General features: G+C 69.4%; 56 protein-coding genes and 1 pseudogene (1 of these 57 only partly in view). 29 read left to right on the top strand and 28 right to left on the bottom strand.

Annotated elements, in window-relative coordinates; translation table 11 throughout:
• The 11 genes from CLV30_RS19645 to CLV30_RS19695 all read left to right on the top strand — a co-directional run.
• Positions 1-41, top strand: partial view of a helix-turn-helix domain-containing protein gene (locus tag CLV30_RS19645; protein ID WP_205741124.1) — the end only. Its footprint begins 133 nt before the window's first position; the window shows 41 of its 174 coding nt (coding positions 134-174); its start codon lies off the left edge, out of view; the stop codon is at positions 39-41.
• Positions 41-334: a hypothetical protein gene (locus tag CLV30_RS19650; RefSeq protein WP_106538938.1), complete on the top strand. Its 294-nt coding sequence runs from the start codon at positions 41-43 to the stop codon at positions 332-334. The genes CLV30_RS19645 and CLV30_RS19650 overlap by 1 nt, the downstream gene beginning before the upstream one ends.
• Entirely contained in the window at positions 331-681 is a 351-nt protein-coding gene (locus CLV30_RS19655; RefSeq protein WP_106538939.1) for a hypothetical protein, read from the top strand. The genes CLV30_RS19650 and CLV30_RS19655 overlap by 4 nt, the downstream gene beginning before the upstream one ends.
• The gene (locus tag CLV30_RS19660; RefSeq protein WP_106538940.1) at positions 678-1,952 is read left to right on the top strand and encodes an AAA family ATPase; all 1,275 of its coding nucleotides are present in this window, start codon (positions 678-680) and stop codon (positions 1,950-1,952) included. Before CLV30_RS19655 ends, CLV30_RS19660 begins: the two co-directional genes overlap by 4 nt.
• Positions 1,949-2,128, top strand: coding sequence for a hypothetical protein (locus CLV30_RS19665; RefSeq protein ID WP_106538941.1), 180 nt, complete (start codon positions 1,949-1,951; stop codon positions 2,126-2,128). Before CLV30_RS19660 ends, CLV30_RS19665 begins: the two co-directional genes overlap by 4 nt.
• On the top strand, positions 2,125-2,265 hold the full coding sequence (locus tag CLV30_RS26635; protein WP_165358767.1) for a hypothetical protein: 141 nt from the start codon (positions 2,125-2,127) through the stop codon (positions 2,263-2,265). The genes CLV30_RS19665 and CLV30_RS26635 overlap by 4 nt, the downstream gene beginning before the upstream one ends.
• Positions 2,266-2,675: 410 nt before the next feature.
• The gene (locus CLV30_RS27610) at positions 2,676-2,804 is read left to right on the top strand and encodes a hypothetical protein (RefSeq protein ID WP_276320027.1); all 129 of its coding nucleotides are present in this window, start codon (positions 2,676-2,678) and stop codon (positions 2,802-2,804) included.
• A 37-nt stretch (positions 2,805-2,841) separates the two neighbouring features.
• Positions 2,842-3,528, top strand: a complete 687-nt coding sequence (locus tag CLV30_RS19675) for a hypothetical protein (protein WP_129711127.1) — start codon at positions 2,842-2,844, stop codon at positions 3,526-3,528.
• Between the two features lie 679 nt (positions 3,529-4,207).
• Positions 4,208-4,576, top strand: coding sequence for a terminase (locus tag CLV30_RS19685; RefSeq protein WP_106538945.1), 369 nt, complete (start codon positions 4,208-4,210; stop codon positions 4,574-4,576).
• A complete protein-coding gene (locus CLV30_RS19690; RefSeq protein ID WP_106538946.1) occupies positions 4,573-4,866 on the top strand; it encodes a hypothetical protein in 294 nt (97 codons plus the stop codon). The genes CLV30_RS19685 and CLV30_RS19690 overlap by 4 nt, the downstream gene beginning before the upstream one ends.
• On the top strand, positions 4,863-5,096 hold the full coding sequence (locus CLV30_RS19695; RefSeq protein ID WP_106538947.1) for a hypothetical protein: 234 nt from the start codon (positions 4,863-4,865) through the stop codon (positions 5,094-5,096). Before CLV30_RS19690 ends, CLV30_RS19695 begins: the two co-directional genes overlap by 4 nt.
• 2 nt (positions 5,097-5,098) lie before the next feature.
• On the opposite strand, the gene CLV30_RS19700 is transcribed toward CLV30_RS19695, so the two are convergent.
• The 5 genes from CLV30_RS19700 to CLV30_RS19710 form a co-directional block, all read right to left on the bottom strand.
• A complete protein-coding gene (locus CLV30_RS19700) occupies positions 5,099-5,638 on the bottom strand; it encodes a hypothetical protein (RefSeq protein ID WP_106538948.1) in 540 nt (179 codons plus the stop codon).
• Between the two features lie 1,073 nt (positions 5,639-6,711).
• Entirely contained in the window at positions 6,712-7,038 is a 327-nt protein-coding gene (locus tag CLV30_RS19705; RefSeq protein ID WP_129711126.1) for a hypothetical protein, read from the bottom strand.
• The gene (locus tag CLV30_RS26640; RefSeq protein ID WP_165358766.1) at positions 7,035-7,202 is read right to left on the bottom strand and encodes a hypothetical protein; all 168 of its coding nucleotides are present in this window, start codon (positions 7,200-7,202) and stop codon (positions 7,035-7,037) included. Before CLV30_RS26640 ends, CLV30_RS19705 begins: the two co-directional genes overlap by 4 nt.
• Entirely contained in the window at positions 7,199-7,345 is a 147-nt protein-coding gene (locus tag CLV30_RS26645) for a hypothetical protein (protein ID WP_165358765.1), read from the bottom strand. Before CLV30_RS26645 ends, CLV30_RS26640 begins: the two co-directional genes overlap by 4 nt.
• Positions 7,342-8,061, bottom strand: a complete 720-nt coding sequence (locus CLV30_RS19710; protein WP_129711125.1) for a hypothetical protein — start codon at positions 8,059-8,061, stop codon at positions 7,342-7,344. The genes CLV30_RS26645 and CLV30_RS19710 overlap by 4 nt, the downstream gene beginning before the upstream one ends.
• A 457-nt stretch (positions 8,062-8,518) precedes the next feature.
• On the opposite strand from CLV30_RS19710, the gene CLV30_RS19715 reads away from it, so the two are divergent.
• Positions 8,519-9,082 (top strand): NUDIX domain-containing protein, encoded by a 564-nt coding sequence (locus tag CLV30_RS19715; protein ID WP_106538951.1) that lies wholly within the window; start codon positions 8,519-8,521, stop codon positions 9,080-9,082.
• Here the strand turns inward: CLV30_RS19715 and CLV30_RS19720 are convergent.
• The gene (locus tag CLV30_RS19720) at positions 9,066-10,406 is read right to left on the bottom strand and encodes an NsdA family TPR-like regulatory protein (RefSeq protein ID WP_106538952.1); all 1,341 of its coding nucleotides are present in this window, start codon (positions 10,404-10,406) and stop codon (positions 9,066-9,068) included. The two genes, CLV30_RS19715 and CLV30_RS19720, sit on opposite strands and share 17 nt — an antisense overlap.
• A gap of 147 nt (positions 10,407-10,553) precedes the next feature.
• Between CLV30_RS19720 and CLV30_RS19725 the strand changes: the two genes are divergently transcribed.
• The 8 genes from CLV30_RS19725 to CLV30_RS19765 all read left to right on the top strand — a co-directional run bounded on the left by CLV30_RS19725 (position 10,554) and on the right by CLV30_RS19765 (position 16,099).
• The gene (locus tag CLV30_RS19725) at positions 10,554-10,820 is read left to right on the top strand and encodes a hypothetical protein (RefSeq protein WP_106538953.1); all 267 of its coding nucleotides are present in this window, start codon (positions 10,554-10,556) and stop codon (positions 10,818-10,820) included.
• Positions 10,817-11,767 carry an HsdR family type I site-specific deoxyribonuclease gene (locus CLV30_RS19730; RefSeq protein ID WP_205741122.1) on the top strand — a complete coding sequence of 317 codons (951 nt, stop codon included), beginning with the start codon at positions 10,817-10,819 and terminating at the stop codon, positions 11,765-11,767. Before CLV30_RS19725 ends, CLV30_RS19730 begins: the two co-directional genes overlap by 4 nt.
• Before the next feature lie 277 nt (positions 11,768-12,044).
• Positions 12,045-12,410 carry a transposase gene (locus tag CLV30_RS19735; protein ID WP_106538954.1) on the top strand — a complete coding sequence of 122 codons (366 nt, stop codon included), beginning with the start codon at positions 12,045-12,047 and terminating at the stop codon, positions 12,408-12,410.
• Positions 12,407-12,847 (top strand): hypothetical protein, encoded by a 441-nt coding sequence (locus CLV30_RS19740; RefSeq protein WP_106538955.1) that lies wholly within the window; start codon positions 12,407-12,409, stop codon positions 12,845-12,847. The genes CLV30_RS19735 and CLV30_RS19740 overlap by 4 nt, the downstream gene beginning before the upstream one ends.
• Before the next feature lie 270 nt (positions 12,848-13,117).
• Positions 13,118-13,495 (top strand): hypothetical protein, encoded by a 378-nt coding sequence (locus CLV30_RS19745; protein WP_106538956.1) that lies wholly within the window; start codon positions 13,118-13,120, stop codon positions 13,493-13,495.
• A gap of 139 nt (positions 13,496-13,634) precedes the next feature.
• Positions 13,635-14,177: a nuclear transport factor 2 family protein gene (locus CLV30_RS19750; RefSeq protein ID WP_106538957.1), complete on the top strand. Its 543-nt coding sequence runs from the start codon at positions 13,635-13,637 to the stop codon at positions 14,175-14,177.
• A 414-nt stretch (positions 14,178-14,591) separates the two neighbouring features.
• Positions 14,592-15,137 (top strand): hypothetical protein, encoded by a 546-nt coding sequence (locus tag CLV30_RS19760; RefSeq protein WP_106538959.1) that lies wholly within the window; start codon positions 14,592-14,594, stop codon positions 15,135-15,137.
• A gap of 224 nt (positions 15,138-15,361) precedes the next feature.
• Entirely contained in the window at positions 15,362-16,099 is a 738-nt protein-coding gene (locus tag CLV30_RS19765; protein ID WP_129711124.1) for a hypothetical protein, read from the top strand.
• 55 nt (positions 16,100-16,154) lie between these two features.
• Here CLV30_RS19765 and CLV30_RS19770 read toward each other — a convergent pair whose 3' ends face one another.
• Positions 16,155-16,625 (bottom strand): VOC family protein, encoded by a 471-nt coding sequence (locus CLV30_RS19770; protein ID WP_106538961.1) that lies wholly within the window; start codon positions 16,623-16,625, stop codon positions 16,155-16,157.
• Between the two features lie 50 nt (positions 16,626-16,675).
• Here CLV30_RS19770 and CLV30_RS19775 point away from each other — a divergent pair, with 50 nt between their 5' ends.
• Positions 16,676-17,536: a helix-turn-helix domain-containing protein gene (locus CLV30_RS19775; RefSeq protein WP_106538962.1), complete on the top strand. Its 861-nt coding sequence runs from the start codon at positions 16,676-16,678 to the stop codon at positions 17,534-17,536.
• Between the two features lie 12 nt (positions 17,537-17,548).
• Here the strand turns inward: CLV30_RS19775 and CLV30_RS26650 are convergent, their stop codons facing one another.
• The 18 genes and pseudogenes from CLV30_RS26650 to CLV30_RS19860 all read right to left on the bottom strand — a co-directional run bounded on the left by CLV30_RS26650 (position 17,549) and on the right by CLV30_RS19860 (position 39,272).
• Entirely contained in the window at positions 17,549-17,698 is a 150-nt protein-coding gene (locus tag CLV30_RS26650) for a hypothetical protein (RefSeq protein ID WP_165358764.1), read from the bottom strand.
• 123 nt (positions 17,699-17,821) lie between these two features.
• Complete coding sequence (locus tag CLV30_RS19780) at positions 17,822-20,092, bottom strand: arylsulfatase (RefSeq protein ID WP_106538963.1); 2,271 nt, start codon at positions 20,090-20,092, stop codon at positions 17,822-17,824.
• A 58-nt stretch (positions 20,093-20,150) separates the two neighbouring features.
• Positions 20,151-21,200 (bottom strand): ABC transporter substrate-binding protein, encoded by a 1,050-nt coding sequence (locus CLV30_RS19785; protein ID WP_129711123.1) that lies wholly within the window; start codon positions 21,198-21,200, stop codon positions 20,151-20,153.
• 30 nt (positions 21,201-21,230) lie between these two features.
• Positions 21,231-22,079, bottom strand: a complete 849-nt coding sequence (locus CLV30_RS19790; RefSeq protein ID WP_205741121.1) for an ABC transporter ATP-binding protein — start codon at positions 22,077-22,079, stop codon at positions 21,231-21,233.
• Positions 22,080-22,093: 14 nt separating this feature from the next.
• The gene (locus CLV30_RS19795) at positions 22,094-22,918 is read right to left on the bottom strand and encodes an ABC transporter permease (RefSeq protein WP_129711122.1); all 825 of its coding nucleotides are present in this window, start codon (positions 22,916-22,918) and stop codon (positions 22,094-22,096) included.
• Positions 22,919-22,923: 5 nt separating this feature from the next.
• Positions 22,924-23,793, bottom strand: coding sequence for an ABC transporter permease (locus tag CLV30_RS19800; protein ID WP_106538966.1), 870 nt, complete (start codon positions 23,791-23,793; stop codon positions 22,924-22,926).
• A gap of 87 nt (positions 23,794-23,880) precedes the next feature.
• A complete protein-coding gene (locus CLV30_RS27615; RefSeq protein ID WP_276320026.1) occupies positions 23,881-24,003 on the bottom strand; it encodes a hypothetical protein in 123 nt (40 codons plus the stop codon).
• A 506-nt stretch (positions 24,004-24,509) separates the two neighbouring features.
• Positions 24,510-25,529, bottom strand: coding sequence for a LacI family DNA-binding transcriptional regulator (locus CLV30_RS19810; RefSeq protein WP_106538967.1), 1,020 nt, complete (start codon positions 25,527-25,529; stop codon positions 24,510-24,512).
• 77 nt (positions 25,530-25,606) lie between these two features.
• A complete protein-coding gene (xylA, locus tag CLV30_RS19815) occupies positions 25,607-26,794 on the bottom strand; it encodes a xylose isomerase (protein WP_106538968.1) in 1,188 nt (395 codons plus the stop codon).
• A gap of 113 nt (positions 26,795-26,907) precedes the next feature.
• Positions 26,908-29,913 carry a bifunctional [glutamine synthetase] adenylyltransferase/[glutamine synthetase]-adenylyl-L-tyrosine phosphorylase gene (locus CLV30_RS19820; RefSeq protein ID WP_106538969.1) on the bottom strand — a complete coding sequence of 1,002 codons (3,006 nt, stop codon included), beginning with the start codon at positions 29,911-29,913 and terminating at the stop codon, positions 26,908-26,910.
• 89 nt (positions 29,914-30,002) lie between these two features.
• The gene (gene crcB / locus CLV30_RS19825; RefSeq protein ID WP_106538970.1) at positions 30,003-30,362 is read right to left on the bottom strand and encodes a fluoride efflux transporter CrcB; all 360 of its coding nucleotides are present in this window, start codon (positions 30,360-30,362) and stop codon (positions 30,003-30,005) included.
• Between the two features lie 35 nt (positions 30,363-30,397).
• Positions 30,398-30,547 (bottom strand): annotated as a pseudogene (locus CLV30_RS19830) (DUF190 domain-containing protein); the annotation flags it as partial.
• Complete coding sequence (locus tag CLV30_RS19835) at positions 30,544-30,981, bottom strand: fluoride efflux transporter FluC (RefSeq protein ID WP_205741120.1); 438 nt, start codon at positions 30,979-30,981, stop codon at positions 30,544-30,546. The gene CLV30_RS19835 and the pseudogene CLV30_RS19830, both read right to left, overlap by 4 nt.
• Before the next feature lie 61 nt (positions 30,982-31,042).
• Complete coding sequence (locus tag CLV30_RS19840) at positions 31,043-33,181, bottom strand: DUF4185 domain-containing protein (protein WP_129711121.1); 2,139 nt, start codon at positions 33,179-33,181, stop codon at positions 31,043-31,045.
• 401 nt (positions 33,182-33,582) lie between these two features.
• Positions 33,583-34,920 carry a glutamine synthetase family protein gene (locus CLV30_RS19845; RefSeq protein ID WP_106538995.1) on the bottom strand — a complete coding sequence of 446 codons (1,338 nt, stop codon included), beginning with the start codon at positions 34,918-34,920 and terminating at the stop codon, positions 33,583-33,585.
• Between the two features lie 88 nt (positions 34,921-35,008).
• Positions 35,009-35,995 carry a Gfo/Idh/MocA family protein gene (locus CLV30_RS19850; RefSeq protein WP_106538996.1) on the bottom strand — a complete coding sequence of 329 codons (987 nt, stop codon included), beginning with the start codon at positions 35,993-35,995 and terminating at the stop codon, positions 35,009-35,011.
• 23 nt (positions 35,996-36,018) lie between these two features.
• Positions 36,019-37,065 (bottom strand): zinc-dependent alcohol dehydrogenase, encoded by a 1,047-nt coding sequence (locus CLV30_RS19855; RefSeq protein ID WP_106538974.1) that lies wholly within the window; start codon positions 37,063-37,065, stop codon positions 36,019-36,021.
• Positions 37,066-37,067: 2 nt separating this feature from the next.
• Positions 37,068-39,272, bottom strand: a complete 2,205-nt coding sequence (locus CLV30_RS19860; RefSeq protein ID WP_106538975.1) for an alpha-galactosidase — start codon at positions 39,270-39,272, stop codon at positions 37,068-37,070.
• Between the two features lie 132 nt (positions 39,273-39,404).
• Here CLV30_RS19860 and CLV30_RS19865 point away from each other — a divergent pair, with 132 nt between their 5' ends.
• Together CLV30_RS19865 and CLV30_RS19870 are read left to right on the top strand one after the other, a co-directional pair.
• Positions 39,405-40,562 carry an ROK family transcriptional regulator gene (locus CLV30_RS19865; RefSeq protein WP_165358763.1) on the top strand — a complete coding sequence of 386 codons (1,158 nt, stop codon included), beginning with the start codon at positions 39,405-39,407 and terminating at the stop codon, positions 40,560-40,562.
• Positions 40,563-40,738: 176 nt separating this feature from the next.
• Positions 40,739-41,962 carry an ABC transporter substrate-binding protein gene (locus tag CLV30_RS19870; protein WP_165358762.1) on the top strand — a complete coding sequence of 408 codons (1,224 nt, stop codon included), beginning with the start codon at positions 40,739-40,741 and terminating at the stop codon, positions 41,960-41,962.
• A gap of 16 nt (positions 41,963-41,978) precedes the next feature.
• Here CLV30_RS19870 and CLV30_RS26100 read toward each other — a convergent pair whose 3' ends face one another.
• Positions 41,979-42,158 (bottom strand): hypothetical protein, encoded by a 180-nt coding sequence (locus CLV30_RS26100; protein ID WP_129711120.1) that lies wholly within the window; start codon positions 42,156-42,158, stop codon positions 41,979-41,981.
• Here CLV30_RS26100 and CLV30_RS19875 point away from each other — a divergent pair.
• The 4 genes from CLV30_RS19875 to CLV30_RS19890 all read left to right on the top strand — a co-directional run bounded on the left by CLV30_RS19875 (position 42,157) and on the right by CLV30_RS19890 (position 47,289).
• The gene (locus CLV30_RS19875; protein ID WP_106538978.1) at positions 42,157-42,996 is read left to right on the top strand and encodes a carbohydrate ABC transporter permease; all 840 of its coding nucleotides are present in this window, start codon (positions 42,157-42,159) and stop codon (positions 42,994-42,996) included. The genes CLV30_RS26100 and CLV30_RS19875 overlap by 2 nt on opposite strands.
• Positions 42,993-43,844 carry a carbohydrate ABC transporter permease gene (locus tag CLV30_RS19880; RefSeq protein WP_106538979.1) on the top strand — a complete coding sequence of 284 codons (852 nt, stop codon included), beginning with the start codon at positions 42,993-42,995 and terminating at the stop codon, positions 43,842-43,844. Before CLV30_RS19875 ends, CLV30_RS19880 begins: the two co-directional genes overlap by 4 nt.
• Before the next feature lie 44 nt (positions 43,845-43,888).
• On the top strand, positions 43,889-45,178 hold the full coding sequence (locus CLV30_RS19885) for an ADP-ribosylglycohydrolase family protein (RefSeq protein ID WP_106538980.1): 1,290 nt from the start codon (positions 43,889-43,891) through the stop codon (positions 45,176-45,178).
• Positions 45,179-45,324: 146 nt separating this feature from the next.
• A complete protein-coding gene (locus CLV30_RS19890; protein WP_205741118.1) occupies positions 45,325-47,289 on the top strand; it encodes an NAD+ synthase in 1,965 nt (654 codons plus the stop codon).
• 77 nt (positions 47,290-47,366) lie between these two features.
• Here CLV30_RS19890 and CLV30_RS19895 read toward each other — a convergent pair whose 3' ends face one another.
• Entirely contained in the window at positions 47,367-48,083 is a 717-nt protein-coding gene (locus CLV30_RS19895) for an MIP/aquaporin family protein (protein ID WP_106538981.1), read from the bottom strand.
• A gap of 174 nt (positions 48,084-48,257) precedes the next feature.
• Here CLV30_RS19895 and panB point away from each other — a divergent pair, with 174 nt between their 5' ends.
• The gene (panB, locus tag CLV30_RS19900; protein WP_106538982.1) at positions 48,258-49,094 is read left to right on the top strand and encodes a 3-methyl-2-oxobutanoate hydroxymethyltransferase; all 837 of its coding nucleotides are present in this window, start codon (positions 48,258-48,260) and stop codon (positions 49,092-49,094) included.
• Positions 49,095-49,164: 70 nt separating this feature from the next.
• Here panB and CLV30_RS19905 read toward each other — a convergent pair whose 3' ends face one another.
• Complete coding sequence (locus tag CLV30_RS19905; RefSeq protein WP_106538983.1) at positions 49,165-49,347, bottom strand: hypothetical protein; 183 nt, start codon at positions 49,345-49,347, stop codon at positions 49,165-49,167.
• 72 nt (positions 49,348-49,419) lie between these two features.
• Here CLV30_RS19905 and map point away from each other — a divergent pair, with 72 nt between their 5' ends.
• A complete protein-coding gene (gene map / locus CLV30_RS19910) occupies positions 49,420-50,268 on the top strand; it encodes a type I methionyl aminopeptidase (protein ID WP_106538984.1) in 849 nt (282 codons plus the stop codon).
• The last annotated feature ends 95 nt before the right edge of the window (positions 50,269-50,363 follow it).

The following is a 50,363-nucleotide window of genomic DNA, read 5'->3' on the forward strand; positions in this document are numbered from 1 at the left end:
CGTGGATCAAGGCCGCCCGTGACGAGCAGGTGCCGGCCTGATGGACACATACGAAAGCCGCCCACACGGGGCGGCTCCCGAGTCGACGGCGCAGACGACTGAGACCAGCCTACCGCCGCTCACCGCCGAGGACTGGGAGCACGCGGCCCGCGCCGTGAACGGTCTCTTCGTCGCCGTGGTGCACCTCGCCAGCGATCGACTCCGCCGTTACCCGTACGCGACGCTGGCGGCTGCTCAGCGCAAGGTCGACCGCGCCCGTGAGAACGGGCACGAGGCGTCGGTGGTCCTGGCTGAGCTGCGCCCAGTGGTTGTGCTGCCCGAGGTGGTCGGATGACGACGGTCGAGTTCGCTACCAGGCTGCTCGAGCTCGGCCGGGCGCGCGGCCCGGTGCCGCGGTACGGCAGCAGCGAGTGGGAAGCGCTGGGCCCGACCGATCCGCGTCGCTTCGCCGCGGTCGTGGCCGCCGCTGAGTGTTGGCGCCGGGACAGCGAGCCGGAGGCGATCGCCGCACGGCTGCGGGCAGAGCTGGCCGAGGCCGACCTCTATGTCCGGTACCGGCTCGCTGAGGCGTCCAGAGACGTCGCCGGCGCGTATTCCGAGCTCGTCGACGAGCGCGGCCAGGTCGTGTCGTACGCCGAGCTCGTGCGGCGCCGGGCCGATCTGCTGGGGGTGGCGTCATGAGTGAGGTGACCACTCTGTCGGCGGTCGTGCCGGAGTCGGTGCAGTGGCTGTGGCCGGATCGCCTGCCGGTGGGGAAGCTCGTTGTCCTTGACGGGGACCCGTCTACGGGCAAGTCCACGCTGACGCTCGATCTTGCCGCGCGTGTGTCGGCGGGCAAGCCGTGGCCCGACGGCGCTGTCAGTGCGGGTCCGGCGGACGTGCTGCTGTTGTCGGCCGAGGACGGACTCGGCGACACCGTCCGGCCCCGGCTGGATGCCGCCGGCGCCGACGTCGCCCGGGTGCACGCGCTCGTTGACGTGCCGCTCACGGACGAGGACGAGGTCACGCACCGGGTGCCGCCACAACTGCCGCGCGACATCGGCCACATCGAGCGGATCGTGCACGACTACGACGTCCGGCTGGTGGTCGTCGACGTCCTGATGGCGTTCCTCGCCGGCGGTGTCGACAGCCACCGCGATCAGGACGTGCGCGCCGTGCTGCATCGCATGTCGGTGATGGCCGAACGCGCCGGGTGCACGGTTCTGCTCGTCCGGCATCTCAACAAGGCCGGCGCCGGGTCACCGATGTATCGCGGCGGGGGCAGTATCGGCATCATCGGCGCGGCCCGCGCGGCATACCTCGTCGCTCGTGACCCGGACGACGAGGGCCGGCGGATCGTCGCCGTGACCAAGTCGAACCTGGCCGTCGAGCCGCCGTCGTTGGCGTACCGACTCGTCGACGACCCCGACAACGGATGCGCCCGCGTCGAATGGGAAGCCGGCACCGTCGAGCACACCGCCGCGACCCTGCTACGCGGTCCTGTTGACGAGGACGAGCGCACCGAGCGCGACGAGGCCGCACAGTGGCTACGCGACTACCTCGCCGACAGCGGCGGGCAGGCAGCGAGCAAGGACATCTTCAAGGCCGCCCGGACGGCCGGACACTCCGAGCGCACTCTCAAGCGCGCGAAGCAACGCGCCGGCATCACGCACCAGTCGAGCGGCTTCCCACGCACGACGTACTGGGAACTGCCCGCACAGTCGGGCCAGCAGGGCCAGGACACAAATCAGGTGGCCCAACTGGACCCCCGTGGCCCAACTGGACGTGACCAGCACAAATACGCGCCTCAGTCGGGCCAACCGACACAGTCGGGCCAGTCGGGCCACCCCACAGAGAGTGACCCGACTGGCGCCACCGTCTTCGACTTTCCCGCCCCGGCCGACGACTGCCCGCAATGCGGTTTCGGGCTCGCCACGATCGGCCACCGCGTCAACTGCAAGGAGACATCATGACCACACCCCCGAACTCCTACCGGATCGCGCTCGCTCGGTTGTTCGCCGAGTGCGAGGACCGCGGTCTCGGCACCTGGCAACCGACGTTCCAAGCCACCCCCGGACGCGAGGACGAGGCCGCCGACTACATCGAGGCCCGCGCCGAGTTCGTCGCAGAGCAGGAGTTCACGCCGTGATCCCGCTCGACACCACCGGCCACGGTGATGCCGGCACGTACGACTGCCAGCACTGCCGAGCGGTCGTGCCGCTGCCGGAGCTGCTCGACCACCTGGCCGCGCATCGTGACCCGTCGACCGACGAGGCCGAACGATGACCCGGCCGGGGCTCGTCGACGAGCACGGCGTTCGCCATCGCGCCGGCTGCACCGTGCCGGGGTGGGTCGGTGGCCGACCGGTGATCGCCGGAACGACCATCGCTACCTGCGCCGGCTGCTCGGCCGTGCGGATCGTTGCCGCTACGACTCGGGAGGTTCGGCGATGAGTTACGCCGTTCGATGCGCCGTGTGCAGCGACTGGACTCCGGTGCGCGGACCGAGCCCGGTCAAGCGGCCGGTGTGCGCGCACTGCTCCACCGAGCAGCTCCGTCCGGGTCGTATCCGCTCGGCGTGTGTGCACTGCCGCCGTCCGATCGTCACACCGAGTTTCGTCACCCGGCCCGTGTGCAGCGCGTGCCGAGACGACGCCGGCCGGAACGTCCGGCCGGTCACAACGAAGGGGAATCCCGATGCCTGACCACACCGACCACACGCGCCGCGTGCGCGATCTGCTCGCCGCCGAGACGGCGAAGTTGCCCAAGGTGGACGCCAACGGCCACCCGATCGAACCCGACCCGGGCACCCGTCCGGCTCGCTGACCCGACCCATTCCTCCACCGAACGGAGAACAACTCTCATGGCCATCACTCGCACAAAGCCGGAAATTCCGGCAACCCCCGGCCTGCCGCACGGCGTGCCGACCACCCTGCCGGCGTTCCTCGCTACCGGCCCGCTGTCGAAGCTCGCCGCAGAGTTCGGGCGACTGGCCAGCCAGTACGCCTCCCGCGCCGAGGCACATCGCCAGATCGCCAACCCGGCGGCCCTCAACGCCGCCGTCCAGCAGGACGACCTCGACCACGCGCTGGCCGTCCGCAACGGCGAGGACGACCCCGGGCCGGTCAACGTCACCGCCTGGCGCGAGAACGAGGAGACCGCCCGTCGCGCCGTCGCCGGCAGCCGCGACGCGATCAAGCTCGCCTGGGCCGACCTGCTCGAGAAGCTTGCCGACGAGGACGCCGGGGGCAAGCTGCTCGGCGAGATCGAGCACCGCCGCGACGACGCCCGCGCCCGCCTGGCTGAGGCCGTCGAGCAGGTGCGCTCGATCATGGCCGAGCTGGACATGGCCGACGACGAAGCGACCTTTGCCAGGCGCGCGCACGAATACGCGATCGAGCGCGTGACCGGTCACAAGTTCAACAGCACTCAGGCCCGCATGTGGCCCCAAGGCGCGGTCGTGGGGCAGCCCAAGCCGATCATCCTCAACGCCCGCCCCGAGCCCTCCGAGAACGTGCTCGCCACCCTGGCGGCCTACCGGCAGGGCTGACTTTCTACCGGGGTGGGGGCGTCAGCGTCGCCCGGCCGCGGGCGTGCCCACGCGGTCCGGGAGCGATGGCCGAGCGGTGACCCGTCACCACGCCCGACCAGCGCCCCCACCCCGGCAACACACCGACCCACTACAGGAGGCCCCGATGCCCCGTGCCTGGTCACCCTGCTCCGCCCCCGGCTGCCCGGAACTCACGCCGCCCGGCGTCAGCCGCTGCACCCACTGTTCCCGTACCGCCGACAAGACCCGCCCATCCTCCGCCGCCCGGGGGTACGCCAACCGCCCAGCATGGCGACGAGTTCGGGCACGCCTGCTCGCTGAGAGTCCTTTCTGCACGTGCACTGACGACGGGCACGGGCACGGCTCGCGCTGCCCACAGGCCGCCACTGTCGCCGACCACTACCCGACAACGCGTGCCGAGCTACTCAAGCAGGGTGTTTCCGATCCCGACGCGCTGCATCGACTGCGTGCGATCTGCGCGAGCTGTCACGGCAAGCACACAGCCGAGCAATCGCCAGGCGGATGGAACACGCGATGACCGACCGAGGGGGTGGGCACGGACCTCCAACCGGGGCTTCGTGGAACCCGCGGAGGAGGACGGAAGAGTCCGCGCCACCCTGAAACGAACCGAAACTGATCATGAACCGAGCAGAAATGCTGCTCAGAGGGGGTCGAGACCGTGAGCGAGTCGACACCGAGGGCGCCTCGAGGCACCGGAAACGCCGGCAAACGGCTCTGGAACAGCGTCGTCGAGGACTACGACCTCGACCAACACGAGCTGTCGTTGCTCGGCGAGGCCGCCCGCGTCACCGACAGACTGGACGCGCTCAACGCCGTGCTCGCCACCGAGGGCGTCATGTCGCCGGCCGGCGACGGCAAGGTGCATCCGGCGCTGGTCGAAGCGCGACAGCAGGAGATCACGCTCGCGCGGCTGCTCGCTGCTCTGCGCATGCCGTCCGGCGAAGAGGGCGACCAGCAGGCCAGCGCCCGGCCGCAGCGCCGCGGCGGTGCCCGTGGCGCCTACGGCATCCGAGGTGCGGTCTCGTGAAGCGCCGAGCCAGGCCGACCGCAGCCGACGAGCGCGGCGTACCGGCGGTGCTGCTCGACCCGGACGCTGCGGTCTGGCACGACCGTGCCGCTCATGTCGACTTCATGGCCGCCCGTGGCTGGTCCCCCGACGTCCGCGACAGGTTCGCCGGCTCGCACGCCGGCGCGCCGCCGGCTGCACGTCGACAGGTCGCCGTCGCAGCGTGGGCCGTCGAGCACGGCATCTCCGACGTGCCAGGCGGCCACCCAGACTGGCACCAGCTGCGAGAAATGGGGCTGCATCCATCATGAGACGTCGCGCCCTCGACGACCCAGCCGCCATCGCGCCGGCCTGGGTCCGCACCTACGACCCGGCCGCCTGGGCCGACCCTGCCGACGAGATCACCGCCGAGTTCCGCGACCTGGCCGAACAGTTCGGCCCACACATCGCCCGCGAGGTCCGCGCATGCACCCGCTGGTCGGATGCATGCCGCCGCTGGTGCGACGAGCACGGCGTCACGCTCAAGGCTGCCAGGCGGTGACGTCAGCGAACCGGGTGTGCGTCCATGAACGTGCCGAGCGCGTCGAGCGCCTCGCCGAGGGCGCGCACTTCTTCGACCGTTACGGCTTCGGAAACGCCACTCGCGCGGCGCCGGTAGGCACGTTGCCGACAGGCCGACGAGCAGAATCGGCGGTCCGTCCGGCCGGTGAGCTCGGTGCCGCACCCCTCGCACGCCGTTACGGCTGACGAAACGTCACTCGTCCTGGCCTTGCTCGCCCGCACCGTGCACGCTTTCGAGCAGGTGACGTACTTCATCCGGGGATGTCGGCCGCGGATCACGGTCCGACTGCATCCAGCGCACGGGGTCGGCTCGGTCGGCGCGGTGCCGCCATACAGTCCCATGACGACCGGATCGGCATGGTTGTCGCCGAGTCGGTAGCTCTGTCCGCCTGGCCGCCAGCACTCACGGCAGATGACGAAGTCCGAGACGAAGCGCCCCCGGAACGGCCCGATTCTGCCCTCGACGCGCAGGACCAGCTCGCCCGGACCCGGGTCATGCCCACACCACAACGGCGTTTCCATAGGCGTAACGCTACCGGACCGACTGACGTTTCCGTAGCCGTAACACGCCCAACCCGGGCCATCTTGCCGGCGGCGCACGAACTCACGTCAGGGGGCCGGTAGCCTGAAGGTCAGGTGTTCCTGCCCTGCCACACGGGAGAGGGACAGGGCAGGAACACACCCGACCTGGGCACGACTCGGTCTAGAGGTGTCGGCCGGCCCGGCGCCTATGCTCACAAGGACGAGACAGGCCGACCGACACTGGCCGCACCGTACCGGCCGCCGGGTGTCGGCGCATGGGAATCGCAAGGATCCGCGACGACCGGGGTTCGAGCACCGTCCATCCCCCCCAGGCCGGAACCGATTGACCTGCACCCGGCGAAGACCGGGCGCAGGTCAACCCCGGCCACACGACCGCGGTTCAACCGCCGGTGTTACGACGGTGCTCACCACCGCGGTTCGCCCAGGGTCGGCCGTCGGTCTCAACCGTTACCGTCAGGGCAACGGATCGCAGCACGGGGCCGACGATCTGCATGGTCAATCTGACCATTCAGCTCCCCGCCGCCCGCGCCCGGGCAGGACGATCTCGCTGGATCAACTGGCGCAGATGAGCCACTCCCCGCCGCCCGCGCCCGGGCAGGACGCTATTGGAGATTCTTCCAATATCTCGGCATGGCCTCCCCGCCGCCCGCGCCCGGGCAGGACCTGCGAGGTGCGGGAAATCCCGCACCTGACCAGCTCCCCGCCGCCCGCGCCCGGGCAGGACACTTCCTGACGTGCACGTCCGTAACGGACGTGCAGCGGCTGGGTTCACTTCTGGCTGCTGCGGACAGACTGGGGGCTTCCCCCTCCCTCCGGTCGGGGATCACCCACTGCGCTTCGCCCCGCCCAGCACCTCCGGACCGACGTCGTCGTGACGCCGGCCTGTGCCGTATGTCGTCGCCGGTGATCAACCGACGCCGGCCACGTGCCCTTTCGTGGCAGCGCATGAGGGCAGCCTGTCTGTTCGCTCACCGGCCAGTGAGCACGGAGGACGAGGGTTGTAGCTCCGCTCAGAGCCCCGGCGGCTTTCGACGGCCGCCGGGGCTGGTCGGTCAGACGAGGGTCGTCAACCGGGTGTGTGCGGCATCGAGCGCGTCACGTACACGCGTAAGATGCCTCTCACTGAGCACGACGGAGACGTGCCGTAGACCGGCCGCGGGGACGAGCACGACCGCCGGCCGCGGGTGGTCCTCGTCGTGTCCGACGAGCAGGACTTGCAGCGTGCACGGGCCGCCCGGGTGCACACCCTCGACGATCTCGCTCACGAGGTACGCGACGTGCTGACCGTCCGCGTGCCCACCTTCGACCTCGTCGCACCACAACACGTCACACGCGCCCGACTGGCGCTGATACGCGCCACTGCCACGGCCGCCCATCACGGGCCGCCCGTCGGGCCGCACGACTCGTTGCCATGGACGTGGCAGTTCCACCCGGTGTCATCCTCGGCAGGCTCACGGCTGTCGAGGACGACGCCGGCCACGATCAGCACGGCCATAGCCGCCAGGATCGACAGCAGCAGCACCAGCGCGTCACGCCGGCTCACTGCTCGTCACCACCCTCGTCGACGAGCTCGCGAACCGTGGCCAGCGCACGCCGCAGCCGCACCAGCGCATCGCTCGCGTCGTCGAGCCGCCGGAACGCCTCTTCCACGGCATCGGCCGGGGTCGTTGCCGTCGGCGCGCTCATCGGGACCCACCCCGCGCGAGCAGCTCGTCCGTGCGGCGAGCGGACTCACGGTCGTACTCCCTCGCCTGGGAGATCAGCGCGTCCCGCAGGTCGTGCAGCGTGCGCACGGTCGCGTCGATCTCCTCGACGGCCAACGACGCAGCCCGCCTCGGGTGAACGTCGTCACCCTGCGGCCGGATCTCGCGGGCGGACCAGATAGCCAGCAGCCCGCCGAGCTCACGCAGGTGGTCGCCGGCAGCGTCCTCGTGCACGCCGACCTCGCCGTCTGGGTTCTCGGCGTCGACGACGTCGGGCTCCGATGGCCGTGACGCGTACGTCTTGCCGTCGGTGCCGGTGACGGGGGTTGGTTCAGGTGATGCATTTGCATCACCTGCCTGTAGGTCGCGAACGATGGTCGCCTGGTCCATCCCGGTGGCGGACCCGATGGCCCGCGTCGACATGCCCTCGGCCTCCACCTCGTCGAGGTGGTGTCTCAGGGCCGCGGCGAGCTCACCGGCGTCGGACTCCGCGACCGCTCGCACGAGCTGGTCAATGAGTCCTGCGGCCGCGGCCGGGTTGAGCTGGATCATGACGCCGTTGTCCCCGCTGTCGAGGATGACCCGGCCTACATGCTCGGTCCAGCGCGCCGTTAACGGCGCCGTGCTCGTCATGCTGACGTAGGTGGTGGGGGTGCGCGGGGGTGTGCCGCGGTGCGGGCTGGAATAGGTTGTACTCACGGTGCCACTCCTTGTCAGTGGTTCCGAGGCCCCGTATCGGTGTGAAGGACCGGTGCGGGGCCGTCTGCGTCTTGATCGATTCCTCAGAAATTCCTCAGCAGGACCACAAACGGCCAACTAAAGCCAACGGAGTTTCGAGGCATTGACGCAGGTCAGATAGTGTTTCCCGTCAACTACCAACGGTTACAAGCGCCCTGGTGAGAGTTCGAGCTCTACTTCGACATCTGATCCTGGTCACGCCCCTGACCTGGGCTGGAGTCGGGACGAAGATCGCTTAGTCCGCAACGAGTCCGCACGGGCCGTCAGCACCTCATCAACGGCGGTCCGTGTGGACTCGTCCGCGTCCGGCCACAGTTGCGTGTACGTGTTCAGCGTCGTGATGGCAGACGCATGCCGAATTCATACGGCGCGTGGCTCAAGCCCGTCGACGTGCACCGGTAGGGATCGGCGGAGGGGGATGGCGCGTAGCGTTCGTTGGGTGACTGGCGCGAAGACTCAGTGGACGATTCATGGCGAGCAGCTCGTGGACGAGAACCGGCACATTCGGTTGTCCACGGCGGACGTGGAGCTGCCCGATGGCACGCGCTTCACCCAGTACGTCGCACGAATGCCACGGTGTGCGATGACCCTCGTGTTCAACGATCAGCAGCAGGTGCTGTTGATGTACCGACACCGGTTCATCATCGACCAGTGGGTGTGGGAGTTGCCCGGCGGATACGTCGACGGCGTCGAGGACATTGCCGCGGCTGCGGCACGCGAGGTGGAAGAAGAGACCGGGTGGCGGCCACGGTCGATGGAGCACCTGGCCACGTTCCAGCCGGCGATCGGATCAGTCGACCAGCCACAACAGGTGTACCTGGCCCGCGGCGCGGACCGAACCGACACCGCCCCGGATGTGAACGAGGCCGAGAAGCTGGACTGGTTCACCCTGCCGGAAGCCGCCACCATGATCGAGCGTGGCGAGATCGTCGGCGCCGCGACAGTGGTGGCGGTCTACCGCGCGCTCACGCTCGCGCCGTGACCGCGGCGACGCGGTCACGGAACTCGGCTACCTCCGGGATCTGGTCGTGCGCGGCGAGGCGGTGCCTGACTGCACGTAGGTAGCTGTGGCTGCGCCGCGACCCCAGCCCTTCGACGATGTCCGCGACCCGCTCACCCACACGCACAGCCTCGAGGGGATCGTCCCCGGCGTGTGCGCCGGCCAGTAGGCAGAGGTTGAACGACCGGCCACGCTGGTAACCGTCGGCCATGTCGAGAGACCGTTCGGCATAGGTGGCTGTGCGGTCGTCGTCGCCAAGGTCACGGAAGCAGTGCGCGATCTTCGCCGACAGGTACGCCTCGTCGTAGTACGCCAGCCAGTCCGGCGATGCGTCGGAGCGGTCGAACGCTCGCTCCGCATGGGTGAGTGAAGACGAACAGGCGGACGCGTCGTCGAGAGCGGCATGCCCGTGAGCCTCGACGACATGGCACTCAGACTCCAGGGCAGCGAGCCCTGCCTTTCGGGCGCCGATCTGTGCGGCGCGTGCCAGGTCGACCGCGTCGCCCGGCCGGCCTACGTAGGTGGCCTGGTGGCTCATCGCGGCCAGGATCTCCGCGCCGAGCCCAGCGTTACCGCCTGTACGGGCCAGCCGGAGCGCCTGGATCAAGTACCGCTGTGCAAGGCCATGTTCCTCTTGGTCATAGGCCATCCACCCGGCCAACTTGGTCAGCTCGGCCGCCGCGGCGAACAGTTCCGCGCCGACCGGTTCGGTGTACGAACCGCGCAGCAGCGGCGCCACCGACGAGTGCAGGTACTGCGCCACAGTCGCCCGGACCTGGCCGCCGCCGACCTGGTTGTCCAGCGACCTGAACGACGCCGTCATCGACGTGATCGAATCAATGTCGCTGCGTCCGACGCGACGGCCGCTGGACCGCGTCGGACGTCCAGGCTCGTGCAGCGTGAGCCACCGCATCGACGCTGCGGGATACACAGCGACCGCATAGGACGCGCCGATCAGGAACCGCCGCCGCTCCACGTCGCCTCTCCATAAGGCAGTCGCGGTGTCCAGCCCGGCCGACCAGCTCAGCCCGAACTCGAGGCCGACATCCACCGGATCCGACTCGCCGCTCAGGCCGCACTCGCCGGCGGTGACACGTCGCCCCAGCGCCTCGGTGAGCACCTCCACGACCAGGCTCGGGTAGCGAGGCTGATCGCCGTCGAGCCAGCGCCGGACGCTGTTGTGGTCGTAGCTGACCTCCAACCCGACGGCGCGCGCTCGCTCGACCACGCGACGGGCGAGGCCCTTGTGTGTCAGCCCCGCCTCGTCGAGCAGCTCGACCAGACGCTCGTTCCTCTGTCGCGGCATTGCATGACCTTTCCAACTGGTCACCGCAGCCTGACACGGGCGCTCGGAGACTACAACGACTTCCGTAAGGCGCACGCCCCCTACGCACGCCCCCGCCCCACACGCACGCCTTACGGCACGTGCCGCGGTCGCGCTTCGATACGTGCCATGAGCCGACACCTCGTCATGACGACTCTTCGCGAGGCCGCGAGCGCGGTCGCCATCCTGGCCCAGGGTCGTCAGGCCGACGACGGGGAGCGCGGTCTGACCCGGAGTGATGCACACCTGCTGAGGGACGACACCATGCGACTCGCCACGACCCGGCACCAGTATTGCGACCACTGCGGCCGCGTCACGGTGCACGACGTCACCGTCTACTACGACGATCCGTTCAGTTCCGACGAGATCGTCTACTGCATCGAGTGCGCCGAGTGACCGCCGACGCCGAGCTCGATGTCGCCGGCCTACTTGCGGTCGCGTCGATCCCGATCAGCAACATCGAGCAGCTCAAAACCGAGCTCATGCCGGCCATTGAGGCTGCAGTCTCGTTTTTCCCCGGCGTCGATCGAACCGTCGGTGGCTACGAGGGGTTGGTGCAGGCCCAAGCAGCGATTGCCGACGAGGCGCAGAAGGACGCATTCGGGCTCGCCTACAGCGTCGTGTCGCAGCTCTGGGAGGCGATCAGCCCCGATCCGATCCTCAGCCAGTACCAAGCGGACTATCGATGGCTCACCGACGTCTACGAGTCGGTGCGTCCCAGCGACATCACCGGCCGACTCGTATGGCACTCTCTCGGACCCAAGACCGCCGAACTCGTCAGCGAACACATCACCGTCGAGGTGCCCAATGACGCCGAGGAGACCATCGTCCTCAACGAGGACGTCATCAGGGACCTGATGAGCGGCGATGGGAAGGACGTCCCGGTCGAGGAGATCGAGAAGCAGATCAGCGCCCGCATCGCCCGCCACCTCAACAACCCCAAGTTCATCGAGCTCGGACAGCGCCTCAACGCCCTCCGCGAGAAGTACGCCGACATCCAGCAATCCAGCCTCGATTTCCTTCGTGAGCTCCTCGACCTCGCCCGCGACACCGTCGCCGCGGAGAAGGAGGTTGCCGAGATCCCTCGCGAGGAACGCGGCAAAGCGGCCCTCACCGAGCTCTTCGAGACACTCAAGACCGACGGCACACCCATCATCGTCGAGAACATCGTGAACCGCATCGACGAGGTCGTCCGGGGCATCCGCTTCGAAGGCTGGCAGAACACCGTCGAGGGCGACCGAGAGGTCCGCCAGGCCCTCCGCAAGACGCTCTACGTCCAGTTCAAGATCCGCGACAACGACGTCTTCGAGAAGGCCCTCGGCTACGTTCGGGAGTACTACTAGGAAGGATGATGGGCGTAGTTCAGCTCAACACAGCGATCTACGAGCTCCCTGTGCCAATCTGGATGGGGTCCGACGTGCTTGGACAGACCTTCCGGACGCGCTGCCGTGCGGTCACCTTCGACGTCCTGATGCCGCGGCCAAGCAGTGACAACGGCCAGCCAGCGACCGACAGTCCACGGCGCAGACGACCACGACGTCACGTGGCCGATTAAATGAATTTGGAGCCCCAGCCCTGCTGACCTGGACCGGGTCGACTCTCCGTAATACGCTGTATTACGTGAGCGCCAGTCAGACATTCCACGGCCGGGAGCCGACGGACCTCCCGATCGAAGAGATCGACTGGTCTCATCGAGGCGACTACATCCGTAGCCGCTCAGCGCGCAAGCCGGGCGATTTCAACGTCGAGCCAGAGTGGGCGACAGAAGCGGCAGTGGACGAGGAGCGCATCGTCGCTGCGCCCGACCCAGCTAGCAAGTCGGGGGAGACGATCCGGGTCGTTGGATACAGCGAGTCCGCCAACCGAGTCCTGGTTGTCATACTGCTGCCCGTGAACCTGCCCCAGATCGATGGTTCATGGATCGGTGTGAACGCGTGGACAGCAAACTCAACAGCCATGAGGGCTTACCACCAGAGGGAGGGGTGAGCAACGTGGGCACAAGAGATACAGAGCAGATCCTTGCCGAGGAAACCGAGGCATCCGAAGCTGGCCGGGACACGGAGGCTACCTACGTCCAAAACCGCAGCCGTGGCAAAGACCCGTCTCTGGTGTACTCGGTCCGGATGCCGGTCCATCGACTGGAAGAGCTGCGTGTCCTGGCAGAGCAGAACGACATGACCCCGTCAGCTTTGATGCGCCGCTTCGCGCTTGAAGGGCTGGACAGGGCTGCAGATGCCACGCCGCGTGTCCCTGAGACGCGTGATGACGTTGGGCTGGACGGTGAACAGATGGTCGTGATGACCCCCGACCAGTTCAAGGCTGTCGTGCACGATGCCATCCAGATGACGGCTCAGGAGGTTCTCAGTCCCCTGATGGAGTTGGTCCAGCAGATGCAGGAGAAGCAGCGACACTCGGCCGCCTGACTGCGGCATCGCGCAGGTTGCACAGGTATGCCCGCCCCCATGCCGGTGCTCGTCGGCAATGCGTGCACTGTGCTAGGGGTTCCCAGCCCGTATGCCCGCATCCGAACGCGGTCGTGTGGTTGCCGGTGCGCCGCAGACCGGGCCCGGCCGTCCACCGTCGGATGCCAAAATCCGTTCGGGCGACGCACTGAGCGGCACGCCTCGTCGACGGCAAGATCCTCCGGCGGCGCACCCATAGGAGGCAGGTAGACGGCGCGTTACCATCCAGACGTGGAGACCAGGGCCGAGCCCCGCGTCCTCGTCCTCGGGCTGGATCCGTATCGGGTGCCCGGGCCATGGGACCCCGAACCGGTGGCCGAGGCGATCGACGTCGGGCTGGCGAAGTTCGCGGAGCATGGCGTAGGTGTCGAGACCTGCCTTGTCGGCCTCGATGGAAGTGACGACATCGAGGCGGTCGTCGAGGATGCGCTGCGCGCGCACGCGTGGGAGTGCGTCACTATCGGCGGTGGTCTGCGGCACTCGGACGACCGAGTAGAGCTACTCGAACTGGTGATCAACCTGGTGCGCCGACACGCCCCCGAGGCAGCCATCGCTTTCAACAGCACCCCGGCGGGTACCTACGAGGCCGCAGCCCGCTGGCTCGCGTGACGATCGCGGACCCATACAGCCGCTGCGCCTTTGGCGGACCGGCGAGCTCCTTGTCCTGCGTACCCGTTAACGTAGCGTCGGCGGTCCACGACACCGAAAGGCAACAGGCTTGTCGCGTACCAGGCGTCCCTGGCAGCTCATGATCACCACCACGACGTCGGCCATCGTCGGCCTCAGCCTTGCGAGCTGCTCCGATGACACCAAGAACGAGCCCGCCGGCTCAATCATCGAGCCGACCGCCTCGAGCCTGTCCACACCGAACGCCACCGGGCCGTCCGAGGCTGCCGACATCGCCGCCGTCAGACAGGTCCATGCCGAGTACTGGGACGCGGTCATCACCTCCGAGAACCGTCCGACCACAGCAGATCGCAGCCTTTTCGACGGCATCGCGACCGGCGCAGCTGTGGAGACTCAGCTCGCCGATGTCGGCAGCCTGAAGGAGGACGGCATCCGTCGCCTCGGCGCTCCGACACTGGGCGAACCGGCGATCACAGTCGACGGCGACAGCGCCACCGTCGAGGTGTGTGTCGACAGTTCGACCTGGGGTGCAGCCGTCGGCGACACGACTGCGCCCCCGCAGACGCCGCACCCGAGGCCATCGGTGGTCGCACTCGAACGCACCGACGAAACGTGGCTGGTCACCGAACAGATCCCGTCCGACGAGGCTACGATCACCTGCTGAGCATCGAGCAGAGCTCACGGCCGCCTCGCACCATGACGCTCGCGACCGGCCCCTGGGGTAAGCCGTCGACCGAAGTTGCGACCGCCCGGCCGGCTCCGTATCGTCCCGCCCCGTTGACGTAGTACAGACGGCACGGAGAGGCAGCGGGCTTGTCGCGTACCAGGCGTCCCTGGCACCTCATGATCACCACCGCGACGTCGGCCATAGTTGGCCTCAGCCTTGCGAGTGGATCATCGTCAGTCACATCCCGGTCAATGAATCGAGCCTGACATGCTGACCGTTGGACAGCCGAGACCCGGACGTCGATTGTGGCGGACCGGCAGGCTCGGTGTCCCCCGCACCCGTTAACGTGGTGCCGACGGTCCACGACACCGAAAGGCAAGAGGCTTGTCGCCCACCAGGCGCCCCCGGCAGATGATGATCACCGCTGCGATGTCGGCTGTCCTCGCCGTCGGCGTTGCTGGCTGCTCCGACGATGCGCCAGACGAACCGGCCGGCCTCACCGCGGGACCGACGCCGACAGGCACCTCCTCAGCGAGCCCCACCGGACCGTCCAAGGCCGACGACGTGGCTACCATCAAGCAGCTCTACGCCGATTATTGGGACGCCGTGATCACCGCCGAGAACGGCCCGAACCCCGACCCGGCACTCTTCGACGGAATCGTCACCGGCGACGCTCTCGAGTCACGGGTCGGCCGGGTGCAGCGCATGGTCGACGAGGAACAGCGCCGCTACGGCAAGCCCAAGATCGGCGAGGTAAAGGTCACCGTCGACGGTGACACTGCCCGCGCCGAGGCTTGCGTCGACCAGCGCAAATGGGGTGTGGTCGTCCAAGGTCAGACGCAACCCCCTTTTGACGACATAGAGCCCGGCCCCATCGGTGTCGTCACCAAACGCACTAAGAACGGGTGGATCATCGTCAATTACATCCCTGTCGATGAGTCGAGCTTGACATGCTGACGAACTGGTCGAAGTCTCGGTGCCTAAACTTGGTGGTGGCGGCGCTGGCCGCCTTCCTGGCCTTGTCGGTCGTCGACGGTCCGTACGCTGGCGCTGCGCCGGGTGCCCCGGGCGAATCCGCTGCAGGCGACGAGCCGCTGAAGATTCAACCTGCCGCCGAGTGTTCCGTTCCCCCCGGCTGGACAGAGGTCCACAAGGACGAGGCCACCGGTGAAATCGTCACGGTGACGCATTGTCCTGGTGACGAGGACGAGGGTGACGGCGACCAGGACGAAGGCACGAACGAGCCGACCTGCGAGTTCTACGAACAGTACGACGAGTTCTGCATGGGCGAGGCAGCCTGCTGGGGCAACAACCCAGCGGCCGTGCAGGACCCCGACGAGCTCCAGGGAGTCCCCAAGCCCTCCCCCGACGCCCACGTGGCGTACCGGTCGTGCCGGTATCCCGACGGCACCGTCGAAGACAAGTGGTACTGGACCACCGAGTCCGAAGAACCTCCACTCGAGGAACAGGCGCGAGAGGCGTACGGGCTGCTGGCTACTCCGGACTTCACACTAGCGTTCAACCCGCCGGGGCGGACGTTCGTCAACCTCGACACCTGGTGGTGGGCCGACGGCGCCGGCGACGGCGAGATCACCGGCAGCTCAGCCTTCGGTGTGGTCGCGATCGCCACGCCCGACCACATCGAGGTCGACCCCGGCGACGGCAGCAACATCATCACCTGCGACTGGGCGACCAGCAAGACGGACACCTGCCGCTACGCCTACCCACACGCTTCGACCGACGGGACTGCCCAGGTGGACGGCTCCCCCGCCTACACCGCGCGGGCCCGGCTGGTCTACACGGTGCGGTTCGAGAACGCCGGGGAGCCGCTCGAGCTGCCCGGCTTGCCGGAGCAACTCACGAGCCCGTGGGAGGAAACCGCCGTCCCGGTCGGTGAAGTCCAGTCCCTGGTGGAGTGACGGGCCGCCCTTCGTGGAGTGACGGGCGGCCCGTCCGGCGGCACTCGAGCCGGGATCAGGACTGCTGGGCGATCCACTCCGCGATGCGGCGCTCGGCTTCCTCCGGCGAGACGTCCTCGACCCTGGTCGCGAGACTCCATCGGTGTCCGAACGGGTCCATGACCGTGCCGTACCGGTCACCCGACGGGAAGTCGTTGACGGCCGTGACCACGCTCGCCCCGGCCTCGACAGCCTGGGCGAACAGCGCGTCGACGTCCTCGCAGTAGATCATGATCGCCGACGTGACGCCGTCGGCACCAGGTGCGATCAGCCCGTACTCGGGCAGCGGGTCTCCCATCTGCAACGTGGAGTCGCCGATGCGCAACTCGGCGTGCATGACGGTGCCGTCCGGCCCGTCCATGCGGCTGATCTGTTTCGCGCCGAAGGCACGCCGGTAGAAGTCGATCGCTTCGGCCGCGCCGTCGACGGCGATGTACGGGTTCAGGCTGTGGAATCCGGCGGGAACCGGTGCGACTGTGTTCGTCATGGCGCCCAGTCTCGGGCGACGTTGTCGGTGCGGTCTTGTAGAAAGGCGACATGTTCACCGGGCCGACCGCCAGCACCAAGGGCATCCTCCGCCCGGCCGACGTCGCACGTCAGGTCGACGTCCGCCGGTACGGTGCCGACGACGACGTCGCCGGCTATGTCGAGCGGTACTGGTCCGTCCACTGGGACCGGCCCGCGCGCGATCAGTACGCGGTGCGGGTCATTCCCCCGCCCAGCATCAACCTCACCTTCACCCATGACGGCGGCGCCCACCTGCACGGTGTCGGCCGGCAACTGTCCGCGCACGAACTGTCCGGCAGCGGATGGGTCTTCGGCCTCAAGTTCCGTCCGGGCGGGTTCCACGCACTCGCCGGCCTGGCAGCGTCCGAGATCACCGACCAGACGGTCCCGTTGGAGCAGGTCATGGGGCCGGCGGTGCCGTCCCTGGCCGACGCGGTCCTGAACGCCGAGTCCGACCGGCATCGGCGGGCGCTGGTGGCGGCGTTCGTCCGGCGCCAACGGCCCGAACGTGACGACGAGATGCTCGCCCTCGTGGTCCGTATCGTCGCCACGATGCTCGCCGACCGGAACCTCACCCGGGTCGACGACGTCACCGCCCGGTTCGGTCTGTCGTCACGGACGGCGCAACGGCTGTTCCGCCGCTACGTCGGGGTGGGGCCGAAACACGTGCTGCAGCGCTGCCGCCTGCACGACGGCGCCGATCTGCTCGCCAACGGCACGGTCGACGACATCTCCGCGTTGGCCGCCCAGCTCGGCTACGTCGACCAGGCGCACTTCACCCGCGACTTCAGCGCGGTCGTCGGCAGCTCCCCCGCCGCCTACCTGCGAGCCTGCCGGGCCGACGCCGCGCGGCCGGCCGACGCCACCGTCGCGGCCCAGCAGCCGCGGTGACGCCCGGACGTGTCAGCTGTTCCGCTTGACCCAGCCCCACACGGACGTCGCGACGAACAGGACCGCCCCCAGCACGAACAGCCAGAACAGACCCTTGATGATCAGGCCGAGGACCGAGATCACGATCCACGCGGCGAGCAGGAGCAGCAGGATGCGCAGCATGAGCATCATTATGACACCGACCGCAACAGCGCTCCCGCGCCGCGGCGCGCGGACCGGTCCCGCGTCACCGCGGAACCCGCCCACTCAGCAAGCGGGCGGGTCGGCGGCATCTGTTCCGGTCGATCAGTCCTGCGGCTCGTAGTCATCGACGCCGTCGGTGTCGTCGCCGAGCTCGAAGGTGACGTGGTGGATCGTCCCGGTGAACGGGAACGGCGCCCGATAGCCGTCGGAGACCGGCGACAACGCGTCCCGGCCGACCTCCAGGCCGGCCCAGTCCATGAAGTGCCGATACGTCTCCGGGATGTCGACGTGACCGGAAGCCACGCCGTCGATCGCCAGCGAGCCGGTCCCCTTCAGCTCGCCGCTCTTGTCGAAACGGTAGGTCAGCTCGTGCTCGGTCGGCTGCTGCCCGTCCGTACCGGTGATCTCGGCCGTGACCCGGAAGATCCGGCCGTAGTAGTTGTAGTCGTGGACCAGCAAGCCGTTCTGCACGTACAGGACGTATCCACCGGAGACGCTGCCGCAGGAAACCAGCACACCCTCGTCGGGCGCGGAGAGCGAAACCCTCGCCGTCACCGTGTACGAGCGGTCCAGCACGAACGGCGCGACTCCGCTGGGCACCCGTGTCATGCCGGGGTAGTACGTGAACGTCGACCGCGAACGCGGCGAGTGACGTCGTGCTTGTGCCTCGGCGCGACGCTCGGCGAAGCGCCGGTCGTCCAGCGGGAGCACACCGTAGCGACGCGCCTCCTCCCACCAGGCCTCCACCAGCATCCGCAGGAGTTCGGGTTCCTGTTCGGCCAGGTCGTGGCATTCGGAGAAGTCCGCCGTCAGGTCGTACAGCTCCCAGACGTCGTCGGCGTAGTCCGACCCGGGCTCGTGGAAAGCAACGGCCTTCCAGCCGTTCTGCCAGATCGCCCGGGACCCGAACATCTCGAAGTACTGGGACTCCTTACGTGTCGGCCCGTCGGCGTCGAACGTGTACGCCATGCTCGTTCCGTGCAGCGGCATCTGTGGGACGCCACGGATCGTCTCCGGCGCTTCCGCTCCGAGTATCTCCAGCAGCGTCGGCGCGATGTCGACGACGTGGTGGAACTGGGTGCGGATGCCGCCTTGCTCGGAGATGCCGCGTGGCCAGCTGACGATCAGCGGGTCGCGGACGCCCCCGGCGTGGGTGTTCTGCTTGTACCGCTTCAACGGAGTGTTGCCGACCTGCGCCCAGCCGAGCGGGTAGTTGTTCTGTGCCCGTTCGGTGCCGATGTCGTCGAGGTGCGAGAGGTTGTACTCCAGCGGATCGACCTGGGAGTTCTCGTAGAAGCCGGTGTTCACCGAGCCGTTGATCTGACCCTCCTGGCTCGCACCGTTGTCGGAGAGCAGGACGAACACGGTGTCGTCGAGCTGGCCGAGACGTTCCAGGTGCTCGACCAGCCGCCCCAGCTCGTGGTCGGTGTGCTCGACGAACGCGGCGAAGGCTTCCTGCAGGCGTGCATAGACCCGCCGCTGGTCCTCGCTGAGCTCGTCCCAGGCCTGCACCCCCGGGTTACGCGGCGGAAGGTCGGTGTCCGCGGGGATCAGCCCCATCGCCTTCTGCCGCTCGAACCGCTCGGCCCTGACCTCGTCCCAGCCGCGGTCGTAGGCGCCGCGGTAGCGGTCCAGGTACTCCTGCGGAGCCTGGTGCGGCGAGTGGGCCGCTCCTGGAGCGAGGTACAGGAAGAACGGCTGCTCGGGAGCCACCGAGACCTGGTCGGTCGTGAACGAGATCGCGTGGTCGATCATGTCCTCGTTGAACGTGTACCCCTCTTCCGGTGACTTCGGAGGGTCCACCCGATGGTTGTCGTGGACCAGCTCCGGATGGAACTGGTCGGTCAACGCGTCCATGAAACCGTAGAAGCGGTCGAACCCGCGTCCCAGCGGCCACTGGTCGTAAGGGCCCGCCGCGGACGTCTGATCGGCCGGTGCCAGATGCCACTTGCCGACCGCCATCGTGTGGTGGCCCTGTGCCCGCAGCATCTCGGCCAGGGTGCCCGCCTCGTGGCACACGGCACCCCGCTTGCTGGGATATCCGCTGTCGGCGTTGGAGATGATCGACATTCCCACCGAGTGGTGGTTACGTCCGGTCAGCAGCGAGGCGCGGGTCGGCGAGCACAACGCCGTCGTGTGGAAGTTGTTGTAGCGCAGACCACGCGCGGCGAGAGCGTCGAGCGTCGGTGTGGCGATCTCACTCCCGTAGCAGCCGAGGCTGGAGAATCCGACGTCGTCGAACAACACCAGCACCACGTTCGGTGTCCCCGGCGCCGGACCCGTCTCGGGCGGCCACCACGGCGTCGAGTCCTGGTAGGTCGTGCCGATCGTGCCCTGGAACCCGTCCGGGCTGTGATTGCCATCCGTGCTCACGTTGCGCTCCTCGTCGTGATCTCGTTTCGGTGTACTAGGTGCGCGCCGCACCGGTACGTCACGGTCGGTTTCGTTGTCGGTACTCGGTGGCGGCTTCCAGCACCTCGCGACCCTGGGTGACCATTCCGGGCACGTCCGGGCTGGTCAGGTAGACACCCTGGTCGACGAAGAAGTCGGCGGTGCCTTGCATGGCGTCCTCGGTCGCACCGTTGTCGGCGGCCTGGACCGCTTCCTCCAGGGACAGCCACTCGCGCACGGACAGCGCATAAGCCGCCTGCTCACGCGAGCCCTCCACGCCCACTTCCTCATAGAAGTCCAAAAGGTGCTCGACGGCCTTGTCCGGGTTCTGGTTGATGTAGGACGCCGCCCGGTACGACGCGTCCACGAAGGCCGCCGCGGCCTCCGGCTGCTGCTCCCAGAAGCTCTTCGTCACGATCCACGGGTCGACGATCGCGGTGCCGGCCTCGGCACCGTTGCAGACCTGCACGTACTCGTCGCTGCTCACCAGGGGCCAGTTCGGCGACGAGAAGCCGGTGCCCGCCACGACGCGGCCGGCCTGCATCGCCTGGATCACCCCCGGCGGATCCAGCGGGACGACCTCCAGGTTCTCGTCGGAGACGCCGAGGGACTCCGCACAGGCGAACAGCATCTGCGAGCTGGTGCTGTTGGCGACGGTCGCCACCGGTTCGGCGGCCAGGACCTCCGCAGGCGAGCTGCCCTCGAGCGCGTCCGCACTGATGAAGAGGATGAGGTTGGTGTCCTCACGCAGTTGGGTGCCGACGGAGATCAGTTCGAACTTGTCCCATCCGGTCAACGCCGGAGGTCCGCCGGTCCAGCCCGCCTGCCAGTCTCCGGCGGAGCCCGCAGCGAGCGCCGCGGGTCCGCTGGAGGCGTACTCGATGTCCACGTCCAGTCCGTTGTCCTCGTAATATCCCAGCTCGTCGGCGAGCCATTGAGCGAATCCGGTCTCGTTCGGCTGGCTCGTCAGGCTGATCTCGGTGATTCCGGCCTCCGTCGTCGTGGCTCCCGAGTCGGCCGCGCAGCCGGTCAGGCCGAGCGACACCGCCACGGCGCCACACATGAAGAACCTCGTTCGAGTGGCGTTCACACATACCTCCAGCACTCGCAGTGAGCGGGGCTACGACGCGACGATCTCTTCCTTCACCAACTTCCAGACGCGCTGGCGAAGCTGGGTGAACTCCGGATGGCCCATGGCGGTCTCGATGTCGCTGCTGCGCCACTCGGCATCGCCGGGCACGTCGATCACCGTCTTGATCGCGCCCGGACGTCGTGTCATGACGGCGACGCGGTCGGCGAGGTACACCGCTTCCTCGACGCTGTGCGTAATGAACAGGACGGTGAACCGGTGCACCTGACGCAGCCGCACGAGCTCCTCCTGCAACAGCAGGCGGGTCTGGGCGTCCAGCGCACCGAAGGGCTCGTCCATCAGCAGGATCTCCGGTCGCAGCACCAGCGACCGGGCGATCGCCACCCGCTGCTGCATCCCGCCGGAGAGCTCGTGCGGGTAGGAGTCGCGGAACTTCCCGAGCCCCATCAGGGTGAGCTGTTCCTCCAGCCGTTCCGCCTGCTCGGGCTTGGGCACGCGTGCCTGTTGCATCCCGAAACAGATGTTGTCGGCCACGGTCCGGGAAGGGAACAGCGCGAACCTCTGGAACACGACGCTGCGCTGCGGCCCCGGGCCGCCGGCCGGCTCGCCGTCCACCAGGATGCTGCCGGACGAGGCCTCGTCCAGGCCGGCGGCGACCATCATCAGGGTCGACTTGCCGCACCCCGACGGCCCCACGATGGTGAGAAACTCGCCCTGCTCGAGCGCGAGGTCGCAGCTCGCCAGAGCGTCGACCTCACCCGCGCGAGTGACGAAATTCTTGGTGACACCCCGGATCTCGAGTTTGGGGTCGTGGCCGTTTCCGGTCGTCGGCGAACCTGTGACCGGTCCGCGAGTTCGGTTTGCGGTGCTGTGAGTCACGTATCCTCCGGAATTCAGGCGTGCCACCGTAGGGCGCGCGCGGACAACTTCTGCAGCGCGAGATCGAACAACATCCCCAGAACGCCTATGCAGACCATTCCGGCGACGATCACCTCGGTCTCGCCGTTGCTCTGTGCCTGAGAGATCACGAATCCGAGGCCTTCGCTACCGACGACCAGCTCGGCGCCGATGAGCGCCATCCAGCCGTTGCTGAGACCGATGCGCACACCGGCGAGCGCGGACGGGGTCGCGACCGGGAACACCACCCGCGCCAGCGTCGTGGCCGACGACGCGCCCAGCGCCCGTGCGGCCTTGTCCAGCAGCGGGTCGACCTGCGCGACGCCGAGCTGAGCGTTGATCACCATGGGTGGGAACGCCGCCACGAACACCACGGCCGACTGTGCCGTCAGGCCCGCGCCGAACCACAGCACGGCCAGTGGGATCCACGCGAACGGCGGAATGTAGCGCAGCAGCTCGAACACCGGCGTCACGGCGGCACGTACCGGCGGTATCCACGCCAGCAACGCGCCCGTCGGAACCCCGATCAGCACGGCGGCGAGCACACCAAGCCCCCAGCGCTGAACCGACGAGGCGACGTGCCCGAACAGGGTGCTGCCGCTGAACGGGTCCACCGCGAGGGTGGCGATGGCTCGTGCGACGTCGAGCGGCGACGGCAGCGTCTCCGGGTCCAGGAGCCCGAACACCGAGGTGACCAGCAGCCACACGAGCAGGACGGAGCCGATCGACGCGATCGCGTGGTTACGGGCTCGGGTACGGACGTCGAGGGCGGGCCCTGCTTCACTCGCCCTGCGCGGAGCCTTCACATCTGTTGTGGCCATGCGGTTCACGCCTCCTTCGCCCACGGAGCGACGGCACGCCCGACGCCGCGCAGGATCGCGGAGAACAGTGCTCCGAGGACGCCGATGATCCCCATCGACACCAGCAGGATGTCCGAGCTCAATGTCTGCGACGCGTTCAACGCCACGAACCCGAGCCCGGCCGACGCCGCGAGCAGTTCCGCGGCGATCAGCGTCGTCCACGCGTTGCCCAGGGCGATCCGTGCCCCAGCGACCAGGGTCGGGGTGGCGGTGTGGATGACGACCCGCCGCAGGATGCTGCCGTCGCCGGCACCCAGCGTGCGGGCGGCCCGGATGAGCAGCGGGTCGACCGACGACACGGCAGCCATCGAGTTGATCGTCCACGGCACGACGGCGGACAGGAACACCACGAAGATGCGCGCCGGGTCACCGATGCCCAGCCACACGATCGCCAGGGGGATCCAGGCCAGCGGCGGCACCGGACGCAGCAGCTGGAACAGCGGGAACACCAGCCAGCGGACCCGATCGGACCACCCGATCAGAATCCCCAGTGGCAGCCCGACCAGACCGCCGAGCAACCATCCGCCGGCCACGATGGTCATGCTGGCGGCGGTGTGCCCGACCAGGGTCTCGCCGAGGTACTCGGCGGTGAGGAACTGCCAGAACGTCTCGGCGACCCGCAGCGGCGGTGGCAGCAGCAGCGGCGAGACCAACGCGGTCGCCGACAGCAGGTGCCAGACGGCAACGAGTGTCGCCGACGAGGCGACGCCGATCACGAACGTGGCCCGCCCGGAGAGCCCACGCCTCCAGATGCTCGTCGTTCCGCGTTTTCGCGGCGGCCGGTACGGACGCTGGAGCGGCACTCGGCCGGTGGACGTGCTGGTCTCGGTAGTCATCGACGCGCTCCGATCGCTGGCGGCGGGGTGCTAGATCGATCTACCGGACCCTGTCAGCTACGTCACAGCGATGTCAATACTCGTCGATCACACTGCGCCGCGCGCGGCGGTCTCGATGCGGAGTGCCTGCAGGGTGTCGAGCTCGCGATCGATGTCGCGTCGCATGGCCTCGAGACGCTCAACTTGCTGGGCGAGCAACCGCTCCATCACGCCCGTGCGTTCCTCGGGTGGGGCCTCCAGGCACGGGAGCAGTTCGTTGATGGTGGCGCTGTACAGGCCGGCGGCGAACAGGTGCTGACACCGCTGGCATCCGCTAGCTCACCAATGCGCACGAGACCTCCGAGGTTCGTCCGCCGGCACCCAGTCTTACAGTTGACACCGGTGTGAAGTCCACGGTCGACGGGCTCCACCCGTCAGCGGCCGCTGGAACCGGAGGTTGACGATGCCTGCTCAAACGCTTGCCGGAGCCGCCCCCTCGAGACTGTCCGCTGGTCGTCACGGCAGCCAGGTGCTTCGCGTCCGAGGCGTGACATGTATGGCAACCGTTGCGCGCCGTGTCACCCGTCCACATTCAGGCACCCGAGCCCTAGCGGCACCGCTTCCGCCCGGACCACCGACCGATCCGACGTCGAGATCGTCCACCACGCCAACGACCTTCGTTCCCGCAGCGTGACGCTCCCCCGGCACAGCTGCCAGGCTTCACCGTGCCCTCCTGGTCACTCGTCGCGGTGGGTACCGCACGACTCGCGCACGACCAGCGAGGGCCCGAGCAACTGCCGGCTGCCGGGCCCTTTCGGGTCGTCGGTGCCCTTCAGCAAGACGTCGGCCACGTTCCTGCCGAGCTGTGTTCCGGACGCTGAAACACTGGTCAGCGGCGGTTCCCACAACGCGGCCTCGGCCACGTCGTCGAATCCGATGACCCGGATGCCGCCATGGCTGACGTCGTGCCCGGTCTTGCGCAACGCCCGCATCAGACCGAACGCGGTCTGGTCGTGGTGACACAGCACGCCATCCGGGAACGGCTCCACGCTCAGCAGATGCTCCGCGAGCTCCTGCCCCGACAGTGCGGTCATCGGGCCGGGCACGTCCGCCACCAGGTGCGCCTCCTCTGACGACGCGACCGCCCGGCGGAGCCCGTCGAACCGGTCCTGGCGTGGCCCGAGGTTCGGCAGTCCGCCCAGGAAGGCCAGCCGGCGGCAACCGTGGTCGAGCAGGTGCTGACCGGCGATCTGCCCACCCCGGATGTTGTCGACGCCCACGAACGGCACGTCCGGAACACCGAGGTCACGCACGGCCAGCACACACGCCACCCCGGTCGCCTGCATGCGCTGCAGCGGAAGTTCCTCGGTGCCGTAGGCCGGCACCACGACCACGCTGTCGACCTGCCGCTCGAGCAGCGCCTCCAGCAGCCGTGCCTGGCGCTGCGGCCGCTCGAACGTGTTGACCATCAGGGTCACCACGCCCGCCTCGGTGAGCACGCTCTCGAGGCCGTTGGTGAACTCGGCGTTGAACGGATTGGACAGGTCCGGCAGCAGCAGACCGACCGTCTGCGTCCGGTGGTGACGCAGTGAGGCCGCTCCGCGGTGATACACGTAGCCCAGCTCGCGCATCGACTCGAGGACCCGGTCGCGGGTCTGGTCGCTGATCCGGCCCGTCCCCCGCAGCACCAGGGACGCGGCCGCGCGCGACACACCCGCGTGCGCGGCCACGTCGGCGAGGGTGATCCGCTTCTCCATGATGGCAACGATCCTCGCACGGCGCCGCCGCGCACGTCGTCCGCCACCGACACCCCGCCGGTGGCGGCAGCTACGTCTCAGCGGGCGCCGAGCACGTGTTCCACGGCGAGTTGGTTCAGCCGGACGACGCCGTAGCCCTGGGCGCCGGCGGCGTCGGCGTCGAACGTCTCGAACGCCGATTCGTCGGCCAGCAGCTGCTTGTAGCCCTCGCCCTCGGCCAGGGTCGGCCGCGCCAGCTCGCGGACCTGTGTCGTGGCCATCGCCTCGGCAACCTCCGGATCGGCGCGGAACGCCGCGGCACGTTCCTTGAGCAGCAGGTACGTCCGCATGTTCGCGGCCGCGGAGTCCCACACCCCGTCGATGTCCTCGGTGCGCAGCGGCTTGTAGTCGAAGTGCCGCGGACCGTCGTACGCCGGACCGCCGCCGACGGGGCCGTTCTCCAGCAGATCGACCAGGAAGAACGCGTTGAGCAGGTCGCCGTGGCCGAACACCAGATCCTGGTCGTACTTGATGCCGCGCTGGCCGTTGAGGTCCAGGTGGAACAGCTTGCCCTGCCACATGGCCTGGGCGATGCCGTGCACGTAGTTCAGGCCGGCCATCTGCTCGTGGCCGACCTCCGGGTTCAGGCCGACCATGTCGGCGTGCTCGAGCGTCGAGATGAACCCGAGCGCGTGTCCGACGGTCGGCAGCAGGATGTCTCCGCGCGGCTCGTTCGGCTTGGGCTCCAGCGCCAGCCGCAGGCCGTAGTCGTGGTCGACGATGTACTCGGCGATCAGGTCGACGGCCTCGCGGTAGCGCTCCAGAGCCGCCGCGACGTCCTTGGCGCCGTCGGACTCCGAGCCCTCGCGGCCGCCCCACATGACGTAGGTCGAGGCGCCAAGCTGCGCGGCGAGGTCGACGTTGCGCAGCACCTTTCGCAGCGCGAACCGGCGCACTCCGCGGTCGTTGCTGGTCAGACCGCCCTCTTTGAACGCCGGGTGGTGGAACAGGTTGGTGGTGGCCATCGGCACCACCAACCCGGTCTCGTCCAGCGCGGACGTGAACCGGGCGATCAGGCGATCTCGTTCGGCGGTGTCCGTTCCGAACGGGATCAGATCGTCGTCATGGAACGTCACTCCGTACGCGCCCAGCTCGGACAACCGGTGCACCGCCTCCACCGGGTCCAGAGCCGGCCGGGTGGCGTCACCGAACGGGTCCTGGGCCCGCCAGCCGACGGTCCACAGTCCGAACGAGAAGCGGTCAGCGCGAGTGGGTACGTTCGTCATACGGGAGCCTCCGGGCCGCTCGGCGTCGTGTCTGTGTCGAAGCGTATCGATGGACAATGCTGCTACCGGGGCCGGGCACCCCACCACCCCGTGTCCATACCGGGAAACGTATATCAGTGCGGGTCCTCGTAGAAGACCCGCTCGACGACGGCACGCGCCTGCCGCGCCACCCGATGCTGGTCGTCCACGAACGTGGTCGTCTCGCCCACCGCGTACCCCAGCACCTGCGACACCGCCGACAGGGTGGCCGGATCCTTCGGGATCATGTCCGACGGCCGCCCGGTCACCAGGACCGTCGCGTTGCGGATGGCCGAGGCTCTGCGCCACGCGGTCAGCAGCGCCTCCTCGTCGACGCGGTCCAGCAGCCCGGCGCCGGCCGCCGCGTTCAGCGCACCCGGCGTGGACGTGGTCCGCAGTGCCGGCACCGTCGAGGCGTGCCGCAGCTGCAGCAGTTGGGCGCACCACTCCACGTCGGCCAGCCCGCCCGGGCCCAGCTTCAGATGCGTGGACGGGTCGGCGCCCCGTGGCAGCCGCTCGGACTCCACCCGCGCCTTGATCCGGCGGACCTCGCGGACCTGCGTGTCGCCCAGCCCGCCGGCGGGCCACCGCAGCGGGTCGATCAGCGCCTCGAACCGGCGCAGCAGCTCCGGATCTCCGCAGCACGGCGCCGCACGCAGCAGCGCCTGCCGCTCCCAGACCTCGCTCCACCGCTCGTAGTAGGCGGCGTACGAGGGCAGAGTCCGGACCAGTGGGCCCTGCTTGCCCTCGGGCCGCAGCGCGGCGTCGACGGTCAGTGAGGGTTCCGGCGACGGCAGGGCCAGCAGGCGGGTCATCTCGTTCGCGACGGCGAGCGCCGCCGCTGCCGCCTCGGGCTCGTCCGCCTCGGGCACCGGCGAGTGCACGTACAGCACGTCGGCGTCGGAGGCGTAGCCCATCTCGCGTCCGCCGAGCCGGCCCATGGCGACGACGGCGATCCTGGTGGGCAGTGGCCCGCCCCGGCCCGCTTCGACGGCACGGATCGCCGCCGACAACGCACCCGCGAGCGTTGCCTCGGCAACCGCTGTCAAGCCGGCGCCGACCTCGTCGACGGTGCTGATGCCGACCAGGTCCGACACGCTGACGCGGAGCAGCTCGCGCCGGCGCATGGCACGCACCACGCCGATGGCGTCCTCCGGGTCGTCGTGGCGCTGTACGCCGGCGAGCACCTCCCGCTCCAGCGGCTCGCGCTCCCGCGGGCGCAGCTCCGCGTCGTCGCCCAGCATCGCCACCGCGCCCGGTGCGCGCAGCAGCAGCTCGGTCGTGTAGCGCCCGGACGCCAGCACCCGCGACATCCGCTCGGCCGCAGCGTTGTCGTCACGCAACAGCCGCAGATACCACGGCGTGGTTCCCAGCGCATCGCTGACCTTGCGGAAGCCGGCCAGCCCGACGTCGGGCTGCGGCGCGTCCGCGAACCACCCCAGGAGCACCGGCAGCAGCGTGCGCTGAATCGACGCCCGCCGCGAGACGCCGACGGTGAGCGCCTCGATGTGTCGCAGCGCACCGGCCGGGTCGACGTAGCCGAGCGCCTTCAACCGGGCGAGCGCGGCGTCCGGGCTGAGCGTGACTTCGTCTCCGGGCAGCCGTGCGACTGCCGACAACAGCGGGCGGTAGAAGATCTTCTCGTGCAGCCGGCGCACCTCCTGCGCCTGCTGCCGCCACTGCTCGACCAGCTCGCCCGGGTGGCGCATCCCCAGCGACCGGGCGATGACGCGCAACTGCTCGTCGGCGTCGGGCACCACGTGGGTGCGGCGCAGCCGCCGCAGCTGGATCCGATGCTCCAGCATCCGCAGGAACCGGTAGGCATGATCGAGCACCGCGCCGTCGTTGCGTCCGACGTATCCGCCGCCGGTGAGCGCGCCCAGCGCGTCCAGGGTCGACGAGGCCCGCAACGACTCGTCTGCGCGGCCGTGCACCAGCTGCAGCAGCTGCACGGCGAACTCGACGTCGCGCAGACCACCCGGGCCGAGCTTGAGCTGGCGGTCCACCTCGGCCGGGCGGATGTGGTCCTCGACCCTGCGGCGCATCGCCTGCACCTCGCCGACGAAGCCTTCCCGTCCCGCCGCGTCCCACACCATCGGCAGGACGGCGTCGACGTACAGCTCGCCCAGGGCACGGTCGCCGGCGACGGGCCGGGCCTTCAGCAACGCCTGGAACTCCCACGTCTTCGCCCAGTCCCGGTAGTACGCGACGTGGCTGGCGACGGTGCGTACCAGCGGACCCGCCTTGCCCTCGGGCCGCAACGCGGCGTCGACCGGCCAGATGGTGCCCTGCGCGGTGTGCTCGGAGCACGCGCGCATCAACTCGGTCGCCAGCGTCGTCGCCGTGGCCAGCCAGCCGGAGCGGTCGTCGCCGTCCGCGGGCTCCGCGACGAAGATCACGTCGACGTCGGAGACGTAGTTCAGCTCGCGGCCGCCGCACTTGCCCATCCCGATGACGGCGAACCGGCAGGGCACCGCCTCCGCCGGGAGCTGGGAGCGAGCCACGGCCAGGGCCGCCTCCAGGGTCGCGTCGGCCAGTTCGGCCAGCTCCGCCGCGACGTCGGCGACCTCCAGGCCGTCGGCCAGGTCGAGCGCCGCCAGCTCCAGAACGTGCCGTCGGTAGGCGACCCGCAGCGCGTCCAGCAGCGTCGTCCGGTCGCCCTGAGCGACCGGGTCGTCGGCACCGGTGTCCCCGCCCACCGCGTCCAGCAGCCGCACCCGCAGCTCACCGGCCGTGGGCCGGGCCGCAGCGTCGGCGACGCCAAGCTCGCGCCACTGGTCGGGGTGCTGAACCAGGTGGTCGGCGAACGCCGAGCTGAAGCCCAGTACGGCCAGCAGCCTCCGCCGGCACGACGTGTCGATCGCGAGCTGGTCGAGCAGCTCGTCCCGGTCGGCTCCCGGGCCCATCGCGTCGAGCAGCCGGACCAGTTCGCGCAACCCCAGGTCCGGATCGCTCACCGCGCCCAGGGCCGCGACCAGGTCGGACCGGTCGGCCAGCTCCGCCAGGGCCGAGCCGTCCAGCTCTCGCTCTGCCGCGGCCGTGTCGGCGAATCCCGCCTTGGCCAGCCATGCGACGCGGCCCTGGGTCCTGTTCACCGCCATGGAATTCAACCTACCGGTCAGTGCTCGGCGGCCTCAGGTCGGTGACTCACCCCCAGCGCGATCACTTGGCCTCCCCGGTCAGTTGTCCGTCATGCGAGCCACCAACCGGCGGACGCGGCCAGCAGCCCGGCGCCGACGCTCAGCCCGACGTTGCCCAGTGCGATCCACCGCGCGCCGCCCTCGACCAGGCGCAGCGTCTCGTAGCCGAACGTGCTGTACGTCGTCAGCGCCCCGCAGAAGCCGACACCGGCCAGCGCCATGACGTCGTCGCCGACCCGACCGTCCGCCGCGGCCGCGGCGAGCACCCCGAGCACGAACGAGCCCACGACGTTCACCGCGAGCGTCCCCCACGGGAACACGCCGCCGAACCGCCGCTGCACGAGCCGGTCGACGACGTAGCGCAGCGGCGCGCCCACCGCGGCACCGACCGCCACCATCAGAACCGTCACGACGCGTCCGTTCCCGCGCCGGGGCCGCGGCCGACGTAGCCGACGACGCCGCGGAACACGCTCGCCCCGGCCAGCCCGGCAGCATGAGCCAGATGCACGATCTCGCTGTACAACGGCTTGCCATGCCACGTGCCGTCCTCGCCGACGACGACGGTCAGCCGGCGCGCCTTCCCGATGAGGGTCATGCTCGGTCACCTCCGTGCCCGTGCGGGCGACGCCGGGCCGCTCGCGCCGCCGCCCGCGCCGCCGCCGATCCCGTCCAGACTGCCAGCACGGCGGCGATCGGCGTGCCGGCCAGGTAGAGCAGCGCCGTCGCCGCTCGTCCGTCGCCGAGCATCTGCTGCACATCCACGGCGTAGGTGGAGAACGTCGTGTATCCGCCGAGGACGCCGACGCCGAGGAACGGGCGCGCCAGCCGGTGCGGAGCGGTCAGATCGAGCAGCACGGCCATGACCGCACCGATCAGCAGGCACCCGGTGACGTTCTGCACGAAGGTCGCCCACGGCCACCCGGACGAGACGGCGGTCTCGTCGGCGAGCACACCCAGCCCGTACCGCGCCTCCGCACCGAGCACTCCCCCGGCGGCGATCACCGCCAGCACGCCTCCGTGCCGCCTCACCCGACCCACGCCATGGGCGTATCACATCCGCGAGCCGCCGCGTCCGCCGAGGCGGGACGCGTCAGCGGGTGAGCGCGACGTCGTCCACCTGGAGGATGGCGTCGCCCCCGTCCGCGTCGTAGCCCACGACGACGGTCACCTCGGTGACGTCGTCGGGCACGGTCACCGAGGTCGCGCGCCGCGTGTAGGTCCACTCCGGGACCCCGGCGAACGTCTCGATCTGCTCGCCGCCGTCATAGCGCACACCGAGCCGGACCGTCTCGACCACGTCGGACGTGCGTACCCAGGCCGACAGGTCGAGCGTTTCGCCCGGCTCGACCCGCAGGGTCTGGGTGAGCAACTGCGGCCCGAGCGGCTCCGACGTGCGGACCCACGCGTTCTTCGCCCCGGAATGCGAGTGGTTGCCGTTGCCGTCGATGCCGTGGGCGGCACCGCCCACGAAGGTCCACGCGCCGCCGACGCCTCCGGTCTGACCCTCGAATCCCCCGTCGATCAGTGCGAGGTCGTCGTACACCTCGACCTCGGACATGGAGGAGTAGGCGAGATCACCACCGGGCACGCCGATCACCCGCACACCGTCGCCGACCGTCTCGGGGAACGTCACCGTGAACCGCTTCGTGGAGCCGACGCTCTCGCGCCCCGGGTACACCGGATCCGTCACCTGCCCGGCGACGTCGACCCAGTGACCGTCCTGGCGCACCTGCACCCGCGGACGGCCGAGGAACCAGCCGCCGCCGTCCTGGATCTCGCCGGTCGTGTAGACCACCCGGTTCATCCGTTTCGGTTCCGGCCAGGTGTAGCCCCACCAGGAGTCGCGCTTGAGCTCCTCGTCGGAGTCGTCGAGGCTGACGTCGGTGGCGCCGTCGTTCAGCGCGCCGAGGTCGCCCTGGCGTACCGACTTCGAGACGGCGACGGTGCCGGGGTCCGTCGCAAGGTTGCCGCCGTCCAGTGGGTTCGACGGCTCGACGTCCCGGCCCGGGACCAGCTCCACCTGGCGCAGCGAGTACCGGTAGACGGGCGTGCCCGACGGCGCGCACGGACACACGTTGGACTGCAGCATCATCGTCCGGCCGTCGTCGGACAGGAACTTCGACGGGATCGTGGCGCCGTAGCCGGCGTGCTGCTCCGGTCCCCACGGGTACCCACCGAAGTCGTGGCTCTCCATCCGGCTCCACGGGCCCCACGGTGTCGGCGACTCGTACATCTCGAGGGTGTACTCCGTCCACGACGTGTACAGATAGCGGTCCAGCGGCTTGTTGTAGAGCACGTGTCCCTGGCTGAGCACCGTCATGTCGTGGACGATGTCCGGGTTGAGCATCTGCTGGTAGACGCGGCGGCTGTCGTGCAGCACCGGGCGGCGATCGTCGATCTTCTTCGACCACCGCGGTTTCGCGTCCGCGCCCTTCGACCCGGCGTAGAACTGCCACGCCCGGCGGTCGGCGACCCGGTCCTCCGGCACCCGGGCCAGGTACACGTTCGTGGGGTCCTGCACCCGGTCGTTGAACGAGTCGCGCCAGTTGTTGTCGAGCCCGTAGACGTAGACGTAGCCGTCCTCGGACCACTCCCCACCCTGGCCGAAGTCGGCGAACCACATCGTGGTGAACGTGTGATCGTCGAACATCGGACCGCTCTCGTCCCAGGTCCACGTCCGGCCGCCGTCGGTGGAGGTCACGATGGTGGCGTTGGGGACGTCGTTGAAGTCCAGCGCCAGGTCCTGCACCGCCAGGTGGATCGTGTCGCCGACGCACACCATCCCGGTGGGCTTGCGGTTGTAGCCCGACTCCGCCCAGATCGGGCCCACCTCGTCGCCCTGGGCCAGGTTCACGCCGCGCAGGTTCCCCGGTTCCCCCTCGATCCGGGCCACCCCGATGTCGGAGAACTCGCCGTCCAGGTCGAACCCCTTGCCGTCGCCCCAGGCGGCGTAGAGGCTGCCGTCATCGGACCAGCACGACGGCCACAGGTCACCGTCGCTGGCGGTTCCGTGCCGCTCGTGCGGATCCATCCGCAAGGTTCCGGCCCATGCGCTGGGCGGCGCGTCCTGGATGGGGTCGGCGCTCGCCGCGTCAGGGATCCCCGCGTCGGCGCTCGCCGGATCACGGGTGTCCGGTCCGGACGCGGCGCCGCCGCCCGACGACATCGACGCGATCACCGCCGACCCGGCGACGAGAACGGCAGCGAGAACGTGCGTGGTTCGAGGCATGGGCGCTCCGATCGGGACGGCGGCGGCGAGCAATCGATTTCACACCAGTATCGGCACGCTCGTCGATCCGTCAAGAGGTCGGCTCACCTCAACTCGAGATCGCGGCAGTGCAGCCAGCCGGGGCGTCCGCCGTCGACCTGCCATCCGCAGCGTCGCCCGGCTGACCAGCTGTCACCTGATCGCCGGGCGGCGAATGATCAGGTGACACCGCGACGCGATCGGCGCGGCTCGGACCCCTCGAACGTCACCTGATCGTCTCCGGCATCCGGACAGGAATGGATCAGGTGACGCATCCACGGCGGAACCCCGCTCAGATGTCACCTGATCGTTCCGCGGCGACTCGACCACGTCCCGCGGCGACTCGACCACGTACGGAAGGCCGGCGCAGCTCGCCGATCTCGTCAGAGAATGGGCAGCATCTTGTTGCGCTCGTACGGAGTGACCTGCAGCCGGTACTCGTCCCACTCGGCACGCTTGTTGCGCAGGAAGAACTCGTAGACGTGCTCGCCGAGCGTCTCGGCGACGAGCTCCGAGTTCTCCATGGCGCGGATCGCCTCGTCCAGCGACGACGGCAGCGGGTCGATGCCGAGCGCACGCCGTTCCCGCTCGGTCAGCGCCCACACGTCGTCCTCGGCGCCGGGCGGGAGCTCGTACCCCTCCTCGATGCCCTTGAGCCCTGCGGCCAGGATCATCGCGTACGCGAGGTACGGGTTGCAGGCGGAGTCGACGGCACGGAACTCGACCCGCGCCGACTGGCCCTTCTCCGGCTTGTACATCGGCACCCGCACCAGGGCGGAGCGGTTGTTGTGGCCCCAGCAGATGTAGGCCGGAGCCTCGCCGCCGCCCTGCAGGCGCTTGTACGAGTTCACCCACTGGTTGGTGACGGCGGTGATCTCCGGTGCGTGCCGCAGCAGCCCCGCGATGAACGAGCGCGCGACCTTCGACAGCTGGTACTGCGCGCCGGCCTCGTGGAAGACGTTGCGGTCGCCCTCGAACAGTGACACATGGGTGTGCATGCCGGAGCCCGGGTGCGCGGTGAACGGCTTCGGCATGAACGACGCGTACAGCTCCTGCGACAGCGCGACCTCGCGCACCACGGCCCGGAACGTCATCAGGTTGTCCGACGTCGTCAGGGCGTCGGCGTAGCGCAGGTCGATCTCCTGCTGCCCGGGGGCGTTCTCGTGGTGGCTGAACTCCACCGAGATGCCCATCTCCTCGAGCATGGTGATGGTGTCGCGGCGGAAGTCCTGCGCGATGCCGTGCGCGGTGTGGTCGAAGAACCCGCTGGAGTCGACCGGCGACGGTTCGACGTCCGGACCCGGCTGTTTGTCGAAGACGAAGAACTCCACCTCGGGATGGGTGTAGAAGGTGAAACCCTGCTCGGCCGCGCGGCTCAGTGAACGCTTGAGCACGTGCCGCGGGTCGGCGTAGGACGGCGAGCCGTCCGGCATCAGGATGTCGCAGAACATCCGGGCGGTGCCGTGCGCTCCGCCGCGCCACGGCAGCACCTGGAACGTCGACGGGTCCGGCTTGGCCAGCATGTCCGCCTCGTAGACCCGGGCGAACCCCTCGATGGCCGAGCCGTCGAAGCCGATGCCTTCGGAGAAGGCGTTCTCCAGCTCCGCGGGCGCCACCGCCACCGACTTCAGGAACCCGAGGACGTCGGTGAACCAGAGACGCACGAACCGGATGTCGCGCTCTTCCAGCGACCTGAGGACGAACTGCTGCTGTTTCTCCACGCCGCCAGTCTGCACCACGCTCGTGTCGTGTGGGCAACCCCGCCGCAGCGGGTCGTACCAGGCAATGGTCCGCGCATTCCGGACGGTCTCATTCGTCCGGGTAGCGCAGCCCGATCAGCCGCCGGATGCGGTCCATGGTCGCCATGACGTTCACCGACTCCTCCGGGGTCATCAGGGCACTGGAGCTCTCGCCGGCCCGCAGCAGTCGTTCGAGCTCCGCCGCCTGATACTGCATGCCCCGCCCGGTCACCGGCCGATCGGACTCGTCGACGGTGCCGCCGTCCGGATCGAGCACGGTGACCCTCGCCGGGCCGTACCACGTCGCCGCGATCTCGATGCGCCCGTCGGTTCCCAGCACCGTCGCCGTGTTCGTTCCCCTGGTCTCGCTCGAGGAGAACGTCGTCGACATCGCGCCGTTGTCGTGCTGGAAGATCGTCGCCACCGACGCGTCCACCCCCGAGTTCTTGAACGTCGCCCGAGCGTGCACGTCCACGGGCGGGCCCAGGAGGTCGAACGTGAACGAGATCGGATAGACGCCGAGATCGAGGAGCGCTCCCCCGGCGAGCCACGGATCGTTGATCCGGTGCTTCTCGTCCGCGGGCAGCAGCTGCGTGTGGTCGGCGTGCACCGAACGCACGTCACCGATCCGGCCGTCGCTGATCAACTGCCGCACGTGCGCCATGTGCGGCAGGAAACGCGTCCACATCGCCTCCATGACGACGAGCCCGTGCCGCCGGCCCAGCTCGGTGATCCTGCTCGCCTCTGCCGCCGTCAGCGTGAACGCCTTCTCCACCAGCACGTGCTTGCCGTGCTCGAGGGCCAGTTCAGCGTTGGCCGCGTGGAAGTTGTGCGGTGTGGCGACGTAGACGACGTCGACGTCCGGGTCGGCGACGAGCTCCTCGTACGAGCCGTACGCCCGCGGGATGCCGAACGATTCGGCGAACCTCTGGGCGCCGGCGGGCGAGCGCGAGCCCACCGCGGCCACCTGGTGCCCGTGCGCGAGCAGGTCCCGGGTGAACACGCCCGCGATGCCGCCGGTGGCGAGAATGCCCCACCGCGTCGTTCCCTCGGACATCGGGCGTCCGTCCGTGCGCTCGCTCACTGTTCGCCTCCGTACTCGAGCACGACCTGCAGCGCCGCGTCCGGCGCGGTGTCCAGCATCTCGAAAGCGGCCGGCGCTTCGGCCGCCGGGATCGTGTGCGTGATGAGCTCGGTCAGCCGCAACCGGCCCTCCCGTTCCAGCTCGAGCACCGTCGTCGACATCCGCAGCTCGTCCCAGCGGTGCTGGAGCGCGGGCGCGACACCCGAGATCTGCGAGCCGACGACGGTGATCCGGTTGTGATGGAACTCCTCCCCCAGCAGCAACGGAGCCGCCTGGCCCTGGAAGAAGCCGCCCGCGACCACGCGCGAGCTGTACGCGGCGGTGCGGACCGCCTCGTGCAACGCCTGGTAGCTGCCGCTCATCTCGATGACGACGTCGGCTCCGCGGTTGCCGGTGACGGCGCGGACCCGCTCGGCCACGTCGTCGGCGGCCGGGTCGAGAACCATGGACGCACCGAGGCGGCCGGCCAGTTCGCGCCGCGCCGGGACGAGGTCGACCACGACCACGCGCGCCCCGTTCAGCCGCGCCAACTGCGCCGCGATCTGGCCCGGAACCCCGGCGCCGAACACGACCACCGTCTCGCCGACGTGGATGTCGGCGTCGAGGATCGCGTTGAGAGCGATGGCGCCGATCTTGGCGAAGATCCCGGTGATCGCCTCCGAGCCCGCCGGCATGATCCGCGGGCGCACCCATTCGGCCGGGCGCACCACCGACGACCGGTGCCCCCAGGTGCCCCAGGCGAGCTGCCCGACGAGCTCCTCCTCCACGTCCTCGCCGACGGCCGCCACCCGGCCGACCTCTTCGTAGCCCCACGCGTCGAGCGGGTAGGACTGGCTCGAGTCACCGCGCACGAACAGCCGCCGGTCCGGGTCCCACGCGCTGTTCAGGTACGGATTGCTGCCGCGGTACGCGGTGAGCTCGGTACCGGCCGAGATGCCCGAGTACAGGGTTTCGAGCCGCACCTGGCCCGGGCCGGCGAGCTGGTCCTCCGCGTCGGCCACCTCGGCCTCGCGCGGTGCTGTGAAGCGGACGAGATGCGCCACGGTCAACTCCTGCCTTCGATGTCTGCGGTGGTGTTCTCGGTGTGCGTGCCGCCGTCCGCGACGAGGCGGAACAACAGCGCCTGTTCGGGGTACACCATCGGCGCCTGGAGCCCGACACTGCCCAGGAGCCGGCCGGTCACCGTCGTCGGCTCGGTCCACCACGACGGCGGACCGCTCGCGGTGTGCACCAGGGCGGAGTCGGACAGGTGGATCGGCTCGACGCGGTAGACGGTGTCCGGGTTCAGCCCCGGCAGTCGGATCCTGCCCGGCTGCGCCGCGACGGAAGTCCCGAGCGCGACGAAGGCGAAGATCGCGCGCTCGGCCCGTTCGCCCACGTAACCGTGCGCCCAGTACGCGTCGTCCGGGTGGTCGCAGTGCACCGCGGTGCCCGAGTGGATGAGATCACGTTCCTGCTTGTAGAGCTCCACCCACGCGGCGAGCTCGTCCAGCTCGGCGGCCGACGCCTGACGCAGGTCCCACTCGATGCCGAAATGACCGAACAACGCGGTCGCCGCGCGGAAGGCCATCGAGTGCGTCCGGTACGTGGTGTGCGCGGTCGGTGCCCCCACGTGAGAGCCGACGAGCTCGGGAGGCAGCAGCAGGCCGGTCCACCGCTGGATCTGCTGGCGTTCCAGCGCGTCGATGCAGTCGCTCGCCCAGACCCGGTCGGTGCGCTGCAGGACCTCGAGGTCGACGCGTCCGCCCCCGGACGAGCACGACTCGATCTCGAGACGCGGGTGGCGGCGGCGCAGCTCGTCCATCAGGGCGTAGACCGCACGGGTCTGCTGATGGACTCGGGGGGCCGCGCTGGTGCGGTCGCCGGGTTCGGCCAGATCACGGTTGTGGTCCCACTTGATGTAGTCGATGTCGTACTCGGCGACCAGCGAGCTCATCGACTCGAGCACATGGGCGTAGGCGTCCGGGAGCGTCAGGTTGAGCACCTGCTGGTTCCGCCCGGCGATCGGCAGGCGCTCACCGGGCGCGAGGATCCAGTCCGGATGCGCCCGCGCGACCTCGGAGTCCTCGTTCACCATCTCCGGCTCGAACCACAGACCGAACTGCATGCCGAGCCCGCGCACCGCACCGACCAGCGCGCCGAGCCCGTCCGGCCAGACCGCGCGGTCCACCTGCCAGTCGCCCAGCCCGGCGGTGTCGTCGCGGCGGCCCAGGAACCAGCCGTCGTCGAGCACGAACCGTTCGGCGCCCACCTTGGCACCGCACTCGGCCAGCGCCGTGAGCGACGCCAGGTCCTGGTCGAAATAGACCGCCTCCCAGGTGTTCAGCACCACCGGGCGCGGCGACGACGGGTGCGACCCCCGCTCGCGCAGGTGCGCGTGGAACGCGGCGGCGACCTCGTCGAGCCCCGAACCGTGGGCGGCGTACACCCACGGCGTGGTGTAGATCTCCCCCGGCGCCAGGATCATCTCGCCGGGCAGCAGCAGCTCGCCGCCGCCGAGCACCCGCTCTCCGGTCAGTCCCAGCTCGGCGAAGGTCACATGGTTGCCGCTCCAGGCCGTGTGCACCGCCCAGATCTCACCGCTGCGGAACGAGAATCCGGGCGTCCCGGCGGCGAGCAGCATGGCGGCGTCCGAGCCGGTACGCCCGCGGCGGCCCTCACGCAGGTGCGTGCCGACGCGGAACGCCCGCCGCTGCGGCGTCCGCTCGCGCAGGTGTCGCCCGGCGAAGTCGAGCAACTCCTGGGCTTCGGCCGGCACCGGCAGCGCGAGGCGCATCGCGTCCACGGTGTAGTGGCTCACCGGCGCGGTGTTGGTGAGGCCGGCGCGCAGTCGCAGCACGCCGGACGGCGCGAGCTCGATCGTGGTGGTCAGCTCGAGCTGCGCGTCGTCATCGACCGCGCGGCTGTTCAGCGTCTGCCGGCCCGCCGCGCTGTTCAGCTCGTGACCGGCCGTGACGAAACGGCTCGAGAACGTCGTGCCGTCCCGGTGGCCTTCCAGCCCGGGCGTCCCCATCCACCCGGCCGCCTGTTCCGGGAGCACGGCGGGGGGCATGCTGTCGTGAAGTCCGTCGGCGCCGCGCTGTGTCTCGGCGAGCGACCGCAGGAACGGGCGATCCGACGCCCGGGCGCCGACTCGAGGTCCCCAGTGCAGGATCCGGGGCACTCCGCCGGAAACGTCGACGACCACGCTCACGCCCGCCGCCTCGAGTACAGCCGGCTGCGCCGAACTTTCAGCCGCCGATACAGTCATCACCCAAGCCCCTTGTCTCGCGCTTTATGCTTTCAGCATGGAAATATTAAGGCCCAGGATGCCACACGCGCGACGAGGCGTGACGCTCGCTCCATGCGGCACACCGCGCCGCCCGAGGACATGAGGCGACCGATGACTCAGGACGCACACCCCGGCACCGACGCCCTGTCGGCGCCCTCGAAAGCCGTGGCGATCGAGGTCCTGGTGCATGGCCCGCAGTCCCGGACCCAACTCGCCCACCGGCTGGGACTGTCCGCCGCGACGTTGACGCGAGTCGTGAAACCGCTGGTCGAGGCCGGCATCCTGGAGGAGTCCGGCGCCGTCCGGACACCGGGCCGGGGGCGCTCCTCGCTCCCGCTCGACGTCACCCCCGAACGTCACCGTTTCATCGGCGTCAAGCTGACCACCGAGTCGATCTACGCGGTGGTCACCGATCTGCGTGCGCGTATCCTCGACCAGGAGGTGGCCCCGCTGCGCTCGTTGCACGTGCCCGACGTGGTCGCCGCGGTCGGCTCGCTCGTCGGCAGCTTTCAGTCCCGCAACGACCTGACGGTCGACGCGGTCGGCGTGACGGTCGGCGGCCGCGTCGACGCACGCGAGATCGTGGCCGACTCGCCGTTCCTGCACTGGCGTGACGTGCCCTTCCGGTCGCTGCTTAGCCAGGAGCTCGGCGCCCCCGTCCACCTCGACAACGACGTCGTCGGCCTCACCAAGGCCCAGCACTGGTTCGGGCACGGCAAGGGGTACGCGGACTTCGCGCTGCTCACCGTGGGTGCGGGAATCGGCTACGGGCTCGTGGTCAACAACACGATGGTTCCGACGCCGGTGAACCCGGTCAGCCACTTCCCGGTGGACCCGTCGGGCCCGCTGTGCCCGCTGGGACACCGGGGCTGCATGACCGCGTACCTGACGTCCGGCTCGATCACCTCGGCGGTCTCGGTCGCCCACGGCCGGCCGATCGGCTACGACCAGGTTCTCGAGCTGGCCACCGCCGACGACCCCGTCGCCAGCCGCGTCGTGCGCGAAGCCGCGCACGCACTCGGCCGGACGGCCGCCGCCGTGAGTTCGCTGACCGGGGTGCAGCGCATCATCCTCTCCGGCGAGGGGGTCCATCTCGCCGAGGTGGCGCAGTCGAGCGTCGACGAGGGGCTCGCCGCGTACAGCGCGTCCCAGGACATCCGAAGCGAGCCCGTCATCAGGCCGATGAGCTTCCTGGAGTGGGCTCGTGGAGCCGCCGTCATCGCCATCCAGGCGGAGTTCCCGCGCCTCCCCGCCGCACCGAACGCTTGACACTAATGATTCCGTGGTGAAAATATATCGCCCAGCCGGCGCCGGCCCGCCGCCTGCTCAGGCCACCCGGCAAGCTCGACGACCGGGCTCGATGCGATCTGAACGGCCACGAACGGGACGAGGGATCCGCCACCATGCATCGTTCAACTTTCAGAGCGACCACAGCATTTGCAGCGTTGACACTCGCCGCGGCGGGATGCACCAGCGCACCGCCGAGTACGGGCGGCGACGACGACTCCATCCGATACCTCGTCCAACAGCCCGAGGACCCGGCCGCGCTGGAACTGCTCGAGGAGCACATCGCGGAGTTCGAGAAAGAGTCCGGCATCAGCGTCGAGCTCGAAGCGCTGCCGATGGGGAACATGCGCACCGTGCTGCAGACCCAGTTGCGCTCCGGCGACGGCCCGGACGTGTTCAGCTGGGGGTCGGGCCCCGGGTACGCGGGAGCGCTCGCCGAGGCCGGCCTCCTCTACGACATGACGGCGGCCTACGACGAGTACGACTGGCCGATCTACGACTTCGCCAAGGAGCGCGTGACGTTCGACGGCCGGCTCATCGGAGTCCCCGGCGAGATGGAGACCATCGGGCTGTTCTACAACAAGACCATGTTCGCCGATCTGGGCATCGACGAACCGAAGAACCTGGCCGACCTGAAGGCCGCCGCCGAGACCATCCGCGACGCGGGCACCGTTCCGATCGCCGCGAGCGACCAGGAGGGCTGGCAGGGCGGGCACCTGCTGAGCATGGCGTTGTCCAGCCGCATCGGTCCGGACGGGATGGACTCCCTGCTGAACGGCGAGACGCCGTGGGACTCACCGGACGTGGTCGCCGCGCTGCGGATCTGGAAGGACTTCCACGAGGCCGGTTACCTTCCCGAGTCACCCACCTCGATCAGCTACGACAGCGCGAACTCGATGTTCTACGCCGGCAAGGCGGCCATGCTGCCCACCGGCAGCTGGCTCATCGGCGGAATCAACAGGAACACCGACTTCGAGGTCGGATACATCCCGTTCCCCGCCGAGGACGGCCCCGGAATGTTCTCCGCCGGCCTCGGCTCGGGACCCATGATCTCGGCCGGCAGCACCAAGACCGAGGCCGCGCTCGAGTTCGTCGACTTCCTCGTGTCGCCCGCGCACGGGCGCTGGACGATCGAGAACATGGGCACGATCCCGGCATATCCGGTCGACACCGCGAAGGCCGACGTGTCGCCGCTGTTCGCGCAGGTGATCGAGGACACCTCCCGCCTCGACGACAGCAAGAACCCGTTGGGCTACAACATCGACGTGCTGACCACGGACGTCTTCAACCAGGCCATGTGGGACGGCGTACAGGCGGTCCTGACCGGCCAGCAGAACGCCGAACAGGTCGCCCAGACCCTCGAAACATCGTTCCAGAAGTGAACCGGGATCAGGCAGGTCAGGACGTGAGCCGCGCAACCACGGCGCCCACCAGCCACACACGCCGCACCGCGGCCCCGGTCCGGTCCGGCCGCCCCCGGGCGGGCCGGCTCCGGTCGGGCGCGGTCCGTTCGGGCCAGCCCCGGGCGACTCGACGCGCGCAGACCCGGCTGGGCATCGCACTGACGATCCCGCTCATGGCGATGATCGTCACGTTCTTCCTGGTCCCGCTGGGCAGCGCCGTGTACTACGCGCTGGTCGACTTCAACGGCATCAACCCGCAGCCCCCGTTCGTCGGCGCCGACAACTTCGTCGAGCTGTTCGGCGACCCGAAGGTGTGGGCGGCGCTGAAGAACAACGCGATCTGGATCGTCCTGGGCACCGCGGCGCCGTTGGCCATCGGCCTGGGGCTCGCCCTGTTGATGTGGGCCGTCAGGCGCGGGAGCATCTTCTACCGGGTCGCGTTCTTCTTCCCGTACGTCCTCCCGCAGGTCGCGATCGGCGTGGTCTGGGGCTGGATCTACGACCCGGTGCGCGGCTGGCTCAACCAGGCTCTGGAGACGGTCGGCCTCGGCTCACTCGCCACCGGCTGGCTCGGCAACCCGGACACCGCTCTCTACGCGGTGCTGGGCACCGCCGTGTGGGCGACGACCGGGTTCGTCTTCATCATCTTCCTCTCAGCGCTGCGCAACGTCGACATGGAACTCGTGGAGGCCTCCCGCCTGGACGGCACGAACCCGTTCCAGCGGCTGTGGCACATCATCCTTCCGCAGATCATGCCGGTGTTCCTGATGGTCACGACCATCACGCTGATCGGCGGCTTCAGCGTCTTCGACATCATCTTCATCATGACCGGCGGCGGACCCGCGGGCGCCACCGAGGTGCTGGGCACCTACGCCTACAGCAGCGCCTTCCAGCTCAACCGGATCAGCTACGGAACCGCGCTCGCCCTGGTCATCACCGTGCTGGCGGTTCCCTTCGCTGTCGGGCTCAACCGGCTCCAGCGGCGACTCTCTCTGCAAGGAACGGGCGCATGACGGTCACACGCAACACCATGGCGCCACGGCGCCGGGCATTCCTCACCGGCAAGCACCTGCTGTTGGTCGTTCTGTCGTTCCTCATGCTGTTCCCGGTGATCCTGACGATCTCGACGGCACTGAAGACCGACGAGGACGTGCGGGTGAACCCGTTCGGGCTGTTCTCGTCGTTCTCGCTGGAGAACATCGTGACGGCGTGGACGGAAGGAAACTTCAGCGACTACGTGCTGAACAGCTTCCTGCTCTCGGTGCCGAGCACCGTGCTGGTGGTGGTGCTGTCCACGATGGCCGGCTACACCTTCGCGCGGCTGCCTTTCCCGGGACGCTCCATCGCCTTCTACCTCGTGGTACTCGGGCTGCTGGTGCCGTTCTTCACGTACATGATTCCGCTGTACTTCCAACTGCGGGGCATGGGTCTCCTTGACACGCTTCTCGGCTCCAACCTGGTTCTCGCCACCATCGGTCTGTCGTTCGGCACGTTCTTCATGCGGGCGTTCTTCTCCGATCTTCCGACCGAGCTCGAACAGGCCGCGCGGATGGACGGCGCCTCCGAGTGGCAGATCTTCGTCAAGATCATGCTCCCGCTGGTGAAGTCCGGCGGATGGACGCTCGCCGTCTTCACCTTCCTGCAGAACTGGAACAACTTCCTCGTACCGCTGCTCTACCTGCCGAGCGGTGACTACCGTCCGCTGACCACCGGCCTCTACCTGTTCCTCGGCGGCCGCTCCATCGACATCGGTCCGCTGGCCGCCGGCACCCTCATCACCATCCTGCCGGTCATCGTCTTGTTCATCGCCGCCCAGCGACGGCTCGCCGAGGGCTTCCTGTCCGGAGCGGTCAAAGGCTGACGGCCACGCCCTCGTCCCCGTCCCACCCGTCAGGGAGCCGACCCGTGCATGACGTACTCGATCCGCGTGACCTCGTCCCCGACGAGGCCGAGCAGCTCGCACACAGCGGCTACGACGTCGGGCCGTGGCGGGCCGAAGCCAGCGCCGCGGCCGAGGCCGGCGACGACGCCCGGCTCCGGGACGTCGAGCAGACGCTCGGCCGGCTCGAGCGTCGTCCCGACTGGGGTTATGCCGAGCCGGACGACGACGCGAGCCTGCACGCGCTGCTGGCCGGCGTCCCCGCGGTGCCGGTCGACCAGGAGCGGCTGTCGCAGCGGATCCGCGGCGCATGGCTCGGCCGGACCGTCGGCAACACGCTGGGCAAGCCCGTCGAAGGGCTGAGCCGAGCCGAGGTCGAGATCTACCTGCGCGCAGCCGGCCAGTGGCCACAGACCGGCTACCTTCCGCTGCTCGACCCGTTGCCCGAGGGCGTGTCCGGGCTGCATCCGTCCGCCCCCCACGCGAGCGCGGGACGTTTCGTCGACGTGCCGCGCGACGACGACATCGACTGGACGATCGTCGCGCTCCACCTGATCGAGTGTCACGGCCACGAGCTCACCACCGAGCAGATCGCGGCCCAATGGCTCGACCGGGTGCCGTTCACCCAGACCTACACGGCCGAGCGTGCGGCATACCGAAACCTCGTCCACGGTGTCGCGCCGCCGGACACGGCGCGCCTCCGCAACCCGTACCGGGAGTGGATCGGTGCGCTCATCCGGGGCGACGCGTTCGGCTACGTCAACCCCGGCCGTCCGGCGGACGCGGCCAGGCTCGCCCTCGTCGACGCGCGGCTGAGCCACACCGCGAACGGAATCTACGGTGAGCTGTGGGCGGCCGCGCTGGTGTCGTCGGCGTTGGCCCTCGACACCGCCGACGCGGCGCTGCGGCACGCGCTGGCCGTCGTCCCCGGGCACTCACGGCTCGCCGAGGCGCTACGCGGCGTCCTCGACCTGCACGACCGGGGCGCCGGCCACACCGACGCGCTGGACTGGGTCGACGCCACGCTCGGTCACTATCCGTGGGTGCACACCATCAACAACGCCGCGCTCATCTGCGCCGGCCTGCTCTGGGGCGAGAACTTCATGGACGCCGTGGGCATCTGCATCTCCGGCGGCCGCGACACCGACTCGAACGCCGCCACCGTCGGCAGCGTCTTCGGCGCACTGCACGGAGCCGCCGGCGTCCCCGCGGAACTCGTCGGGACGACGCACGTGCACGTCCGCAGCGCCGTACGCGACTTCGACCGCATCACCGTCGACGAGCTGGCGCAGCGGACGATGCGTCAGGTCACGTAGCCGCCGGCGCGACGTGCCCTGAGCCATCACGAGGCTTTCTGGTGCGTCACGAGGCTTGCAGGGGTGGTGACGCATGAATTCCATGATGAACGTGATCATTCCCGGCGGGCGACGGGAGCGGTCGTGACGGCCGCTAGGCTCGGGGCGTGCCTCAGATCAGAATCGCTCTCGCCCAGATCAACAGCACGGTCGGCGGCATCGAGGACAATGCCGATCTCATCGTCCGGATGACCGCGCACGCCGCCTCCAGCCACGCCCACCTGGTGGCGTTCCCGGAACTGGCGCTGACCGGCTACCCGGTCGAGGACCTCGCTCTGCGCTCGTCGTTCGTCGACGCGTCCCGAGCGGCGCTGGAGCGGCTGGCGGCCCGGCTCGACACCGAAGGGCTCGGCTCGACCGCCGTCGTCGTCGGCTACCTCGGCCGGCACGACCCCACGGCCGACGTGCAGCGGCTGGGCCTTCCCAAGGGCTCGCCGCAGAACGCGGTCGCCGTGCTCTACGGCGGGCGCGTCGTCTCCCGCCAGGCCAAGCACCACCTGCCGAACTACGGCGTGTTCGACGAGTTCCGCTACTTCGTGCCCGGCGACCACCTGGGCGTGTTCCGGCTGCACGGCGTCGACGTCGCGCTGGCGGTCTGTGAGGACCTCTGGCAGGAGGGCGGGCCGGTCTCGGTCGCCCGCGAGGCCGGAGCCGGGCTGCTGCTGGTGGTGAACGCGTCTCCGTACGAGCGGAACAAGGACGACACCCGTCTCGAGCTCGCCCGCCGGCGCGCAGCCGAGGCGCAGGCCACGCTCGCCTACGTCAACATGGTCGGCGGTCAGGACGAGCTCGTCTTCGACGGCGACTCGCTGATCGTCGGCGCGGACGGCGAGCTGCTGGCCCGGGCCCCGCAGTTCGACGAGGGCTGCCTCATCGCGGACCTGACGCTCCCCGAGCCGCAGGCACCGGCTCCGGGACCGTGGGGCGTGGCGCGCGAGCAGCTCGCCGGCTTCGACGTGCTGCGGACCACGTTGACGACGGAGCCGCTGCCCGGCTACGCCCCCGAGCCGGGCGCGATCGCGCCACGTCTGTCCGACCACGCCGAGGTGTACGCCGCCGTCGTCAACGGGTTGCGTGATTACGTGCGCAAGAACGACTTCCCGTCCGTGACGATCGCCTTGTCCGGCGGCATCGACTCCGCGCTCACCGCCGCGGTCGCCGTCGACGCCGTGGGCGCCGAGAACGTGTACGGCGTCTCCATGCCCAGCGTGTACTCGTCCGAGCACTCCAAGTCCGACGCACAGGAACTCGCCGAGCGGACCGGGCTGAACCTGCGCACGGTGCCCATCGTGCCGATGGTCCGCTCGTTCCTCGACAACCTGCCGCTGACCGGCACCGCCGAAGAGAACCTGCAGGCACGCGTGCGCGGCATGACGCTCATGGGGCTGTCCAACCAGGAGGGCCACCTGGTGCTGGCCACCGGCAACAAAACCGAGCTCGCCGTCGGGTACTCCACCATCTACGGCGACGCCGTCGGCGGCTACGCCCCGTTGAAGGACGTGCCGAAGACGATGACGTGGGAGCTGGCCCGGTGGCGCAACGCCGCGGCACTCGACCGGGACGAGACCCCGCCCATCCCGCAGGGGTCCATCGACAAGGTGCCCAGCGCGGAGCTGCGCCCGGACCAGCGCGACTCCGACACACTGCCGGACTACGCGCTGTTGGACGACATCCTGGACCACTACGTCGAACAGGACCGCGGGGCCACCGAGCTGCAGGCCGCGGGGTTCGACCCGGACACGGTGTCGCAGGTGCTGCGCATGGTGGACAACGCCGAGTACAAGCGGCGCCAGTACCCGCCGGGACCGAAGATCTCGGTGCGCAACTTCGGCCGTGACCGGCGCGTGCCCATCACCAGCGCCTGGCGGGAGAGTTCCGGCGGAGTCGCGGAGCCCGCCGAGTCCGAGACGACGACGACCGCCGACACACCGACCGGCGGCACGGCCGCGTCGCCCACGCCCACCGGCGGCACCACCGCGTCGCACGACTCCTCGACCGTCTCGGGCACCGACACGCCGGCGAACTCGCGGGCGGCTCACGACGACCAGCCTCCGCCGCCCCCGGCGACCTGACCGGCGAACCGGCGGCGGGCGACCGCCCGCTCCGCCGGAACGCCTCGTCCGGCTCGTGGCGGTCCCGCCGCGAGTGGTCAGGGCAGCAGCGACGGTCCCGGCGGCGGTGGCACCGGTTCTGGGAAGTCCGGCTTGGACGGCTGACGGTCGGAGATCACGAACTGGTAGAGCACCCAGGCCAGGGCGGCTCCGATCAGCGGGCCGGCCAGCCACGCGGCAAGACCGTCCCACTCGCCGCTGACGACGGCCGGCCCGAACCCGCGGGCGGGGTTGAGCGCTCCACCGGTGACCTGAAGCAGCCCCGCGTTGCCGGCGATGATGGCGCCGCCGATAGCGAACGGGTACACCGAGACCGGTGACCGTTCGTCGAGTACCGTCCCGAAGACCACCAGGACGAGGATGAACGTCGCCAGCGCCTCGAGTGCGATCGCCCCGCCGATGCTGACGACCTCCTCGTTCACCCGGGTCGTGCCCGCCGCGACGCTCTCTTCGCTGGTGGACAGCATGACCACCAGCGCGCCGACGGCCCCTCCGGCGAACTGGGCGACCCAGTACGCGGCGGCGCCCAGAACGTCGATCTTCCTGGCGAGCAGCATCGCCAGCGTGATGGCCGGATTGAAGTGACCACCCGAGATGTGCCCGAGTGAGGCGACGAGCGCGGCGACGATGAACCCGTAGGCGAGCGCGGCCGGTGTCGCGAGCCCGCTGACACCCAGCACCATCACGGTGACGAACACCAACGCCATCGTGCCGATCGCTTCCACAACCGCGTTGCGCAGCCAACCGTCTGCCATCTGCCAGGCCCCTCCTGTCAGTCCACCCTTGATCGGGCGTCACGCTCGCCGGACATCGTTCTGTGACCGGCGCAGCACCTTCGTCGACGCCACCACAGGGACCCTACCGTGCGAGAATCGGTCCTGTTAGGGGACCCGAATCCCGGGCCTCGAGACATCCGAAGGAGTGCCGTCATGACGCACGAGACCGTTCCCCTCTACGGAGGACACCTGTCCCGCCGGGTGACCGTCCGCGACCTACGCGCAGCCAAGGAGCGCGGCGAACGCTGGCCGATGCTGACGTCGTACGACATGTACACCGCCGAGGTGTTCGACGAGGTCGGCGTCCCGGTCCTGCTGGTGGGTGACTCCGCCGGCAACAACGTGTACGGCTATCCGGACACCGTGCCGGTGACCGTCGACGACCTCGTGCCGCTCGCCGGGGCGGTGGTGCGCTCCACCAGCCGGGCGATGGTCGTGTGCGACCTCCCGTTCGGTTCGTACCAGGTCAGCTCGGAACAGGCGCTGACGACGGCGATCCGGATCATGAAAGAGACCGGTGCGCAGGCGGTGAAGCTCGAGGGCGGCGCCGGGACGGCCGAGTCGGTGCGGCGCATCGTCGACGCCGGCATCCCCGTCATGGCGCACACCGGCTTCACGCCGCAGAGCGTGAACACCATCGGCGGATACCGCGTCCAGGGACGCGGCACCGACGCGGAGGGCGTGGTCGAGGCCGCCGAGGCGCTCGAGGCGGCCGGAGCGTTCGCGATCGTGCTCGAGATGGTCGCCGCCGAGACCGCGGCCGAGGTCACGAAGCGGGTGTCGGTCCCCACCGTCGGCATCGGAGCCGGTCCGCACTGCGACGCGCAGGTACTGGTCTGGCAGGACATGGCCGGGTTGCGGGCGGGCCGGGCGCCCCGCTTCACCAAGGCGTTCGGTGACCTGCGCGGCGCGTTGACCGAAGCCACCCGCGCGTTCGCCGACGACGTCGCTTCCGGCACGTTCCCCGCCGAAGAGCACACCTACCACTGACCCTTTCCCATGATCATCGGCACTTTCCCGCCTGTGTGGCCGGAAAGTGCCGATGATCAAGGGGCGAAGGTCAGTCTTCGTCCCACTCCGCGTCCGCGCGGTCCATCGCCTCGGTACGCGCGCGTGCCCGTGAGATCGCGGTCTCGGCCTCCGCAACGGTCTCGTACGGTCCCATCCGGCGGTCGTTCGGGCACCCGGCCTCCGGCTCGACCTCAGCGTGATCCAGGCACCAGTACCACGGTCCGTCCGCCATCGGCCAACTCCCCTCTCCGTCGCTTTCCCCGGGCTCGGCCACAACGACATCCTGCGCCTAGACTGGCACACCATGTCCTCCGTCGCTCCCGGTGTCGTCTCGCCGCGCCGCCCGGTCCCCAGCGCCATTCCCCGCCCGGAGTACGTCGACCGCCCGGGCCCCGCACCGTTCACCGGCTCCGAGGTCAAGGACACCGAGACCATCGAGCGCATCCGCGCCTCGGCCCAGCTGGCGGCGCGCGCGCTGGCCGAGGTGGGCAAACACGTGCAACCGGGCGTGACCACCGACGACCTCGACGCCGTCGGGCACGAGTTCCTCTGCGACCACGGCGCCTACCCCTCCACGCTGGGCTACCGCGGCTTCCCGAAGTCGCTGTGCTCCAGCGTGAACGAGGTCATCTGCCACGGCATCCCGGACTCCACCGTGGTGGCCGACGGCGACATCGTGAACATCGACATCACCGCGTACCTCGACGGCGTGCACGGCGACAACAACGCCACGTTCCTCGCCGGCGACGTCGACGAGGAGACCCGGCTGCTGGTCGAGCGCACGCGCGAGGCGCTGGCGCGGGCCGTCAAGGCGGTCAAGCCCGGCCGCGCGGTCAACGTCATCGGCCGCGTCATCGAGTCGTACGCCAAGCGGTTCGACTACGGCGTCGTCCGCGAGTTCACCGGACACGGTGTCGGCGAGGCGTTCCACTCCGGTCTGGTGATCCCGCACTACGACGACCCGGGCTCCACCACGATCATCGAGCCCGGGATGGTGTTCACCATCGAGCCGATGCTGAACCTCGGTACGCACGAGTGGAACATGTGGAACGACGGCTGGACCGTCGTCACGAAGGATCTGCGCCCCTCGGCCCAGTTCGAGCACACCCTCCTCGTCACCGAAACCGGCGCCGAAATCCTCACCCTCCCCTGAGAATGACGCTTCTATGTCAAGTGGTGGTGTTGTTGCTGGTGGTGAGGTCGGTGGTGAGTGTGCGGTAGACGACGTCGGTGAGGTGTCGTTTGAGG

Source organism: Haloactinopolyspora alba, assembly GCF_003014555.1.
In the GTDB taxonomy this organism is placed as follows: domain Bacteria; phylum Actinomycetota; class Actinomycetes; order Jiangellales; family Jiangellaceae; genus Haloactinopolyspora; species Haloactinopolyspora alba.

Coding starts and splice junctions, on each gene's coding strand:
- CLV30_RS19905 (WP_106538983.1), bottom strand. CDS start 49,347: ATGGCGGACGGACCGTGGTACTGGTGCCTGGATCACGCTGAGGTCGAG.
- CLV30_RS26100 (WP_129711120.1), bottom strand. CDS start 42,158: ATGAGCGGGATCGTCAGTGCGATGCCCAGCCGGGTCTGCGCGCGTCGA.
- CLV30_RS19655 (WP_106538939.1), top strand. CDS start 331: ATGACGACGGTCGAGTTCGCTACCAGGCTGCTCGAGCTCGGCCGGGCG.
- CLV30_RS19800 (WP_106538966.1), bottom strand. CDS start 23,793: ATGACTACCGAGACCAGCACGTCCACCGGCCGAGTGCCGCTCCAGCGT.
- CLV30_RS19875 (WP_106538978.1), top strand. CDS start 42,157: ATGGCGATGATCGTCACGTTCTTCCTGGTCCCGCTGGGCAGCGCCGTG.
- CLV30_RS19795 (WP_129711122.1), bottom strand. CDS start 22,918: ATGGCCACAACAGATGTGAAGGCTCCGCGCAGGGCGAGTGAAGCAGGG.
- CLV30_RS19850 (WP_106538996.1), bottom strand. CDS start 35,995: ATGTCCGAGGGAACGACGCGGTGGGGCATTCTCGCCACCGGCGGCATC.
- CLV30_RS19760 (WP_106538959.1), top strand. CDS start 14,592: ATGATGATCACCGCTGCGATGTCGGCTGTCCTCGCCGTCGGCGTTGCT.
- CLV30_RS19810 (WP_106538967.1), bottom strand. CDS start 25,529: ATGGAGAAGCGGATCACCCTCGCCGACGTGGCCGCGCACGCGGGTGTG.
- CLV30_RS27610 (WP_276320027.1), top strand. CDS start 2,676: ATGCCTGACCACACCGACCACACGCGCCGCGTGCGCGATCTGCTCGCC.
- CLV30_RS19650 (WP_106538938.1), top strand. CDS start 41: ATGGACACATACGAAAGCCGCCCACACGGGGCGGCTCCCGAGTCGACG.
- CLV30_RS19750 (WP_106538957.1), top strand. CDS start 13,635: ATGATCACCACCACGACGTCGGCCATCGTCGGCCTCAGCCTTGCGAGC.
- CLV30_RS19865 (WP_165358763.1), top strand. CDS start 39,405: ATGACTCAGGACGCACACCCCGGCACCGACGCCCTGTCGGCGCCCTCG.
- CLV30_RS19860 (WP_106538975.1), bottom strand. CDS start 39,272: ATGACTGTATCGGCGGCTGAAAGTTCGGCGCAGCCGGCTGTACTCGAG.
- CLV30_RS26645 (WP_165358765.1), bottom strand. CDS start 7,345: ATGAGCGCGCCGACGGCAACGACCCCGGCCGATGCCGTGGAAGAGGCG.
- CLV30_RS19895 (WP_106538981.1), bottom strand. CDS start 48,083: ATGGCAGACGGTTGGCTGCGCAACGCGGTTGTGGAAGCGATCGGCACG.
- CLV30_RS19695 (WP_106538947.1), top strand. CDS start 4,863: ATGAGACGTCGCGCCCTCGACGACCCAGCCGCCATCGCGCCGGCCTGG.
- CLV30_RS19675 (WP_129711127.1), top strand. CDS start 2,842: ATGGCCATCACTCGCACAAAGCCGGAAATTCCGGCAACCCCCGGCCTG.
- CLV30_RS26650 (WP_165358764.1), bottom strand. CDS start 17,698: ATGCTGCGCATCCTGCTGCTCCTGCTCGCCGCGTGGATCGTGATCTCG.
- CLV30_RS19700 (WP_106538948.1), bottom strand. CDS start 5,638: ATGGAAACGCCGTTGTGGTGTGGGCATGACCCGGGTCCGGGCGAGCTG.
- panB (WP_106538982.1), top strand. CDS start 48,258: ATGACGCACGAGACCGTTCCCCTCTACGGAGGACACCTGTCCCGCCGG.
- CLV30_RS19660 (WP_106538940.1), top strand. CDS start 678: ATGAGTGAGGTGACCACTCTGTCGGCGGTCGTGCCGGAGTCGGTGCAG.
- CLV30_RS19770 (WP_106538961.1), bottom strand. CDS start 16,625: ATGACGAACACAGTCGCACCGGTTCCCGCCGGATTCCACAGCCTGAAC.
- CLV30_RS19820 (WP_106538969.1), bottom strand. CDS start 29,913: ATGGCGGTGAACAGGACCCAGGGCCGCGTCGCATGGCTGGCCAAGGCG.
- CLV30_RS19880 (WP_106538979.1), top strand. CDS start 42,993: ATGACGGTCACACGCAACACCATGGCGCCACGGCGCCGGGCATTCCTC.
- CLV30_RS19715 (WP_106538951.1), top strand. CDS start 8,519: ATGGCGCGTAGCGTTCGTTGGGTGACTGGCGCGAAGACTCAGTGGACG.
- CLV30_RS19840 (WP_129711121.1), bottom strand. CDS start 33,181: ATGCCTCGAACCACGCACGTTCTCGCTGCCGTTCTCGTCGCCGGGTCG.
- CLV30_RS19725 (WP_106538953.1), top strand. CDS start 10,554: ATGAGCCGACACCTCGTCATGACGACTCTTCGCGAGGCCGCGAGCGCG.
- xylA (WP_106538968.1), bottom strand. CDS start 26,794: ATGACGAACGTACCCACTCGCGCTGACCGCTTCTCGTTCGGACTGTGG.
- CLV30_RS19775 (WP_106538962.1), top strand. CDS start 16,676: ATGTTCACCGGGCCGACCGCCAGCACCAAGGGCATCCTCCGCCCGGCC.
- CLV30_RS19720 (WP_106538952.1), bottom strand. CDS start 10,406: ATGCCGCGACAGAGGAACGAGCGTCTGGTCGAGCTGCTCGACGAGGCG.
- map (WP_106538984.1), top strand. CDS start 49,420: ATGTCCTCCGTCGCTCCCGGTGTCGTCTCGCCGCGCCGCCCGGTCCCC.
- CLV30_RS19665 (WP_106538941.1), top strand. CDS start 1,949: ATGACCACACCCCCGAACTCCTACCGGATCGCGCTCGCTCGGTTGTTC.